This window comes from Caulobacter radicis (genome assembly GCF_003094615.1).
Classification (GTDB): Bacteria; Pseudomonadota; Alphaproteobacteria; order Caulobacterales; family Caulobacteraceae; genus Caulobacter; species Caulobacter radicis.
This window is the reverse complement of record NZ_QDKO01000014.1, coordinates 55,022-111,266: the sequence shown is the minus strand read 5'-3', so window position 1 is coordinate 111,266 and position 56,245 is coordinate 55,022. Positions and strand designations below refer to the sequence as shown.

Annotated in this window: 46 protein-coding genes (1 of these 46 only partly in view); 23 read left to right on the top strand and 23 right to left on the bottom strand. The window is 67.8% G+C overall.

Annotation, left to right across the window (positions count from 1 at the left end; genetic code table 11):
• The coding region (locus tag DDF62_RS25840) for a hypothetical protein (RefSeq protein WP_208866840.1) at positions 1–189 on the top strand (189 nt) is incomplete at its 5' end.
• Positions 190–358: 169 nt separating this feature from the next.
• Positions 359–787 (top strand): RrF2 family transcriptional regulator, encoded by a 429-nt coding sequence (locus tag DDF62_RS08770; protein ID WP_116488762.1) that lies wholly within the window; start codon positions 359–361, stop codon positions 785–787.
• Between the two features lie 109 nt (positions 788–896).
• Here the strand turns inward: DDF62_RS08770 and DDF62_RS08765 are convergent, their stop codons facing one another.
• Complete coding sequence (locus DDF62_RS08765) at positions 897–1,328, bottom strand: CBS domain-containing protein (protein WP_116488761.1); 432 nt, start codon at positions 1,326–1,328, stop codon at positions 897–899.
• A 228-nt stretch (positions 1,329–1,556) separates the two neighbouring features.
• Here DDF62_RS08765 and hfaA point away from each other — a divergent pair, with 228 nt between their 5' ends.
• From hfaA to hfaD, 3 genes are read left to right on the top strand one after another with little or no spacing between them, the layout of a single operon-like run.
• Positions 1,557–2,012, top strand: a complete 456-nt coding sequence (hfaA, locus tag DDF62_RS08760; RefSeq protein WP_116488760.1) for a holdfast anchoring protein HfaA — start codon at positions 1,557–1,559, stop codon at positions 2,010–2,012.
• Positions 2,002–3,006 carry a holdfast anchoring protein HfaB gene (gene hfaB, locus DDF62_RS08755; RefSeq protein ID WP_116488759.1) on the top strand — a complete coding sequence of 335 codons (1,005 nt, stop codon included), beginning with the start codon at positions 2,002–2,004 and terminating at the stop codon, positions 3,004–3,006. The genes hfaA and hfaB overlap by 11 nt, the downstream gene beginning before the upstream one ends.
• Positions 2,933–4,162: a holdfast anchor protein HfaD gene (gene hfaD, locus DDF62_RS08750; RefSeq protein ID WP_165832206.1), complete on the top strand. Its 1,230-nt coding sequence runs from the start codon at positions 2,933–2,935 to the stop codon at positions 4,160–4,162. The genes hfaB and hfaD overlap by 74 nt, the downstream gene beginning before the upstream one ends.
• Positions 4,163–4,308: 146 nt before the next feature.
• On the opposite strand, the gene DDF62_RS08745 is transcribed toward hfaD, so the two are convergent.
• Complete coding sequence (locus DDF62_RS08745) at positions 4,309–5,553, bottom strand: serine hydrolase domain-containing protein (RefSeq protein ID WP_116488758.1); 1,245 nt, start codon at positions 5,551–5,553, stop codon at positions 4,309–4,311.
• A gap of 220 nt (positions 5,554–5,773) precedes the next feature.
• On the opposite strand from DDF62_RS08745, the gene DDF62_RS08740 reads away from it, so the two are divergent.
• Complete coding sequence (locus DDF62_RS08740; protein WP_116488757.1) at positions 5,774–8,701, top strand: M16 family metallopeptidase; 2,928 nt, start codon at positions 5,774–5,776, stop codon at positions 8,699–8,701.
• A 272-nt stretch (positions 8,702–8,973) separates the two neighbouring features.
• On the opposite strand, the gene DDF62_RS08735 is transcribed toward DDF62_RS08740, so the two are convergent.
• A complete protein-coding gene (locus DDF62_RS08735) occupies positions 8,974–9,888 on the bottom strand; it encodes a hypothetical protein (RefSeq protein ID WP_116488756.1) in 915 nt (304 codons plus the stop codon).
• Between the two features lie 144 nt (positions 9,889–10,032).
• Here DDF62_RS08735 and DDF62_RS08730 point away from each other — a divergent pair, with 144 nt between their 5' ends.
• Positions 10,033–10,611 (top strand): PAS domain-containing protein, encoded by a 579-nt coding sequence (locus tag DDF62_RS08730; RefSeq protein ID WP_341871563.1) that lies wholly within the window; start codon positions 10,033–10,035, stop codon positions 10,609–10,611.
• 133 nt (positions 10,612–10,744) lie between these two features.
• On the opposite strand, the gene DDF62_RS08725 is transcribed toward DDF62_RS08730, so the two are convergent.
• The 6 genes from DDF62_RS08725 to DDF62_RS08700 form a co-directional block, all read right to left on the bottom strand.
• A complete protein-coding gene (locus tag DDF62_RS08725; protein WP_116488754.1) occupies positions 10,745–11,608 on the bottom strand; it encodes a class I SAM-dependent methyltransferase in 864 nt (287 codons plus the stop codon).
• A 63-nt stretch (positions 11,609–11,671) separates the two neighbouring features.
• Positions 11,672–12,613: an aldo/keto reductase gene (locus tag DDF62_RS08720; protein WP_116488753.1), complete on the bottom strand. Its 942-nt coding sequence runs from the start codon at positions 12,611–12,613 to the stop codon at positions 11,672–11,674.
• A gap of 253 nt (positions 12,614–12,866) precedes the next feature.
• Positions 12,867–14,531 carry a choline dehydrogenase gene (locus DDF62_RS08715; RefSeq protein ID WP_116488752.1) on the bottom strand — a complete coding sequence of 555 codons (1,665 nt, stop codon included), beginning with the start codon at positions 14,529–14,531 and terminating at the stop codon, positions 12,867–12,869.
• A gap of 284 nt (positions 14,532–14,815) precedes the next feature.
• Positions 14,816–15,328, bottom strand: a complete 513-nt coding sequence (locus DDF62_RS08710; protein WP_116488751.1) for a hypothetical protein — start codon at positions 15,326–15,328, stop codon at positions 14,816–14,818.
• Positions 15,329–15,336: 8 nt separating this feature from the next.
• A complete protein-coding gene (locus tag DDF62_RS08705; RefSeq protein WP_116488750.1) occupies positions 15,337–16,011 on the bottom strand; it encodes a hypothetical protein in 675 nt (224 codons plus the stop codon).
• 256 nt (positions 16,012–16,267) lie between these two features.
• Complete coding sequence (locus DDF62_RS08700) at positions 16,268–17,146, bottom strand: restriction endonuclease (RefSeq protein ID WP_116488749.1); 879 nt, start codon at positions 17,144–17,146, stop codon at positions 16,268–16,270.
• A 489-nt stretch (positions 17,147–17,635) separates the two neighbouring features.
• Here DDF62_RS08700 and DDF62_RS08695 point away from each other — a divergent pair, with 489 nt between their 5' ends.
• The 3 genes from DDF62_RS08695 (at position 17,636) to DDF62_RS08685 (ending at position 21,793) form a co-directional block, all read left to right on the top strand.
• Complete coding sequence (locus DDF62_RS08695) at positions 17,636–18,262, top strand: hypothetical protein (RefSeq protein WP_116488748.1); 627 nt, start codon at positions 17,636–17,638, stop codon at positions 18,260–18,262.
• Between the two features lie 193 nt (positions 18,263–18,455).
• Complete coding sequence (locus tag DDF62_RS08690; RefSeq protein ID WP_116488747.1) at positions 18,456–19,649, top strand: hypothetical protein; 1,194 nt, start codon at positions 18,456–18,458, stop codon at positions 19,647–19,649.
• Complete coding sequence (locus DDF62_RS08685) at positions 19,646–21,793, top strand: hypothetical protein (RefSeq protein WP_116488746.1); 2,148 nt, start codon at positions 19,646–19,648, stop codon at positions 21,791–21,793. The genes DDF62_RS08690 and DDF62_RS08685 overlap by 4 nt, the downstream gene beginning before the upstream one ends.
• 96 nt (positions 21,794–21,889) lie before the next feature.
• Here DDF62_RS08685 and DDF62_RS08680 read toward each other — a convergent pair whose 3' ends face one another.
• Complete coding sequence (locus DDF62_RS08680) at positions 21,890–23,887, bottom strand: UvrD-helicase domain-containing protein (RefSeq protein ID WP_116488745.1); 1,998 nt, start codon at positions 23,885–23,887, stop codon at positions 21,890–21,892.
• Between the two features lie 3 nt (positions 23,888–23,890).
• Positions 23,891–25,768, bottom strand: a complete 1,878-nt coding sequence (locus tag DDF62_RS08675) for an ATP-dependent nuclease (RefSeq protein WP_165832205.1) — start codon at positions 25,766–25,768, stop codon at positions 23,891–23,893.
• 169 nt (positions 25,769–25,937) lie between these two features.
• Here DDF62_RS08675 and DDF62_RS08670 point away from each other — a divergent pair, with 169 nt between their 5' ends.
• The 9 genes from DDF62_RS08670 (at position 25,938) to DDF62_RS08650 (ending at position 33,842) form a co-directional block, all read left to right on the top strand.
• The gene (locus DDF62_RS08670; RefSeq protein WP_116488743.1) at positions 25,938–27,314 is read left to right on the top strand and encodes an RES family NAD+ phosphorylase; all 1,377 of its coding nucleotides are present in this window, start codon (positions 25,938–25,940) and stop codon (positions 27,312–27,314) included.
• Between the two features lie 690 nt (positions 27,315–28,004).
• A complete protein-coding gene (locus tag DDF62_RS08665; RefSeq protein ID WP_165832204.1) occupies positions 28,005–28,838 on the top strand; it encodes a TnsA endonuclease N-terminal domain-containing protein in 834 nt (277 codons plus the stop codon).
• On the top strand, positions 28,835–29,803 hold the full coding sequence (locus tag DDF62_RS26115; protein ID WP_244286763.1) for a hypothetical protein: 969 nt from the start codon (positions 28,835–28,837) through the stop codon (positions 29,801–29,803). Before DDF62_RS08665 ends, DDF62_RS26115 begins: the two co-directional genes overlap by 4 nt.
• Entirely contained in the window at positions 29,770–30,162 is a 393-nt protein-coding gene (locus DDF62_RS26110; protein ID WP_244286762.1) for a hypothetical protein, read from the top strand. The genes DDF62_RS26115 and DDF62_RS26110 overlap by 34 nt, the downstream gene beginning before the upstream one ends.
• Positions 30,156–30,656 (top strand): Mu transposase C-terminal domain-containing protein, encoded by a 501-nt coding sequence (locus tag DDF62_RS26105; protein WP_244286761.1) that lies wholly within the window; start codon positions 30,156–30,158, stop codon positions 30,654–30,656. Before DDF62_RS26110 ends, DDF62_RS26105 begins: the two co-directional genes overlap by 7 nt.
• 78 nt (positions 30,657–30,734) lie before the next feature.
• Positions 30,735–31,025: a hypothetical protein gene (locus tag DDF62_RS26100; protein WP_244286760.1), complete on the top strand. Its 291-nt coding sequence runs from the start codon at positions 30,735–30,737 to the stop codon at positions 31,023–31,025.
• Entirely contained in the window at positions 31,022–31,384 is a 363-nt protein-coding gene (locus DDF62_RS26840) for a P-loop NTPase family protein (RefSeq protein ID WP_244286759.1), read from the top strand. Before DDF62_RS26100 ends, DDF62_RS26840 begins: the two co-directional genes overlap by 4 nt.
• Positions 31,381–31,923 (top strand): TniB family NTP-binding protein, encoded by a 543-nt coding sequence (locus DDF62_RS26835; protein ID WP_244286758.1) that lies wholly within the window; start codon positions 31,381–31,383, stop codon positions 31,921–31,923. The genes DDF62_RS26840 and DDF62_RS26835 overlap by 4 nt, the downstream gene beginning before the upstream one ends.
• Positions 31,920–33,842, top strand: a complete 1,923-nt coding sequence (locus DDF62_RS08650) for a TniQ family protein (RefSeq protein ID WP_116488741.1) — start codon at positions 31,920–31,922, stop codon at positions 33,840–33,842. Before DDF62_RS26835 ends, DDF62_RS08650 begins: the two co-directional genes overlap by 4 nt.
• On the opposite strand, the gene DDF62_RS25560 is transcribed toward DDF62_RS08650, so the two are convergent.
• From DDF62_RS25560 to DDF62_RS08640, 3 genes are all read right to left on the bottom strand, one after another.
• Complete coding sequence (locus DDF62_RS25560; protein WP_165832203.1) at positions 33,839–34,012, bottom strand: hypothetical protein; 174 nt, start codon at positions 34,010–34,012, stop codon at positions 33,839–33,841. The genes DDF62_RS08650 and DDF62_RS25560 overlap by 4 nt on opposite strands.
• A gap of 440 nt (positions 34,013–34,452) precedes the next feature.
• On the bottom strand, positions 34,453–41,928 hold the full coding sequence (locus tag DDF62_RS08645; RefSeq protein WP_116488740.1) for a beta strand repeat-containing protein: 7,476 nt from the start codon (positions 41,926–41,928) through the stop codon (positions 34,453–34,455).
• A 14-nt stretch (positions 41,929–41,942) separates the two neighbouring features.
• A complete protein-coding gene (locus tag DDF62_RS08640) occupies positions 41,943–43,493 on the bottom strand; it encodes a ShlB/FhaC/HecB family hemolysin secretion/activation protein (RefSeq protein ID WP_165832202.1) in 1,551 nt (516 codons plus the stop codon).
• A gap of 577 nt (positions 43,494–44,070) precedes the next feature.
• On the opposite strand from DDF62_RS08640, the gene DDF62_RS08635 reads away from it, so the two are divergent.
• The gene (locus tag DDF62_RS08635; RefSeq protein WP_116488738.1) at positions 44,071–44,544 is read left to right on the top strand and encodes a GatB/YqeY domain-containing protein; all 474 of its coding nucleotides are present in this window, start codon (positions 44,071–44,073) and stop codon (positions 44,542–44,544) included.
• A gap of 567 nt (positions 44,545–45,111) precedes the next feature.
• On the opposite strand, the gene DDF62_RS08625 is transcribed toward DDF62_RS08635, so the two are convergent.
• The 7 genes from DDF62_RS08625 to DDF62_RS08595 form a co-directional block, all read right to left on the bottom strand.
• Entirely contained in the window at positions 45,112–45,438 is a 327-nt protein-coding gene (locus DDF62_RS08625; RefSeq protein ID WP_116488736.1) for a copper-binding protein, read from the bottom strand.
• Between the two features lie 33 nt (positions 45,439–45,471).
• Complete coding sequence (locus tag DDF62_RS08620; RefSeq protein ID WP_116488735.1) at positions 45,472–46,362, bottom strand: copper resistance protein B; 891 nt, start codon at positions 46,360–46,362, stop codon at positions 45,472–45,474.
• Complete coding sequence (locus tag DDF62_RS08615; RefSeq protein WP_116488734.1) at positions 46,359–48,065, bottom strand: copper resistance system multicopper oxidase; 1,707 nt, start codon at positions 48,063–48,065, stop codon at positions 46,359–46,361. The genes DDF62_RS08620 and DDF62_RS08615 overlap by 4 nt, the downstream gene beginning before the upstream one ends.
• Before the next feature lie 112 nt (positions 48,066–48,177).
• On the bottom strand, positions 48,178–48,747 hold the full coding sequence (locus DDF62_RS08610; RefSeq protein WP_244286757.1) for an RNA polymerase sigma factor: 570 nt from the start codon (positions 48,745–48,747) through the stop codon (positions 48,178–48,180).
• A complete protein-coding gene (locus DDF62_RS08605; RefSeq protein WP_165832201.1) occupies positions 48,744–49,181 on the bottom strand; it encodes a periplasmic heavy metal sensor in 438 nt (145 codons plus the stop codon). Before DDF62_RS08605 ends, DDF62_RS08610 begins: the two co-directional genes overlap by 4 nt.
• Positions 49,181–49,462, bottom strand: coding sequence for a hypothetical protein (locus DDF62_RS08600; protein ID WP_116488732.1), 282 nt, complete (start codon positions 49,460–49,462; stop codon positions 49,181–49,183). Before DDF62_RS08600 ends, DDF62_RS08605 begins: the two co-directional genes overlap by 1 nt.
• A 529-nt stretch (positions 49,463–49,991) precedes the next feature.
• Positions 49,992–50,519, bottom strand: coding sequence for a gamma carbonic anhydrase family protein (locus tag DDF62_RS08595; RefSeq protein WP_116488731.1), 528 nt, complete (start codon positions 50,517–50,519; stop codon positions 49,992–49,994).
• Between the two features lie 312 nt (positions 50,520–50,831).
• Between DDF62_RS08595 and DDF62_RS08590 the strand changes: the two genes are divergently transcribed.
• Entirely contained in the window at positions 50,832–51,611 is a 780-nt protein-coding gene (locus DDF62_RS08590) for a PhoH family protein (protein ID WP_116488730.1), read from the top strand.
• 101 nt (positions 51,612–51,712) lie between these two features.
• Positions 51,713–53,704, top strand: coding sequence for an OPT family oligopeptide transporter (locus DDF62_RS08585; RefSeq protein ID WP_116488729.1), 1,992 nt, complete (start codon positions 51,713–51,715; stop codon positions 53,702–53,704).
• Between the two features lie 83 nt (positions 53,705–53,787).
• Here the strand turns inward: DDF62_RS08585 and DDF62_RS08580 are convergent, their stop codons facing one another.
• Positions 53,788–54,468 (bottom strand): GNAT family N-acetyltransferase, encoded by a 681-nt coding sequence (locus DDF62_RS08580; protein ID WP_244286756.1) that lies wholly within the window; start codon positions 54,466–54,468, stop codon positions 53,788–53,790.
• Positions 54,465–55,079 (bottom strand): TetR/AcrR family transcriptional regulator, encoded by a 615-nt coding sequence (locus tag DDF62_RS08575; protein WP_116488727.1) that lies wholly within the window; start codon positions 55,077–55,079, stop codon positions 54,465–54,467. The genes DDF62_RS08580 and DDF62_RS08575 overlap by 4 nt, the downstream gene beginning before the upstream one ends.
• An 88-nt stretch (positions 55,080–55,167) precedes the next feature.
• Between DDF62_RS08575 and DDF62_RS08570 the strand changes: the two genes are divergently transcribed.
• A protein-coding gene (locus DDF62_RS08570) for an MFS transporter (protein ID WP_116488726.1) crosses the window boundary here: on the top strand, positions 55,168–56,245 show its 5' portion. The gene runs 182 nt beyond the window's last position; only the first 1,078 of its 1,260 coding nucleotides appear in the window; its start codon is at positions 55,168–55,170; its stop codon lies off the right edge, out of view.

Genomic DNA, 56,245 nt, shown 5'->3' with positions numbered 1-56,245 from the left:
CTTCCGAAGAACCGAAGCCCTTCAAAAGCAACAAAAGCGCTCCTTCCCGAAGGCCATAGGCCGTCGGCAATCCAGCTGCCCGAGTCGATTGAGGCCGCGGAACTTAGCGATCCAGCGCTCGAAATGCAAGTCGAAACCTTCATTTCCGAGCGGCGAAGCGTGTCCCCCGCGGCGAGGTGCGGCTTCTAGACAGCCCCCTGCCCGGCCGCAACCCAATTTCGTCCGCCCCCGCCGGTTAGCTGTGAGCGGATCTGTGCATGGAATCGCCAAGGGCCCGGCCAGGGCTCATCAAGCGGAACCGCTTGCACACCCCGCCATGCAGCCTCCATAGAGCGCTCTATAAGGAGAGACGCCGCCGATGTTGTCCCAGAAAGCCCGCTACGCCCTGCGCGCCATGGTCGAACTGGCCCGCGCGGAAGAGCAGGTCACGGCCGGCGAACTGGCCCTGCGCGCCGACGCCCCCCGCAAGTTCCTCGAAGCCATCCTGCTGGGCCTGGCCCGCCACAAGCTGGTGACCAGCCGACGCGGCAAGTTCGGCGGCTATCTGCTGGCCCGCCCCGCCGAGCAGATCAGCTTCGCCGAGATCATCCGCCTGGTCGACGGCCCCCTGGCCCTGGCCCCCTGCGTCAGCCGCACCGCCTTCCGCCGCTGCGAGGATTGCAGCGACCTGGCCACCTGCGCCCTGCGCGAGGCCCTGCTGCGGGCCCGCGACGCCACCGCCGCCGTGCTCGAGGGCTACAGCCTGGCCGACGCGGTCACCGGCCAGGGCGCCGAGCTGATCGGCTGATCCCCCTATATAGAAGAGCGCTCATGAGAAAGGCCCGCCCTCGACGAGGACGAGCCTGCTTCCACGCTCTCTACAGGGAGCGCCCTTTGCCTTCGCGAAGATCCCGCCGTCAGCCGGCGGCGATATAGGCCTTCAGCCCGTCGGCCTCGGCCTGGGCTTCCTGGATCTTGTATTTCACCAGGTCGCCGATCGAGATGATGCCCACCAGGCGTCCGCCCTTGGCCACCGGCAGGTGGCGGATGCGGCGGTCGGTCATCTTGGCCAGCAGGTCGTCGACGCTCTCGTCGGGCTGGGCGAAGATGACGTCGCGCGTCATGCAGGCCGAGATCGGCTTGGACAGCGCCGCGGCGCCCTCCTTGGCGATCTGCCGCACGATGTCGCGCTCGGACAATATGCCGGCGATGGACTCGTCGGCTTCCAGCACCACCATGGCGCCGACCTTGCGGCTGTGCAGAAGCGCCGCGGCCGCGCCGACGGTTTCCTGGGGCGAGGCGGTGAATACGAGGTCGCCCTTGGTCTTCAGGATCTGAGACACCAACAAAACGCAATCCTCCCTGATCGCACTTGCATAACGAAGGTCTCGCAAACCCGCGCCGGGATCAATGGCGGATCGGGGATCCCGGCCACGAGGCGCCGCGTCATGGCGCGCCCCATGCGCCGCCCCCGCCGCGTTTAACCAATTCTGGATACCTTACCGCCTATGGTGGCGTGTCCGGTTTTGGCACGGGGGTTGCTTGCAAGCCCCGGACAGACAGTCGCGGAGCCCGTCATGGCCTCAAAGAAGAACAACAAGCCCCTGGTTCGGGCCCTCGGCGCGGTCGCCGTCCTCACGGGCGTGCTGATTTCGGGCGCCGCCGTGGCCCAGTCCATGAGCAGCAACTCCGCGTCCTACAATGCCGGCTATGGCCGCGTCGCCGGCCAGGAAAACCATGTCGTCGACTATTCGACCCGCGACGCCAACGGCAATCGCGTCATCGTCGACGGCGTCATGCTCACCGGCAGCGACCAGAGCGTCTATTCCAGCCGCAGCTCGTCGGGCTCGCTGGACAGCTATTCGGGCGTCGGCAGCCTGGGCGGCTTCTCCGGCTCGACCGCGATCGGCAACAACCTGACGGTCATCACCCAGGGCAACAACAACACGGTGATCGTCAACTCCAACCAGGTCAACAACGGCAATGTCAGCGCCGGCGCGTCGACCAACGGCGGTGTCTCCAATGGCAACTAAGCGCGTCTTCCTGATGGTGGCCGCGGCCTGCACGGCGCTCAGCGCCTGCGGCGGCGGCGTGCCCAAGCGCCTGGACGCGGGCAACTACGCCCGCCCCATCGGCACGGCGCCGGTGACGGCCAACCCCACTCCCTATTCGACGGCGCTGAACTGCCTGGCCAGCTACGCCCGGCAGAACCGCGTCGCCGCCCCGCGCATCGCCGTGGGCCGCATCGCCGACTACACCGGCAAGGAAGAGTCCGACGGTTCGGGCCGCAAGGTCACCCAAGGCGCCTCGCTGATGGCGATGACCGCCTTCGCCAAGGCCGGCATGCCGATGGTCGAGCGCTTCGACACCTCGGTTTCCGAACTGGAACTGAAGTACGCCAACAACAAGCTGATCTCCGACCGCCCGGCCCCGACGCCGGACGCCCCGGCCGACTATCGCAAGATCGTCGCCGGCCAGGTCGCCGGCTCGGACTTCTACCTTGTCGGCGGCGTCACCGAGCTGAACTACAACATCCACTCGGCGGGCGCGGACCTCTACGGCGGCGACATCGACACCGACGGGCTGAAGGCCAACTTCAAGCGCCGCGTGTTCGTGATGAACATCGCCATGGACCTGCGCCTGATCAACAGCCGCACCCTGGTGGTGGAAGATGTCATTTCCTACCAGAAGCAGGTGATCGGCCGCGAAGTCAGCGCCGGCATCTTCGCCTTCGCCAACAACAACCTGTTCGACCTGTCGGCCGGCAAGGGCGCGCTGGAGCCGGTGCAACTGGCCGTGCGCTCGCTGATCGAACGTTCGGTCGTCGAGATGAGCGCCAACCTCTACGGCATGCCGGGTCCGCAAAGCTGCCTGCAGTCCGACCCCTTCGGGGCCGACACCGTCGGCGTCACGGGCGCCTTCACGCCCGCCTACAACAACCTGGGAAGCAACAATGCGCAGACCCGCGAAGATCCGTCTCGCTGGAACGATCGCAGCGATCCCTCTGTGCGTCGCGGCCGCTACTAGCGCCTTCGCCCAGGGCCAGGCTCTCAACGACCAGCTGAACCTGCGCGACATCTTCAGCGAGCAGACCCTGAACGTCGTCACCGTCCAGGAAGGCGTCAGCGCATCGACTTCGGCGACCGGCAACAATGTCGGCATCGCGGGCTCGCGCGTGGACGTCGACGCCACCTCCAACCAGGTGAACCAGGGCTCGGTCTACGGCCACACGGTGGTCAATGCGTCGGGCTCGATGGGCGCCTCCAGCGTCGTGGCGACCCAGGCGGCCGGCAATTTCGGCAACGCCGGGGCGGAAGAAGCGACCTACCGCGGCTTCATGGTCCAGACCAACAGCGGCGCGGTCACCGCCCGCGGCCAGGTCGAGGCCGAGACCGCCCGGGCCGGCGACCTCGCCATCGACACCCAGGCCACCGGCAACACCCAGGGACTGTGGCTGCAGAACGGCGCGGCCGGGGCGCGGATCAGCCAGGCCAACTCGGGCGACGTCATGGCCGACGGCGGCGCCATCGTGCAGTACGTCAGCGGAACCTCGACCGTGGCCAGCACGGCGGCGGGCAACCACATCGACATCGACGGCGCCAACCAGTCGGCCGCCCGCGTCATCACCGACCAGGGCAACACCGCAAACCTGGTGCAGGCCAGCAAGTTCACCGCCTATGGCAACGCCTATCTGACCGAAACCTCGACCTCGGCGGCGGGCAACAACCTCAACGCCACCAATGTCGGCCCGCTGCTCGACGTGGCCAACCACCAGTACAACACCGCCTATGTGCGCTCGCAGGCCGAGACCACGTCCTACCAGTTCGGCGCGGCGGGCAGCAGCGCCTACGGGGTGGGCAACGCCGCGGTCGTCAGCAACACGGGCGCGGCCCTGGTGCTCGACAACGTCCAGACCAATGACGGCGGCGGCGTCGAGGTGATCGCCAGCGCCGAGGGCCACGACGGCTACGACATCGGCGCCCGCGCCAGCGCGGCTGGCAACTCGGTGGGCGGCTATGTCTGCGGAACCTGCGGCGGCTCGATGACCACGAGCAACACCCAGGTCAACAACGCCGACGTCTCCTCGCGCGCCACCACCACCGTCACCGGCTCGGCCCGCTCGGTGACCAGCACCGCCCGCGCGGTCGGCAACGACGCGGCGTTCTACGTGCGGTCGAACTAGAGAGGGGATCCTCCCCCAGAGGGGGAAGCGGCCGAAGGCCGGTGGGGGGCCGTTCTCAGCTTCAGCGGCGTCGGAAAGTCACCACCAACTCCCCCCTTCGATCGCTACGCGATCGCCTCCCCCAGAGGGGGAGGTTCCTTTCCCCCCTACCGCCCGTACACCGCGTCGCGCAGTTCCCGCGTCACCTGGCCGTTCATGCCTTCGAAGGCGGTGTTGGTCAGCAGCACCACGGTCAGCTTGGCCTTGGGATCCACGAACCAGTTGTGGCCATAGACCCCGCCCCAGGCCAGGGTCCCCGCGCCCTGCGGGGTCTTGGCGATCGCCGGATCGTCGAGCACCGCCCAGCCGTAGCCGAAGCCCCAGCCGGGGCCTTGGGTGGCGGCCTTGATCCCGGCCTGGTCGGTGGTCATCGCCTTGACGCTGGCGGCCGAAAGCACGCCGCCGCCCCCGGTGCGCACGGCTTCCAGCAGGGCCAGCACGTCGCCGGCCGTGCCGACCATGCCCGCCCCGCCCGAGGGGAAGGCGGCCGGGTCGACGGCGCGACTGGGGGCCATGCGCACGGCGGTGGCGCCCAGCGAGACGTCCTGGTTGTCGGTGATCCGCGTCGGCGCTGGCGCTGCGTTGGCGTAGGGCGTGGCCAGACGGGCAGGGTCGGTCGCCTGGAAGCCGGCGTCCTTCAGCCCCAGCGGGCCGGTGACGGTCCGCGCCACCACCTGCGGCAGCGACCGGCCGTCGGCCTTCTCGGCCACCAGCCCCAGCACGTCGATGGCCAGCGAATAGCGCCAGGCCGAACCCGGCGCAAAGGCCAGCGGCCCCTTGCCGATCCGGGCGACGTCCTCGTCCAGCGTCAGGCCCGAGATGTCGAGGCCGTCCGAGACGCCCAGTTGGTGGTAGGGATGGTCGGCCCTTTCGGCCAGGCCATAGGTCAGGCCGGCGGTGTGGCTGAGCAGCTGGCCGAGCGTGATCGTGGGCGTCGAGCCGTCGGCCAGGGCCGGCTTGAAGTCGGGCAGCCACCTGGTCACCGGATCGGCCAGCGACAGCTTGCCCTCCTCGGCCAGGCGCATGATCGCCACGCTGACGAAGGGCTTGGTCACCGAGGCCAGGCGGAAGACGGTGTTCTCGCGCATCGGCGCCTGGGCCTCGCGGTCGGCCAGGCCGGCGGCGCGGTGATAGACCAGCTTGCCGTCGCGGGCGACCAGCACCACCGCGCCCACCAGCCGCTGGTCGGCGATGGCGCGGTCGACGACCGCGTCGATGCGGGCCGAAAGCGCGGCGTCCGGCGCCTGGGCGATCGCGGTCGGCGCCGCCTGGACCTGCGCCAGAGCCGGCGCGCCGGACAGAACCGCCAGGATCGCGACGGGGGCCGCAACGCTCGCAAGCCAAAGACGCATGTGACGCACTCCCTCGTCGCCGGACGCGCTCCGGCCTTCTAGGGAGTGGGCGGCCGACCCGCCTTCCGCAAGGCGCACGGGCGAGTTTCCCACAGGCCAGACGCGCGGATGTTGCAGTTCTGAAGCGCCGAACGCCGACTTCGCCGCCGCGCGGCCTTGCTTGCGCCACGCGCGAAGGCTTAGCTGCCGCCCCGACACTTCCGGTAATCGAACGGTCTCCATGATCTCTGTCTCGCGCCTGGCGCTCGTCGTTTCCGCCGGCCTGGCGCTCACCGCCTGCTCCACCCTTTCCTCGGTCATGCCCGGCTCGGGCAAGAAGGACGACGCGCCCAAGGTGGCCGCGCCCAAGGCGCCCCCGGCCCAGGCGCCGGCCAAGACCTCGGGACCCCAGTTCTCCGACCTCAAGCCGGGCCAGTGGCCGCACGAGGTCTCGGACGTCGCCGTCGATCCGGCCATCCGCTTCGGCGTGCTGGAGAACGGCATGCGCTACGCCATCCGCAAGAACGCCACCCCGCCCGGCCAGGGCGCGCTGCGCCTGTGGTTCGACGCCGGCTCGCTGATGGAGGCCGACGACCAGCAGGGCCTGGCCCACTTCCTCGAGCACATGGCCTTCAACGGGTCGAGGAACGTGCCCGAAGGCGAGATGGTCAAGATCCTCGAGCGCCGGGGCCTGGCCTTCGGGGCCGACACCAACGCCTCGACCAGCTTCGACGAGACGACCTACACCCTCGACCTGCCCAAGACCGACGACGGCACGGTCGACGACGCCATGATGCTGCTGCGCGAAGCGGCCGGCGAGCTGACCATCGACCCCGCCGCCGTCGACCGCGAGCGCGGCGTGGTGCTGTCGGAGGAGCGCACCCGCGACAGCCCCGGCTATCGCGTCTTCAAGCAGGGCTTCGCCTTCAACCTGGAAGGCCAGCGGCCGCCCTCGCGCCTGCCGATCGGCACGACCGAGGTGATCTCCACCGCTCCGGCCCAGCGCATCCGCGACTTCTACCAGGCCTGGTATCGCCCCGAGAACGCGGTGTTCGTGGCCGTCGGCGACTTCGACGTCGACGCCATGGAGGCCAAGATCAAGGCCAAGTTCGGCGACTGGAAGGGCCAGGGCGAACCGGGCAAGCGCCCTGACCTTGGCCCCGTCGCCCAGCGCGGCCTGACCGCCAAGGTCATCGTCGAGCCGGGCTCGGGCGAGTCCGTCCAGCTGGGCTGGGTGCAGTCGCCCGACCTGCGCGTCGAGAGCAAGGCGTCCGACCGCGAATACATGCTGGAGTCGCTGGGCATGGCGGTGCTGAACCGCCGCCTGCGCGCCCTGACCCGCAGCGCCGAGCCGCCGTTCATCTCGGCCGGCGCCCTGCGCAACGACCAGTACCACGCCGCCCAGATCAACGGCCTATTCGCCCAGGTGAAGCCGGGCGGCTGGAAGACCGCCCTGCAGGTGCTCGACCAGGAACAGCGCCGGCTGATGCAGTTCGGCGTGCGCCAGGACGAGCTGGACCGCGAGATCGCCGCCATGCGCGCCTCCTACGTGGCCGCCGCCGCCGGCGAGGCCACCCAGCGCACGCCCGCCCTGGCCGGCCAGATCATCGGCGCGCTGGGCGACCGCGAGGTGCCCACCAGCCCGTCTCAGAACCTGGCCGCCTTCGAGGCCATCACCAAGGACCTGAAGGCCGACGCCGTCTCGGCAGCGGTCAAGTCGCTGTTCGCCGGCCAGGGCCCGCTGATCGTGCTGCCCACGCCCACCGCCATCGACGGCGGCGAGGCCACGGTCACCGCCGCCTACCAGGAAGCCGGCAAGACCCCCGTCACCCCGCCGGCGGCGCCTGTCGCCACCAATTGGCCCTATGCGGTGTTCGGTCCGACCGGCAAGGCGGTCGAGCAGAAGGACGTCACCGACCTGGACGCCGTCTTCGTGCGCTTCGAGAACGGCGTGCGCCTGACGGTCAAGCCGACCAAGTTCCGCGACGACCAGATCCTGGTGAAGGCCCGCATCGGCAACGGCCTGCTCGACCTGTCCAAGACCGGCCAGAGCCCGCTGTGGTCGGCCTCGTCGATGATCGAAGGCGGCCTCAAGCAGATCACCGCCCAGGACATGGAGCAGGTGCTGACCGGCAAGGTCTGGAACGCCGGCCTCGGCGTCGAGGACGACGCCTTCGTGCTGTCGGGCCGCACCCGGCCCGAGGACCTCTCCACCGAGCTGCAGGTGCTGGCGGCCTACGCGTCGGACGCCGGCTGGCGGCCCGAGGCCTTCAACCGCGTGAAGACCTATTACGGCACGATCCACGACCAGCTGGAGCGCACCAGCAGCGGCGTGGTCGGCCGAGACCTGTCGTCGCTGATGCACCCCGGCGACGAACGCTTCGCCTTCCCCGACCGCAAGGAGATCGCCGACGGCTCGATCGACCAGCTGAAGGCGGCCGTGGGCGGTCCGCTGTCGACCGGCCAGATCGAGATCGTCGTGGTGGGCGACACCACGGTGGAGAAGGCGATCGCCGCCGTCGGCGAGACCTTCGGCGCCCTGCCCGTCCGCACCGGCGTCGCGGCGCCGGCCGACGCGGCCAGGATCGCCTTCCCCGCCCCGTCCAAGGTTCCGGTGGTGCGCACCCACAAGGGCCGCGCCGACCAGGGCCTGCTGTTCATGGCCTGGAAGACCGACGACCTGTTCAGCGACCTGCAACGCTCGCGCAACACCCAGGTCCTGGCCTCGGTGATGCAGCTGCGCCTGACGGACGAACTGCGCGAGAAGCAGGGCGCGACCTACTCGCCCTCGGTCTCGGCCACCCACAACGCCACCTTCCCGGGCTGGGGCTATATCGGCCTGTCGGTCGAGGTTCCGCCCGAGAAGATCGACCAGGTGGTCGCCAGCGTCCGCCAGATCGCCGCCGACCTGCGCGACAAGCCGGTCACCGCCGACGAACTGGAGCGGGCCAAGCTGCCGCGCATCGACCAGCTGGAGAAGGCTCGCGAGACCAACGAATACTGGCTGGGCGCGCTGTCGGGCGCCCAGACCGACCCGCGCCTGCTCGACGCCACCCGCTCGGTGATCGCCGGCCTGCAGCGCGTCACCACCGCCGACGTCCAGAAGGCCGCCCGCACCTTCCTGGCCGACGACAAGAGCTGGACCTTCGAGGTGCGGCCGGAGAAGTGAGGCAAAGATCCTCCCCCTCTGGGGGAGGCGGCCCGAAGGGCCGGAGGGGGCCGTTTTCGGCTCCCACTGACTTCACTCCTCCCCCGTGAAACGGGGGAGGTGGCGCGGCGCGGATACGCGCCGTGACGGAGGGGGCGACGGCCGGCACAGCGCCCGGTCTCGCCCCCTCCACCGCTTCGCGGTCCCCCTCCCCCGCAAGCGGGGGAGGAAAAAGAAAAAGGCCTCCGTCCTTTCGGGCGGAGGCCTTTGTCGTTCGAGACGTTGGGAGCGGCCTAGTAAACCACCCCGCCGACGCCGCCGTCGAGGCTGAGGCTCATGCTGGAGCTGGACTCGCGCACGGTCTCCTCGCGATAGGCGGTGTAGGTCTCGGTGGTCATGATCGACAGGATCTTCACGCCGGCGCCGTAGCGGCGCAGCAGCGAGCGCTCGTTGCAGTCGCGGGCCGGGCGCTGCGGACGGCAGATCAGGGTCCCGCCTTCGCCGCCTTGGCCGCCGCGCACGCCGGGGACGTGATACAGCGCCTCGTTCTTGGCGCAGATATAGGTCTGGCCGCCGGTGCTGGCGTCGATCAGGCCGGAATACTCACCCACCACGTACTGCATGCGGCTGCCGGCGATGCAGCGATAGAGTTCGCCGTCATAGAGGTCGTCGATCTCGCGGTCGGGCGTGACCTGCGAGGCCGGGTGCGGGATGTCCTTGTCGTCCAGGCAGACGGCGCGGACGACGACGCGCTTGAAGCGGGTACGGGTGGCCTCATAGGCCGTGCGACGCGCGGCTTCGCCGCCGGTGACGTTCAGGCCCTGGATGTAGCCGGTGGGCTGCGGGCCCGAATAGTAGCCGCCATGGGCGCCGCCGCCGTAGAACACCGTCGCGCCGGCCGAGGCGTTCGATCCGGCGCGCACCGAGGCGTTGGCGCTCGCATTGGCGTTCACGTTGACGTTCACGTTGACGTTGGTCTTGCCGCCGCCGCCCCAGTGGCCGCCACCACCGCCGCCGCAGCCATTGTCGCAGCCGGTCGGCGGCTTGGGCGGGCGCGGCGGCGCGGGCGGAGGCGCGCAGCAGGTCGGAGGCGTCGGCGTGCAGCCGCTGTTGCATTGGGCATAGGCGACGCCGCCCACGAAGAGTCCGGCTACGGCCGCCCCGATGGCGATCCACAGCTTGGACACGGTCAGTTTCGGCGCCGTCATGGCGTCTCCCCTTCACACAGCGACGTCTTCCGGCCGGTTCTCCAGCAAGAAGCGCGCCATGGGCCCGCCACGCCTCGACTCTGTGCCAAGACGATACGACGGGGCCCCTGGCCCGGTTCTCCTAGCAAGCCCCATGCGGTCGAAATGGACCGCGGAAGGACCCGCAAGGGGACGACGATGTTCCATCCAAGCACGGAACGGTTGATAGACTATTGGCGAAACCGGGCCGGCGACGGCCGGATGCCCGCGCGCGCCAGCGTCGATCCGGGCGATTTCCTCGACCTGCTGCCCCAGGTGTTCATCCTCGGACGCGGAAACGGACGCTATCCCTTCCGCCTGGCCGGCGGTTTCGTCACCGATCTGCACGCCCGCGACCTGCGCGGCGAGGACCAGCTGTCGATGTGGGCGCTGTCCCACCGGCTGGAGGTGAAGTCGGCGCTGGAAGTGGCCCGCCGCCGGGGCGAGCCGGTGGTCGTCACCGCCGACATCCGCGCCCATGGCGTGGCCTCCGTCGGCATGGAGGTGCTGCTGGCCCCGATGACCGGCGCCAGCGGCGAGGCCGACCGGTTCCTGGGCCTCTACCAGCCGATCGCCATGATGCAGCGCCTGATGGGCCGCCCGGCCTACGAGTTGGGCGTGCGCCGGATCCAGGCCCTGGCCCCGACCAACGCCGAGGCCCCGCGCCTGCGCCTGGCCAGCCTGGACGGCCGCCTGATCGCCTGACGGGGCGATATCGAGAGTTTCCTCCCGTGCTCTGGCGGGAGGTTTTGCGTCGGCTTGCCGGAGACGACGCCGGAAGGACGGAGGGGCGCTCGGGAGAGCGCCGCCACGGCGGGAGCGCCCCTCCGTCCGACCCTCAAGCGGCTACGTTACGCGCCGTGACCACCCAGCCCGCGCCCTCGATCACCACCGCCTCGCCCACGGCCTTGGCCGCGAAGGCCTCGCGCACCGGCGGGATCGCCTGCGCTCGCACCGCTTCCGGCTGATCGGCCAGGGCCCGGGTCAGCGGACCGACCTGGAAGGCCAGGTCCACCGCGTCCTCGATCGCCGCCTGCCGGGTCTCGCCCTCGCCGAAGGTGATCGGATGGTCGATGGCCGTGAAGGCGACATCGGCGAAGCCGGCCTCGCCGAGGATCCGCTCCACCCGCGCCCTGTCGCCGAACGAGAACGGCCCCGGCGCCTCGGGCGGCGGCGGGGCGGGCGCCCCGACGATCGGCGCGATGGCCTTCATCGGCAGGCGCACCCAGTCGTTCTCGCCCGCCCCGCGCCAGCAGACGAAGGCGAGGCGCCCGCCCGGCTTCAGCGCCCGCCGCATGTGGGCGAAGGCCTGGGCGGGCTCGTCGAAGAACATCACTCCGAAGCGCGAGAACAGCAGGTCGAACTGCTCGACCGGCAGCAGCGCCCGGCTGGCGTCGGCCACCTGGAACCTCACATTGGCCGTCTCGGCCGCCAGCTCGCGCGCCCGGGCGACCAGCGGCTCGGAAACGTCGACGCCCAGCACCGCGCCCGACGGCCCGACCAGGGCGGCGATCTCCAGGCTGCCCGCCCCGGCCCCGCAGCCGATGTCCAGCACCTGCTCGCCGGCGGCCGGCGCCGCGGCGGCGATCGCCGCCTGGCCATAGTCTTGGAGCATGCGGTCGAGCCGCGCCTGGTTGGCCACCCAGCGCTCGCCGGTGCGGCCGTTCCAGTCGGAGATCTGGTTCACGTTGCGCTCGGTCATCGGCGGCCCCTTAGTTGAGAATTGATCTCAACAAGGAATAGCCGTTCGCCTCGCGGCTGTCGACTACCGCCCGGCCGCGTCCAGGGCCGCGATGACCTCGGGCGACAGGGTCAGGCGCACGCCCGCCAGCAGCTCCTCCAGCTGCGCGACGCTGGTGGCGCTGGCGATCGGCGCGGTGATGGCCGGATGGGCGACGATCCAGGCCAGGGCGACCTGGGCCTGGGTGGCGCCCGTGACCTCGGCCGCCTCGTCGAGGGCGGCCAGGATCCTCAGGCCCTTGTCGTTGAGATAGCCCTTCACCGTACGCCCGCGGGCCTTGCCCTCAAGGTCGGCCTCGCTGCGGTACTTGCCGGTCAGGAAGCCGGCGGCCAGGCCGTAGAACGGGATGATCCCGACCCCCTCGCGCGCCGCGAGGTCAGCCAGCGGCCCCTCGACCTCGTCGCGGTCGTAGAGATTGAACTTCGGCTGGATCGACTCGTATCGCACCAGGCCCTTGTCGGCCGAGGTCTTCAGCGAGGCCTCCAGGCGATCGGGCGTGAAGTTCGAGGCGCCGATCGCCCGCGCCTTGCCGGCCTTCACCAGCCGGTCGAAAGCCTCCAGCGTCTCGTCGAGCGGCGTGTTCTCGTCGTCCTCGTGCGACTGGTAGAGGTCGACATGGTCGGTGTTCAGACGGCGCAGCGAGTCTTCCAGCGCCGCGACGATGTTGGCGGCCGACAAGCCCGGCCGCTTGGGCCACTTGGCGACCTTGGTCAGGATCTTGATGCGGTCGCGCTTGCCGCCGGCCGCCAGCCAGCGGCCGATGGTCGCCTCGGACTCGCCGCCCTCATGGCCCGGAACCCAGGCCGAATAGACGTCGGCCGTGTCGATCGCGTCGAAGCCGCCGTCGACGAAGGCGTCGATCAGGCGAAACGAGGTCGCCTCGTCCGCCGTCCAGCCAAAGACGTTGCCGCCGAACACCAGCGGGGCGATCGAGAGGCCGGAGCGGCCGAGGGGGCGTTGGCTCATGAAGCAGATCCTTGTTCGCAAGACGACCGGGACTGTGCGCGGGTTCAGCACGCCTCGCCCAATCAAACTTCGAAATAAGGCCTATTGGGCTTTCGTGACGGATCTATCCGAAACGGCTGAGCCCTTGTCTCGCCCCCTACTCCGCAAAACCCCAGCGAAAGCGGGGGCCCAGGTGTTTTATCGTCGAGCGCCAAGCCTTTCAGAAAAGCCTGGGTCCCCGCTTTCGCGGGGATTTTACGGGATAGGGGAAGCCTTAAGCCGCCACGGCCGACGCCCCGTCGAACACCGGCGCGTCCTGCGGCGCCAGGGTCGCCCTGCCGCGCAGCAGATCGGCGGCGCGCTCGGCGATCATGATGGTCGGGGCGTTGGTGTTGCCGCCGATCAGGGTGGGCATCACCGAGGCGTCGATCACCCGCAAGCCGGTCAGGCCCTGCACCCGCAGCTGGTCGTCGACCACCGCCAGCGGATCGCCCGCCGCCCCCATCCGGCAGGTGCCGACCGGATGATAGATCGTCTCGGCCTTGGCGCGGATCCAGGCGTCGATCTCCTGGTCGCTCCTGACGTCCGAGCCCGGCGCGTACTCGCTGTCGCGATAGGGATCCAGCGCGGCCTGGGCGGCGACGTCGCGGCCGATCCGCACGCCCTCGCGCATGGCCCGGCGGTCTTCCTCGGCGGCCAGGTAGTTGGCCAGGATCTTCGGATCGGCGAACGGATCCGACGAGTGCAGCCCGACCGAGCCCCGGCTCTCGGGCCGCAACTGGCAGACATGCAGCGTGAAGCCGTCCTTCTCGACCAGCACCTTGCCGTGGTCCTGCATGATCGCCAGCACGGCGTGGATCTGCAGATCGGGCCGGTCGAGGTCGGGCCGCGAGCGCAGGAAGGCGCCCGACTCCAGGAAGTTCTGCCGCCCGATGCCCTTGCCCATCAGCAGGTAGGACAGGCCCACGCCCAGCTTGTTCAGGCCCTTGTTGGCCGAATAGGCGGTCTTCAGCCCCTTGGTCGTCCACGACAGGCAGACGTCCAGGTGATCCTGCAGGTTCTGGCCGACGCCGCGCGCCTCGTGCACCGGCGTCACGCCGGCAGCCTTCAGCGCATCCGGATCGCCGATCCCCGACAGTTGCAGGATCTGCGGCGACTGCACCGCGCCGGCGCTCAGCAGCACCTCGGCGTCGGCATAGGCGACCGCTTTCTCGGCGCCCTTGCCGACGACGTACTCGACGCCGACCGCCTTGCCGTTCTCGACGACGATGCGGGTGGTGCGCGCCTCGGTCAGGCAGGTCAGGTTTGGCCTCGACAGGGCCTGGGCCAGATAGGCGGCCGCCGCGCTCCAGCGCTTGCCGTCGCGGATGGTCAGGTCGTAGGGCCCGAAGCCCTCCTGCTGATAGCCGTTGAAATCCTTGGTCACCGGATGGCCCGCCTGACGGCCGGCCTCGATCACCGCCTTGTAGAACGGACTGTCGGACTCGCCGGCCGAGACGTGCAGCGGACCGTCGCCGCCGTGATAGGCGCAGCCCCCGCCGTGGAAGGTTTCCGAGCGTTTGAAGTAGGGCAGCACCTCGGCGTAGGACCAGCCCGACAGGCCCATCTGCCGCCACTGGTCGTAGTCTCGCGCGTGGCCGCGGATATAGATCATGCCGTTGATCGCCGAGCTGCCGCCCAGGCCCCGGCCGCGCGGCCACCACAGCCTGCGGCCGTCGAGATGCGGCTCGGCCTCGGTCCAGAAGCCCCAGTTGCTCTCGCCCTTGGCCTTGATCAGCTCGCCCACGCCGGCGGGCATGCGCACCAGCACCGAACCGTTCCTGCCGCCGGCCTCCAGCAGCAGCACCTTCACCGCCGGATCCTCGCTCAGCCGCGCGGCCAGCACGCAACCCGCCGAGCCGGCGCCGATGATGACGTAGTCGTAGCGCGTGCCCGACATGGCGTCCCTCCCACAATGTTATCGTTGTTAAGACAGAGAGTGACCCGGTCGGGCGGTGGGGGCAAGAGGCTGCGTAACTGTCGGTACAGGTTAGAGCTGTCCCTAAAACAGGCTTAGATTGTCAATAATGAGAAGCGGTCGCATATCGGACTCGCTATGTCCGACATGCGCCAAGAGCTGTCCTTGGCACGCCTCCAGGAAGGCGACGTTCGTAGGCTATGGCTGGCGGCCGTCGGCGCGGCCGAGGCAGTGATCCGTTCACCGACCGATGAGACATGGTCGGGCTAGGCGCTGTCTTCCTCATCGGCGAGCGCTCCAGGCTCACTCTCGTCCAGTTCCATCCATGCCAGCGCCTTTGGATCGGAGCATGTCACCACGTCAGGACCAGCGAAGACCTTGTCACGCACCGTCTTGAGGTCCGGATCGCCCAGGAAGTCTTCGAAGTGCTCGGCTACGGTGAGATGATGGGCGTGATGTAGGTCGGAGCCGCAGTCACACTGCTCCGGATGCTCGACGCGGGTCCAGACGCCCGCATCGTCGGCCTGGAAATAAAGGCCCCGAGTGATGCCAAAGCCCGCCGGCCTCGCCCCGGGATGATCCGTCAGCAACTCGGTTAGGAGGATCACACCGTTCGGCTGGGGCTCCAGATAGATTCCCTTGGAATAGATGCTCGACCTTTGTGCTTGAGGATGGCGGACCAAGCCGTCGATTTCGACCGCTACCCCGACGTTCTCCCGGACCAGCTTGGTCAGGCGCGGGAACGTCATGTCGCCCTTGGCCGTACCGTGAAAGAGCATCTCCTCGGTCAGGAAGAACGCGACGTCGCCAACCGCGTGCCAGGGGCGACGCTGTCGGCCAGCCAGAAACGCCGATAAAAAGCCGATCCAGGCCCTGTCCGCCGCAGGCTTCGGACTTCGTATTCCGGAAGAGGCAAGCCCCGTTCGAAGAAGTCGATGCCGACGTCCTTGCCGCCGTGTTCGAGCTTCACCCACGGGATCGACAGCAGCGCGGCCAAAACCGGATCTGTCTGTGGGCCAGGAAGGAGCTGATCCACAGTTAGCGCAGGATTTCGCGCCGCGTAAGCAGCGAAGACGGCGCTTGGAGCGTGGATCCGGGTGGCCACACAATCGTCGGGCAGGTTACCCTTTAGCGGCCCAACCATGAAAGCAGACTGCGCGACGCATCGGTGCTGTCCTTCGCGCGTCGTGATCTCGAGCAAATCAACCGCGTTGAGGTCCCGCGCCCTTAGCGCTTTGCGGCTGATGACGTAGAGACACCCCTGCCCGTCGGCGGGTTCATACCACGCCCGTTCCCTGCGGATACAAACCGGGTCCTCCCAGCAATCCTCGATCAGTTCGCCGGAAGGCTCGGTATGGTAACGGTTGGCGGCGAACCAGCATGCCACCGCAGGGTCGGAGGTGGCGTCGAGGAAGAATGAGCGCCAGCCGTAGCGCTGGAGAATGGCTTGGTCGATTGCCAATCCGTCAGGCCGTCAAACGCCTTCACGAACGCGGCCAGAATGCTACGCGAATAGTGCCACCACTTGAGCATTCTAGTGGGGCGGCAGCCAAGGCGGGCAAAACTGGTGCGTAGGTCCGGCCCGCCGTCCTCGCGAAAATACTCGCGAGTCTGCCCCCGAAAGAGCGCTCCCGGTCCCAGGCCGGCGAGTGCGGCGTCCAGCGCCTCGATGTCCTGACACTCGATGGTGTCCATGCGCCCCTCCCGGTGATCGCCCGCTAGAACGTGAAGAGGTCGCGCACCCGGGCTAGGACCGCGCCAGTCTCCGCCAGACGGCGACGCTTAGCCCGCAACACATCATCTAACCGCAGACCATTGTTAAGCATGTCGTAGAGATCCAGCCCGTCCATGCAGATGACCCTGTCGCCCTTGAAGGCGATCATGCCCACGTCGCTAAAGCCGTTCATCGAGATGAAAAGGCCTCTACCCCAGTGGGCCTTGCCCTCGACCTTAGCCTGCAGGTTACGCAGGTCCGGGGCGTCGGTGGCAGCGTTGCGCCACTTGGCCTCGACCATATAGGTCTCATGATCGAGCTCGAAACTACCGTCGAGCTGTTCGCCGACATTGCGAAACGCGCCCCGCGCATCGAGACCGTAGGTGTCGAATAACGCCTTCAAAAACCGTTCGAAAGCGTAACCGCGGGCTTGGGGATCGAGGCTGGCGATGCCGACGAAGTCTTGGGCCAGGGCGTCCAGCTTGGCGCGATCGACCTCAGGCTTGACCGACCCCACGGGGGTGGGCGGCTTCTTCGGCGTGGGCCTAGCCCCGCCCAAACGCTCGACCAGGTCGCAGAACTCGTCATGCGCGCCCGCGCTCTGATCCGGTTGCCCCGAGCGGCGGATGCGCGCGTTTCGATACTCCCAGAGCGCCAGGAGGGCGCGCAGGACCTGCTCGCGGGGCGCCGACTGCAGAAAACAGCGAAGACGTTTGGCCTTGGAGTTTCCGTTGAGGGAGTAGCGCGCCGCGTCGATATCGACCTTCACCTCGTGGCGGAAGAAATCGCCGAACGTTCGGTCGGTGAAGTCCAGGACATAGCCGCCGGACATTTCGAACAGGTCGTCGACCAACATGATGTCGACCGCGCGAACGTCGGTCATGCGATCCCCTGTCGAATCATCTCTCCCTGAGCCGAGCATGAGCCCACCATCGCGTCCGTGGCGATAGCGGTTTGTAGCGCACGCCCCCCGGTCCGGCACATCCAACGGTTCCTTGGCCCAGCCGAACCGGCTGGTCTGGAACGTGGGGGGAACGGAGGGACCACACGCCTCGACCATGGCGGGCGGAAGCGCCGGCTCGCCGGATCTCGGCATCGGGCCCCGAGCACCATCGCCAACCTGATTATGAAGCTTTCGTTCTCGGGTGTCTTGTCGGCGGCGCGATCGAAAAGTCGCGCGCACTGCCGCACCCAGGCGTGGTGGTCAAACGGGTTCGATGTTTGGCGGGAAGCCCGGCGCCATAAGCCGAAGTTGGCTCAACGGCAGAGAGGCGACATTCTTCCGCGCAACCCGCTCCAATGCCCACTGGCTCCAACTGGTGGTTGACCATAGCGATCCGCGTGGACACCTTACCTCCCCGGGGGATTTCATTTGGCAAAGAAACCAGTCAACCTCGTCCACCTCGAGTGGGCAATCCAGAGCCGGACGCGCAATCAGGCTGCATCGCTCCGGCTATTGAAGCTCTTCCACGACCATGAAGAGGCCTGGAAAACGAAGGGCTATTCCCGCGCGGCCCAAGAGCTTACGAGCGTGGCATTTTCGCTTTGGCGCGCGGCCTTTCTAGCGGAACGCACAGGCCGACGCGTCGAGGTTTTCGCGCACGCTAAAGATTTCCTGGAAAAGATGATCGAGGACAATGCGATCATCTACGCGACAGACAAGAACTCACGCGAGTGGACCTTCAACTACTATACAAGGGCGGCCCGGGCTTCACTGGAGAGCTTACATCGGACCTTCCCGGAGAGCGCTCTCGAATACAAACTCAGTACGATGAAGGCAACGGAGCGCTGGGACTACTGCCAAGAACTGCTCGAGAGCGCGATAGCCGGCTTCGAAAGGGTCCTGACAGCTAGGGCAGCTCGGCCAGCGAAAAAGCCCCAAGCGCCCTCTGAAAAGAAGGTGAAACGCAAGAGGGTCCGCGAACTCACCCTTGCCGCGCGGTCGGATGAGGCAAGCGCATCTGCGAAAGCTGCGCTTCCTAGTAAGGCGAGCACCTGATCCTCGAAGCTGGGCCTTGTCGCGCCAATTGCTGACGCCGGCGCAGCTTCAGGATTTGGACGTTCAGCCCACTAGATATGTCCTGTTGATTGCACAGCTTTTGTGATGGCGGCCGCCTAATCTCTTCCGCACAATAGATCGCAGTCGAAGAGTAGCGGGGGCAGGAAAGTCGCCGCTGAGGAGGCGCTTGCGAATGGTCTCGATCAAGCAGGATTTCAATCTCCGCGACTTTGAAGACTCGCTGTCTGAAATCGCTGATCAAGATCCCAATCTCCGGCTCCCGAATAAGATTAAGGCGGAGGTTCTCGGCGGCGTTGCGGCGCTCGCGCAGCTCATTGTCACGTGGTCGCGGGCAACCGGCGCCGACGGTGAACTGCAGGTCTACGCCAGGGAGCTAGATGAAAAGGCGTTTTCCAATTTTGCCCACACGGTGACCGGTCTGGTGGCGCTGAATATGGCTCACAAGATCCGTTCGGCCTACGGCGACAAAGTTTTTGAACGCGGTGCGGCATTGGAACGGTCCCGGCCGTTCGTCGAGGCTATGCATGCCAAGTCGCTCTCCAATCTGCGTGAATACAGCAAGACCACTATACCCCTTCTGTGCATCGACAACGCCAGGGCGCTGCGTTTGCCTGGACGACTTTATAAGGATCCGGAAAACGTCCGTGAGCGCGCAGAATTCGAGGATCTACTGCGGGCCTGCTATGACGTCGTCGGTCCTGACCACCATGTCCGGATTGGGGGCAAGCTGATGGAATCGGCGGCCCGACTTGTCTACGAGGCCTTCGTAAATACGCATCAGCACGCTCAAACCAATGTCAGGCGAGACAAGTTGGAGCGATCAGTGCGCGGTGTCCTTGTCGGCTACAGGAGTGTGCTATCCGACCGCCTCGTCGATGCTGCGGAGAACCATCGCCCGCTGCAGGACTACTTTCGTGCGTGGCGACCAGTCGATCCAAGGATGCGCACGGCGCAGTTCATGGACATATCGATATTCGATAGTGGTGCGGGGCTGGCCCAGACCTGGCTGGCCGGCAAGAACCAGCTCACGCAAGGCATCCGCGAAGAACAAGTCTCGCTCGAGCGAGAACTGCAAGCCGTCTACGACTGCCTAAAAAAAGGTGGGACAACAAAACCGGGGGATACGAGCGGAAACGGCCTGTTCAGGATCATGGAGGTCGTTCGACGAGCTGGCGGCTTTGTCCGAATTCGCTCCGGTCGGTTATCGCTCGTGAAGGCGTTTGCGTACGCAGCGCCGCCACTTGATCCTGATCACATCACAATGGAAGACGCGATGGACGGTGGGGCTCCCCACAAGGCGCGATCCTGGGCCGAGGGCACGACCATTTCGGTCTTGTTGCCGCTGAATCGTGGCGCGGACCTTTGAGCAGCCTCTTTGCTTTCCGGTGCGCGACGCCCGACTATCCGAGGCCGACCTCGACGCTGGTCATATTCGCTGGTCCGAGCGGATACGACACAAACTCGGTCCTGACCGCCATCACGGATGAGACGCGTAGCGACCTAGCGCCAGAGCTGGTTATCATCCTGGTCCCGGACACGATTTCCGATCCTACGATGGTGCTTACCGAGGACGACGGCGTCCTGGCCGCGCTGTCGCCAACGACCGTCGCAGGCCTTTACAAATACGACGCCAAGGGCGCGGTGATGCTCGAGGCTGCACTAAGAGGAACGCCCCCGAAGGAGCCGCCGCTTGACGCGCTCAAGCGTCAGGGCCTCACAACGCTCTTCGTTCGTCGTGGTGGCTGCGTCGAGGCGGGCCCGACCGAGCATTTCGTCAAGCCGTCAAAGCGCCTCGACACTCGCTTTTTGCGGGCGTCACATGCGTTGTCAGACGGCGCTGAGATCTTCTTCGTCGCCTTCTGGCTCCTCCCGGCCCTCGCACGCAGCCAGGCGCGGTACGTCCACATCGACAGCTCATCCATCGCGAGCGTTGTCCTGGCGGCGTCCCTCCTGCGCGGAGGTGAAGTGCCAGTGGTTAGAACATTCCAATCTTACGGCGGGATCCAGGGGTACCAGTTCAACCTCGACCGCCAGGAGGTCGTGCTTATATCGGCCTCCCAGTCCGGCACGCTGGCTGGCGAGATATCCGACAAGGTGAAGGATCCCAGCCTGATCATAACGCTGTTTTCGACGGCGGATCCCGCGACCGGCACGTCAACGCTATGCGATCTTCGCTTCCACGACGAAGAAAATGCGCTTGGTCTTCCATCGACTACTCGCGTCCCGGACCCAGCGTCGTCCAGGCCGATCCGTCTCATTGGGGAACACTTCACAGCCGAGCCCCGACCGCCAAGGAGCATCGTGCCGGGCCGAAACGATGCGCCCGACGTCGTGGTGAAGTATCTCGCCCGCCTGCAAGGACATGGCGTGTTTCACGCCTACAAAGCCAGTCTCAGGGGCGAGAAGCGGGCCGTCTGGATCGATGTGCAAAAATTGATCGCCACCGACGTTTTTGCGGAGTGGATGAAGGAGGTGGTCAGCCGAACTATCCCAGTAGCGACCAAGGCCATCATCCAGTTTGGCGATGACCCTGGGTCGAAACCGCACGTCGACGCCATCTTGAAGGAGGCCCAACGCCAGGGCGCTGCGCTCGACAGAGCTGACGTGCTCACCTTGTCGGACATCGAAGGTGAGGATGCGAAGGCCGACTGGCCTGAGACGGCTTCGGCAGTCCTTGTTGTTGGCGGGGTGACGGGCCACGGCGCCGAACTTCTGGCGGCCAGTCGAGCGCTGCGAGTCTACGCCAGCCGATCCCATAGGCTCTACCTGACGGCTGCTGCCATGCCGTCGTCGCGACGATCTGCCGAGCTGCTGCGCTCGAACCTAACTCTGCCCACGCACAAGTTCCAAACGATGTTCGAGCTTGTTCTCGATCGAGCCAAGACGGTCTCCAGTTGGCGGGCCGAGTACGAGATGCTGACCGACCATGATGGGTTGCCCGAGGCCCTCGCTAGCCGCTTCGATATCTTGCGCAAGACAGGCGACGGCCTGGAGTCGACATTGTTTCTAGAAGGCGAAAGAGGCCCGCTCAAGCTCCGGGAGAACTTCGCATTCTGGCCCGGCAAGGATTGCTCCAGCGCCAGCCAGGCCGACGTGTTCACCACCATCGCGGTCATTCTTGAAAACCTTCGGGGTGGCGAGACCATCGCTCAGGAAAGGCGCTTGACGAACACGATCTACGATCGGTCCGTTCTCTCGGCCGAGACTTTCACACGTTACAACGATGGCATCATCCAAGCTGCTATACTGCGTGCGGCCCATCCGATCGAATTGAACTATGAAGATGCGCCGGAAGAAAGTCGCCTCGTGGCGGACCTTATAGAACAGATGACCGAACTCTCTACCGTTCCACAGGGAGAGGCGCTTTCGGAATTTTTGCTCGCCCTTGCACTTGGCCGTCTGAAGCTGTGCCGCGATGATCTGCTTCGTCTGCAAACCCAGCTTGAAATGGTGAACCTCTCTGACATGCAGGACTGGCTTGCTCAGCGAGTGCGCGCACTCAAGCCCTGAGCCGCGCCTGTACCTCACTTGGGTCTCTTTCGCTCGTGCGGCCGATTTGAGTTCTGTTGCTGGAGTGCCGTGACGTCCTGCCTTCGCGACGGGATTTCAGAGCGTCGACGGCGACGCAGGTTGTGTCGAAAGATCGACAAGCTTCCATCCCTGAGCCAGAGCGGCCGTGCGCAGGGCCTGTGTGGCAACCTCGGCGCGGATGGCCAGGCCCAGTAGCTCGCGCGGCCGCGTCACGGCCACGAAGACGTTGGTCGCCGCCGTCAGGGCCACCCCGTCGAAAACCTCGTTGGTCAGATTGAAGGCATGCGGCAGCACCGTCTCCAGGTCCATGCACTGGTCCTTGGTCGCCGGACTGCGCCAAATCTGGCTTTCCACCACCAGGATACCGTCAACGGTCTTGCCCTTGACCGAATGGATCGAGCCCAGGCGCACGGTCAAATCCTCGAAGCGGACCTCCTTCTTGGTCGCGGGAAGCGCCTGGGGGTCGTCCAGCTGCTGGCCCGAGACATAGGCGCAATGGGTCTGAACCGCCGCGTCGGCGGGCCCCAGCAGCCCCATCAAGGCCTGCACGAACAGCTCCCAATCGTCCTGGCTCCAGGGCGCGTTCCCGGCCAGGACCTGGTCGCGCAGCAGCCTGCGGACCTTGCGCGGCAGGTCCAGGTCACGACTGGCCAGCGTCGTCCAAACGGTGTGGGCGGTTACGACCTTGTCGCCCGCGGCCTTCAGGCCGTAGAGCCCACATAGCGTGGCCATGGCGGCGGCCAGCATCCGTCCGACCTCGGCCGGGGCGCGTCTGGCCGCGTGATGGAGAGCGGCCTTCTGCATCTGCCGACAGAAGCGGTCGGCGGTCAGCCGGGCGCTGCCCTCGGCGCGATAGGCGGGATGATAGTCGACCAGACTCTTGACCGACCAGGGCCCCTTGCCGCGTCCGGGGATGTTATGGCGCGAGGCCACCGCCCATAGGGTCTTGGCTGGGGCGGCTTGGCCGTAGTGAGCGCGCGCCTCGCCAGCGAAGGCGCCGATCACCCCGCCGATTGAGGCCTGGTCGAACACGAGCAGGACCCGCCTGGACGCGCGCGTGGGATCGCCGACGATCGTCTGGGCCTTGCGGGCGGTCAGGCGGCTGGCGAAGCTGGCGAAGCTGGCGATCTCGCCGCCGAACCGGCGGCTGGCGTCCAGCGGGATGGAGGCCGCGCCGGGCGTCCAGTAGTCGCTCGCCCCCAGAGCCGCGTCCTCGTAGAGGGTCTGGTTGCTGTCGCCCAGGCGCTGGAACGCGCCCCTGTCCCGAAAGAGGTGCTCAAGCAGCTGCATCTGCCGGCCGTTGGTGTCCTGGGCCTCATCGAGGATCACCAGGGGAAAGCGCGCCCGGAGCCGATCGGCCAGGCCCGGCGTGGTCTCCAGAGCCCGCCAGGCCAGGGCGGTCATGTCGCCGTAGCGATAGAGGCCGCGCCGCACCATCGCCGCCTTGAGCTGGGCAAGCGCCTTGCCGCACGCGGTGTCGGCGCCGTGCTGTCCCTTGATCCGGCGAACCGCGAGGGATTGGGGGGCGGGCCCGACACTGACGAAGTCGCTGGCCAGTTCCAGCCCGCTGACCCAGGCTTCGACCGTCGCCTTGGCCGGGCGCTGGGACTTGTTGGCGTGCCAGTCGAGCGCCTGCCAGCTGGCGTAGAAGCGGAGCGCCTCGGCCTCGAAGGCGTCGTCGTCGATCTGCCGGATCGGCCAGCCCAGGCCGCGCAGGTAAGGCAGGGCCAGGTACTGGTTGACGAAGGCCGTGACCGTGCCGGTGAAATGCGGATAGGCCATCAGCCGCGCCGCGCTCGCATGCCCGGCGATCAGGTCTTCGACCTCCGAGCGGGCCGCGTTGGTGTGGGTGATCACGCACACCCCCTGACGGCGGTCGACCCAGCTTCTGGACAGAAGGGCCAGCTTGGCGGCCAGCAGGGTGGTCTTGCCGTTGCCCGGGGCGGCCTGGACGTCGCAGGTCGTCACGCAGCCGAGGAAGTCGGCGTGGCTGGCGTGGCCAAAGTCGCAGCCGCCCAGTTCCTCGCCCAGGGCGGCCAGGAGCTCTGGGGTGATCGGCGCGATCTCCAGCATGGCTCAGCCGGCCGCCGGCGCTGGCGCGCCGCCCGTCACATGGTCGATAGCGGCGACTAAATAGGGCGGCAGGGTCGCCCGCATGGCCTCGGGCTTGTCGGCGCGGGCGCGCAGGATTTTTGCCAGCTGCTCGGCGACCTCGGCCTTGGAGGCGGTCTTGTCGTGGAGGGGGCGGAAGATATTGACGGCGATGTCGACCGCCGAGAGGCCTTGGCTCTGCCAGGCCGCATAGGTCTGCGCGGCCTCCAGGCGGATCTTCTCCAGCCAGGCGGGTTGACGGCTGGTGGTCTTGGCCAGCTGGACGGCCAGGTGGACGTCGGCGGCCAGGGCCGGTTGCAGCGCCAGGTCGAACTCCAGCGTCCAGTGGTCGGCGATGAAGGCCTTGACCCCGCCGCCCTCGTCCCGGGTCAGGGTGGCTATGTGGGCGGTCAGGTCCTCGTCCTCCCACTCGTCCACCGTCAGGCGCGGCGTGACCAGGGTCTTGGCCTCGGGCGGGGGGATGTCCCAGTCGGGGACCAGGGCGACGGGGACGCCGACGGCCGCGCCTGCCTTGCGCTGCAGGATGCGGCTGTAGCGGAAAAGGCCCCGGTGACCGACCTTGACGATCGAGACGCCGTGTCGGCTGAGCGGCCGCCCCAGCTTTTCGGCCAGCGCCGGCAGCAAGAGGTTCTCCCCGTCGCCCTCCACGACGATCAGGGCCCGGGCGAAGAACAGGTTGGCCTTGGTGGCGTCCAGGAAGCGGCGGAGGAATTCGTAGTCGTCGACCTCCAGCCGGGTATGGGCCGCGCCGAGGGGAAAGGCCCGGTGGCCAAAGATCATGGTCATCGTCTCCAGGTCCGCCCCCGCCGCCAGCTGCGGGCTGTGCGTGGTCAGCAGGATCTGCACCTGCTGGCGATGCTCCTGGTCCTGGGGCGGCGCGGCGCGCGCGGCCAGGACGTCCATGAACAGGGTCTGGTGCTGGGGATGGAGGTGGGCCTCGGGCTCCTCGATCAACAGGAACGGCACCTGGTCGGGATGCGACTGCAGCAGCAGCAGCTCGGCGGCCATGAACAGCAGGTTGTTGTAGCCCAGACCCCGCAGCACCCGCTCGCTGCCGCGGGCGGGGTTCAGATAGAGCTCGAAGCGCTCCAAAATCTGGTCGAAGCTGCCCCGCGCGCCCAGGTCGAGGGTCGCCACCAGAGGATCGTCGGCGAAGGACAGCTGACTGAGGAAGTCGGTGTTGACGCTGGTCTTGACGCCATCGACGGCGGTATTGCCGCGCACGTCCCGATCCGCTGCGGCCAGGGTGTCGTATAGGGTCGGCTTGGTGGGGTCGGCGCCCGGCTTGGCCTGGGGCCCCATGGTTGGCATCGCCCCCAGGATCCGCGACAAGCGCGAGCGCCGGCCGGCCCGAAGCTCGCGCTCGGCGTCGCGCAGGGGCTTCAGATAGGTCGCCTTCAGATATTCGCGCAGCTCGCCGTCGAGCGGCAGGCCCTCCCCTTCGGCTCCGGCCCGATGCTGGCTCGTCACGACGCTGCCGCCGCCCGCCGAGGCGCGCACCGAGGCGCGCAGGCACACGTGGAGACGAAGCTTGCCGCTTTCGTTGACGCACCATTCCAGGAACCGCGATTCCTCTTCGGGGGTCAGTCCGTCGAAGGTGCAGCGTACGACGAAGTCGCTGGTCCGAGCGCCAGCGGCGTCGACGTGGAAATCGTGCAGGTCGGGCCGGATATAGTCGTCGCCGCGCGTCCACAGCACGTAGCGGGCCGCGTCGATGACGGCGCTCTTACCCGCGTCGTTGGGCCCCACCAGGATGTTGAGCCCCGCCGACAGCGCCAGGCGCAGCGGGCTGTCGGCCGAAAAGCACCGAAAGCCGCTCGCATAGATCTCCGAGATATGCATCGACCGCCCCGCGCGCCCTCCCAGGGCAGAGTCGCCCCAGAGTACCACCATACCGGGTTCCCAGGACAAGACTTGCGCGTCAGACCAACGTCGCCGCCCCAAATCGAGTCCGCTGTGGCCCGGCCCTCGGGATCGTGACGCGGCTGGCCGCCCGCCCTAGGGTGGCGTCATGAAGCCCGCCGCCACCGCTCTTTGCCACCATTGCATCGCCGACCCGTTCCTGGCCGGGGCGGTCAAAGCCGAGGGCGAGCGCCGCCTTTGCGTCGATTGCGGTCGGCGCCGGCTGGGTCTGCCCCTGCGCGACCTGGCCGACAAGATCGACATGGCCATCTCCGAGAACTACGTGGTCGACCGTAGCGATGAGGGTGTCAGCTACGCGGCGCTGGTCTCGAAGACGGCCGGAGTCAGCTCGGCGGTCGGCGAGGCGATCCAGGAGATGCTGTCTTCCGAACGCGCCTACGAGGCCGCCCATGGCGGCGAGGAGAACATCTTCGAGGCCACCTTCGAGGAGGCACCGCTGGACCGCCGCCCCCATCAGGGCCGCTGGCGGGACTTCAAGGCCAGCGTCCGGGGCGAGGCGCGGTTCTTCAACCGCCAGGCCGAGCAGTGGCTGGACGAGATCTTTGCCGACATCGAGACCCACGCCGACTGGCGCGGCCAGCTGGTGGCGCGGACGGTGTTTCCCGAAGAGCCCGAGGCGATCCTGACGCGTGGGCGGGTGGCCTTCGACGACGCGGACCCGCAGGCTTTCCTGGTCCGCCCGGACCGAGAGCTGGGTCCGCCGCCGCGCGGCATGGCCTCGTCAGGTCGCATGAACGCGGCGGGCGTGTCGGTGTTCTACGGTGCCGAGGAACTGGCTACCTGCCGGGCCGAGATCCGGCCGCCAGTGGGCGCCCACGCGGTGTTCGCCAAGTTCCAATTGCTGCGGCCGGTACGGCTACTCGACTTCGACCTGCTGGGCGCGATCAAGGTCGAGGGCAGTATCTTCGACCCCGACTATATTCGCCGCTGCGATCGGGTGGCGTTCCTGCGTACCTTCGGCGCGGAAATCTCCCAGCCGGTGATGCCGCGCGACGAGGCTTTCGGCTACCTGCCCACCCAGATCGTGGCCGACTACATCGCCCAGCGCCTGGGGTTCGACGGCCTGATATATCGTTCGACCCAGGCCGGCGGCGCCAAGCGCAACGTGGTGCTGTTCAATCGCGCCGCCCGTGTCGCCTTCATCGACCGCTCTGATGTCGACACCGAGGTGGACCTGGGCTGGTGGGACGAGGACGAACGCGACGGCGACGACACCATCACCATCCGCGAAATGGAGCGGTTGCCCGAAGACAGCGAGGCGGGAGTCGCACCGGCGGACCCTGCGGCCGCAGCAGCGGTCGCGGCCTCTGAGTCGGACCTGGACGACCCTCGGCCGGTGACGCTGCGCCTGGCGCCCGATAGCCTAGTGGTACAGCGGATCGACGCGACCGACTACGATGCTCCGGGCCGGTCGGTGCGGCTCTCGCGCTATGCGCACGACGCCTTCGACGACCTACCGTTCTAGGTGGTCTAGTCCGCACCCAGGTCTACTCGAAAACTGCTCGAAGGCGGCGATCCGCCCGGGTGGTCAGGTACGGACCTTCCCAAGGTCCGTGATGAGTCATCTGCCGCCTAACGAGGTCCGCTTCAGCGGCAGCGACCAGCATCAGATCAATGCGCACCGTTTCACGACGCAACAAATCAAAGCACCACATGGCGGACGGATACGCACCAATTGCTTACCCATAGGCAAGCAAAGGCGCATGAAAGTGGCTACATTCAAGCGATGCTCGATAGTGATCGGAACCAACCCAAACACTATATCGGCCTAAAGACTTGATCAGACTCGAAATTTAATCCAGTATTATCTGGCGCTAGATCAAGGCCAGGAAAAACGGCTGCGCGAAGCTTCGCGCCAAGACCGCCTCACCTCGATGCAAGGTCAAGCGCCCGCTCCGTATCGGCAGCGGCTGAATGCTCACGCCTGTGCTCGAAAGGAGGGCCTGACCAGATACTTTTTGAAAGCGTCCGCTTAGGCGGAGGAACAAGAAGCCCGGGCTTGCCGGCCCGGGCCTTGCTTCGGAGAGAATCCGAAGTCGTTTGCACGCGACTTGGAAACTCTCCCCCGACATCGCCGAATAGTCAACCGCCCTGATGGGCGGATTGCGAGCGCATGCCTGGGCTCCGCCTCTCCCAACCCTGGAAGAGGAACAACATGAACGACCTGTCTTTCCCCATGCGCCGAGGTCCTGCTCGGCCATACCCTTCAATGCGCCCCCCGGTTCGCAAGACCATCGAGCTGACCCTGGGCGCATCGCCAACCCCGCTGAGCTGGGCGGCGATCAACGCCGTCGGCCGGATCGTCACCACGCCCGACGACCGCCCCATCCGCACGATTATCACCGGTCGCCGGCGGATCACGACCGGCGTCTACCCGAGCACCAAGAGCGGCCGCTCCCATCCCTTCGAGGGCATGAACGAGCGGGGCTTCTTCATGCGCAGCGAGGTCGACACCCGCGTCGTCGACTACCGGGCGCAGCCCTTCCGATTCGAGTTCGTGGTCGATGGCGCCAAGCGCATCTACATCGCCGACTGCGCCCGCCTGCTGGCTGACGGGCGGATCGAGGTCGTCGAAGTGAAGAACGACCGCCGGGCGCTGAAGGACCCCGACTACGCCCTGAAGCTGGCCCACGTGGAGCAGATCTGCGCTCAACTCGGATGGAGCTTTCGGGTCGTTCTGAAGGACGAGATTTTCCTGCCGGCCACGGTCTTCGCCAACGTGGAGGATGTGCAGGCTTGCCGCCAGGTTCGGTTCGACGCCTCCCACGGCTACATCGCGCTCGACCTGATCGAAAGCATGGGCGGTCAGGCGCCGCTCGGCGCCCTGGCCGAGCGTATCGGCGACCGGCGTGTCGGCATGGCGATCGCCAAGGCGATGATGGTCGCCCGTCTCATCGACATCGATCTCACCCGCCCGCTCGGCGCCGATAGCGCCGTAAGCGCGATCTGCGGCGCTGAATCTCTTCGCCAGGAAGGAGCTGCGTCATGAGCCTTCCGATCCGCATCAGCACCGGCGAGCTCTGGGAGTTTCGCGGCCAGCGGCTCATCTTCGAGCGCGAACTGGGCGACAACTTCATCTACTTCATCCGCGAGCAGAACGGCGGGCCGTTCCAAATCGAAGGCGCCCTGGGGGTGTTGGGATGGCCCGATACCCAGTGGTTCTTGGACGGACTTCGCACTGGCGATCTCAGGAAGATTGCCGTGCGAGATGGTCTCGCAGGCCGCCAGAAACGACCTTCGCTGGACGACGATCACGCCGCGCTGAACGCGCTGGACCCAAGAGCGCGCCTGCGCCTGTTCGTCACCCGCGGCCTCGACGCCATGGGGGATATTCCTCGTAGCGACAGAGCCCTGACACTGGCGCTCTCGCGGCTGTGGTCTGAACATCCCGAGAAGGCTGCGGCATTCAAGGGCAAGCCATCAACCCGGTCCGTGCGCCGTTGGCTCAATGGCCGCGGACTGCCCCGCGAACGCGCCCTCAAGGACATGGTCGCGCTGAACGGCCAGATGGAGCGATCTTGCCGGCTACCGCCTACCACCCGGGCTCTAATACGGCGGTGGGCCTTCTGGTACTGGACCCGCACCGGCTGGAGCATCGTGGACGCCTACGCTCGGCTCGCCAAGCTGCTCGACTACATCAACCGGCGTCGCCGCCGCGGCGGACGACTTCCACAGCTCGACCAGCCCGCCTACGAAACGTTCCGAATGGTAGTTCGCAGGCAGGAGACCTACGAGGCCTACCGGCTTAAGCACGGCTCCAAGAGGGCAAAGGCCCGGTTCAAGGCTTCTGGAAAGGGCCTCTCCGCTGCCCGCTTTCTGCGCCTGGGCTGTATGGATCACACCGTGCTTGATGGCGTCGTCGTCATCGACACGGACTGGATGCTGCCGGTGGGGCGACCCACCCTCACCATCTCATCGACGTGCGGACGCGCTGCATCGAGGGGTTCCTGCTGAGCTTCGAGCCGGCCTCGATCTATTCGGTGATGGAGTGCATCAAACGCGGCAACCGACCAAAGCTGCACAAGGGCGCGCTGGCTAAGCGATACCCCGTTCTCAACCAGATCTTCGGTCGCTTCGACGAGATCGTGGTCGACAACGGCAAGGAGTTTTCAGGGACGTCCCTGGAAGACGCCATGGCCGACGTCGGCACCACCGTGCGCTTCGCCCCTGTTAGCTCCCCCACCTACAAGGCCGTCGTAGAAAGGTTCTTCGGGACCCTCAACAGCCTGCTCAATACCAAGCTACCGGGCGCCGTCTTCAAGACGGAGCTGCTTCGAGAGAGGGCTATGATCCATCGAAAGACGCCGTGCTGACGCTGGAAGAGCTCGAAGAGCTCCTACACGAGGCCATCGCCGTCTACCACGTCAGTCACCATACCGGTGTCGACGCTCCGCCAGCCCAGCTCTGGCAGCAGGACATGGAAGCCCATGGCATCAGTGCCATTGGGGATGAGCGGCTACTCGACAAGGCGCTCGGCGCGTTCAGGCCCTGCCGCGTCACCACGTCGGGCGTCGTTCTCTTTGGCTTGCGCTACCACGATGAGGACAAGGTCGGAGCGCTCCTCGAAGAGCTGATCGCTTTCGAACCCGTTCGGGGCCAGAGAAAAGGCTCCGCCGTCGTTACGGTGAAGGTCAAATACAACCCGGCCAACCTGTCCGAGATCCATGTCTGGAACAGGCGCCGCAAAACCTATGTGACGCTCCCCTGCGAGGATGAGCGCTACGCCGCAGGCATGTCGTTCTGGCACCACCAGAAACTTCAGGAATGGGCCAAGAACCAGGGCCTCGCCTTCAACACGGGGGTTTAGCGCCTGGTCGCCAGAGCCAACCTCATCGAACGGATCGAGGCCAGCGCTCCGCATCCAAAGGGCAAGGCTCGCAATGCGATGCGCCGCTTCCTGAACGGTCCCAAGGTCCAGAAGCCGAGCGGAAGCCCTGTGATCGCCTACGCGCCAGCGCGGCACGACGGGCTGGCTCCCATCATCGAGCACGACCTCCTTGCTGGAAACCGCGCCGATGGCGGGCAGGCCCCAAAGCGGCCAGCCAGACCAAAGAAGCCCAAATCGAGCCCACGCAAGAGGACGGGGAAATCATCCAAGGGCCTCACCCCGCCGAACGCGCGTAGCGACGCCGACTTCTCCGTCGACATCACCAAGTGGCAGGAGCCGGAACTATGAACCGCGACCAGATCGCCGCGAAAATCGCCGACTTCGGATCAATCTACATCCCTTATCCACCACACTCCGAATTCCAGGAGGCTTGCGATTATCTGATCAAGCTCGGCCGCGCGACGCGCGGCCGAGCCCAGAAGGACCTGCGAACGCTGGCGGCGACGGGGTCGGGGAAAACCACGGCGGCCGAGGCGTTCGTCCGACGCTTCGAAACCGGCCACCCCCGCACGGAGGGATATGTGCCAATCGTGCTGATCGCGCTGGAACGTGCAACGACGGCCAAGAAGCTGATGATGTCGATCCTCGACTTCTTCGGCGACAACACTCCAGCAGCGGCAACGAGCAGACGCTCAAAAAGCGGGTGAAGGCCTGCTTCGAGCGCTTCGGCACGGAGCTATTGATCATTGATGAGGTGCAGCACTTGAACGCTCGCATCTCCGACAAGAACGACGTCACCGACAGCTTGAAGCGCCTGCTCGACGACGGTGTCGTTCCAATCGTGTTCCTCGGGACAGACGATGCCGAAGATCTCTTCACCAGAAACCTTCAACTGAGCGGCAGGCTCATCGCGCCCTGCGACTTCAGGGCGCTGACCCTTTCGAGCCCCTCAGATCGATCGCTTCTGGCTGGCTACGTCACTCTCTTGGATCGGGCTATCGTCGAACAACGAATACTGCCCAGCCTATCCGGGTTGAACGATCCGTGGGTGCTCGGCTGCCTCCATGCCGTCTCCAGCGGCGTGATCGGGCGGGTCTCGAGGCTGGTGGGGGCGGCGCTCGAAATCGCCCTACGTCGGGACGCCAGCCAGCTAGAGACTTCCGACCTCGCCGACGCGGTCGACCGGTGGGCGATCCCGAACGCCATCTGCCAAACCAACCCTTTCCTCCAGGAGCGGCTGTCATGAACATGGCCGTGGAAATCAGGCGCCGCACCCGCGGCGCCTCGATCCTCTTCCCGTTGGAGCCAATGCTCGACGAGAGCATTCGGGGCTACCTGGCCAGAGTCGCGGACTGGAACTGCTTCGACAGCAGGACCGACCTTCTGCGGTTCGCCGGGCTGACCTACGTCCGCCGCGACCTTTCCGACCGGATTTCAACGGAGCTCTCGTCGGTCTCCGATGTGCTTGGCATTCGCGACGGCGCGCTGAGACGCATCCTGAATCCCACGGTCGGCGGCAATCCCGAGGTGGTCGACTACTTCGGGCTTCCGTCCCAGCGGCGGCGGTTCGAGATCAAAGGCCGGCGTGTGTCGCCGGCCTCCCTCGCGCGCTCAGCCCACCATCGCGCGCGATGGCAGATCCGCCTTCTGCCGTTCTGCCCGGAGAGCTGGGAGCATCTGATCGACACATGCCCCTCCTCGACCTGCGGCAAGCCGCTGCGTTGGGCGGGCTGTCTGGAAATCGATCGCTGCGAGCATTGTGACTTCGACCTCAAGCTCGCCTCGCCGGCGACCGTCCCGGCCGACCTTCGCGAAACCTTGAGCTTCGTCGGCGATCTGGTTCATCCGGCGCCGGAGATGCGGGCCAAGGCCCTGGCGCGGCTGCCGCCACCGCTGAACGAGGTGGCGGCGCACGATGTCTTCGAGGTGTTGTGCGTGGTGACGAGGTCGGTGACGCCCGAGCACATCAAGCTGACGACCTCGGCGCAGTTCGACACGACCTACCTGGCGCTCGCCGCTCAGGTGCTTCTGGACTATCCGGCGACCTTCGACCGGCTCGCCGAGGCCGGCCGCAGCGCCGACCATCGCATCCTGCCGCTCTTTGCGAAGCTACGTCGGCGCGCCAAGGAGAAGTCTGGGGTCCAGAAGGCGTTGATCCTGTCGATGGTGGATCGCGCCGAAACCGCGCACCACGGCCCGGCCCGGGTCGCCAAGATGCGGGAAGAGGAAGGCGAATGGACCTTCCATCGCTCCGCGGTGTGGCTCGGGATCTCGCTTTTCGAGTTCAACAAGGTCGTCGCCGCCGGCCTCGCGACACCTGCGCCTCGCAAAGGGCGCGTCCGCAACATCAGCTGGATCAAGCCTGGCCAGGTCCACCCGCTGAGTATCGGGCTGCGCCGAAGGATGGAAACCGCGGAGTTCGTCCAGAGCTATCAGTTGCCGCTTGCGGGCGTGGAGCAATTGGTAAGCCTGGGCCTTCTGGAGCCCTGCACCGAGCCGATCGTGCAACTGCTCTATCCTGGCTTCCAACTAGATCGAGTGAGCGTGCTCGGCTTGGTGGATCGGCTGGCCGAGGCCTTGGCGCCGCCGCTTCCCGACAGCGTCGCGCTGGAGGACGTCTTTCATGGCGTAGGCGGCGGCGAGAAGCCGTGGGGTCCGGTGATCCAGGCCGCCCTCGATGGGCGGATCCCGGGCGGGCTCGGCATCGCTGGCGAGCGCCTTCAATTCCAGCGTCTGACGATCTCGCGGCAGTTCGCCTGGGAGTTCCTGGCCGGGCGCTACCCTGATCTCCTGGCCCTGCCGCGCGGTTCGAAGCTCCTAGACCCGGCCGCGGACTTCAATCGCATCGAGGCCGAGCGCTACCTGAACTGCTTCCCGCGTGACCTGGCCTGGCTGATCTCAGGGAGGCACATCTCGTCCCACAGCAACGGCCAGTTCGTCGGGCGAGCGAAGGTCGAGAAGCTGGCGCGGAAACTGATCAGCGCTCGCGAGATCAGTTGGCGCTGGCGTGTCTCGCCGGCGATGCGCGATGCCCTGCCCGATCGGGTCGTCGGCCCTTTCTGGCTCCGAAGTGCGGTCGAGGAGCATTTCGCCAAGCTGTTCGGCGACGGGCTTCAGCCGTGGGACGGCTTCGACAGGATCTCCACGCTCGAGGGCGGGCGCTAGAATAGCGCTCGTCCGACCAGCATACCGGCCGCGAAGATCGAGGCGCCGACCAGCGGCGAGGCGATCAGGAGCATGGTCAGCCACGTGTTCGACAGTGGCAAGCGCCCGTGGCTGCGCGCCAGGATGCGGTCGATCCGCTTCAGGTGGGCCTCGTACTCGGCGTTGGTCATATTGCCGCACGTCCCGCTGCTACGCCGCGAATGATCGGACAGAATGGCTCGGCGGTCCAGGCTGACGCCGTTTCGATGCGGAAAGTACGGGGAGTGCGAGTTCCGGTGCTGCGACTTCGCCGGCTGCCTGTCGGCGGCGGGAGAAACCGGGGACGCTCCTAAGCTGGAAATCGCCTCGGGAGGACAAAGCTGAGTTGTGTCCCCTCGTTGCAGGTTTCGCCCGGTCTCGGAAGTTCAACGGCTTGGCGGGTCACGCCCGACCGGCGCCGACAGTAACGCCGTTGTCCATGCAGGCTGTGGCCGTCCTCGGAACAGGCCCGGACCGCCGACAATGAAAACGGCCGCAGTCCTTGGGGAGGCCCCCGGGACTGCGGCCGTCGAGGGTCGTCGCATCGTGTTCCGGACGATCGGGCGCGCCGGTGTGGCGCGCCCTCGTGTCGTCAGGAGCCGGACTGGGCGGCGCAGTTCACGGCGGCGCCTTGGCTCTGGCCCTGGCCCTGGCCCCGGCACCCGCCGCCCGCGCCCTTGGAGACCGCGTCGCCGCCGAAGGCGTCACCCGCCTCGGAGAACGCCACGTCGACCACCGGCGCCATGAGATCCCGCCCGCCCGAGAGGGCGCCAGGCACGGAGGCGTCGGCTTGGCCGTTGTCGACGACGCGCGACGGCGGGTTGGAGGACGGCGCCGGCGTGACCGAGAGCACCGCGTCGACGAAGGTCACCGCGTAGTTCGGGCTCGCCGCGAGTCCGCCCCGGGTGATCGCGTAGTCGCCGGCCAGCGAGCCGGTGTCGGCCGTGGTGGCCAGGGCGCCGGAAAGCGTGTCGCCGTTGACGAGGCCTCGCCCGCCGACCGTCCAGGTCAGCGCCGGATTGGCCGCGCCATAGACGCGGCTGAGGGCGTCCGCGGTCACGATGATGGTCCGCGGCGTGATGGTCAGCGCCGAGGCGTTGCCCGCCGCCTGCACGCTGGTCAGCACGTAGTTGCTGCTGGCGCTCAGGCCCGAACCGGTGACGGCGTAGGTTCCGACGCCGGAGGTCGTGGTCGCCGTGGTGGTCCAGGCGGCGTTGCCCCACAGGGTGTCGGCGCCGACCAGGCCGTCGACCACGTAACCGCCCGAGAGACCGCTCGGCGTGTCGCCGTAGACGCTGCCGACGCCGTTGGCCGTGTAGGTCACGGTCAGCGCCTTGGGCGTGATGGCCAGGCCGCCATTGGCGTAGGTGATCACGTAGTTCGACAGTCCGCTGCCCGTCGCGTTCGACAGGGCGTCGGCGTAGCTGCCGGCGAAGACGCCGCCGGCCAGGCCGGAGACCGAGGTCACCGTGTCGCCGTTGACCAGGCCGCTGGTGGTGAAGCCGTTGGTCTGGACCGCGCCGTTATAGACCACCGAGCCGGCGTTGCCGGTCACGGTCAGGGCGCGCGGCGTGATGGTCAGCGCCGTAGCGTTGCCGCCCGCCTGCACGCTGGTCAGCACGTAGTTGCCGCTGGCGCCCAGGCCCGAACCGGTGACGGCGTAGGTCCCGACGCCCGAGGTCGCGGTCGCCGTGGTCGTCCAGCCGGCCGCGCCCGAAAGCGCATCGCCGCCGACCAGGCCGTCGACCACATAGCCGCCGGTCTGGTTGTTCGGGGCCTGTCCGTAGACGCTGCTGGCGGCGTTGGCGACGTAGGTCACGGTCAGCGCCTTGGGCGTGATGGCCAGCCCGCCGTTGACATAGGTGATCACGTAGTTCGAAAGGCCGCCGCCGACGGCGCCCGACAGGACGTCGGCATAGGTCCCGACATTGGTCCCGCCGGCCAGGCCCGCCACCGAGGTGACGACGTCCGAACCGACCAGGCCGTTGGCCGTGAAGCCATTGGTCTGCGCGCCGCCATTGTAGATCACCGAACCGTTGCCGCCGGTGATGACCAGCGCCTTGGGCGTGATGGCCAGGCCGCCGTTGACGTAGGTGATGGCGTAGTTCGACAGGCCGCTGCCGACGGCGCCCGACAGGCTGTCGGCATAGGTCCCGACATTGGTCCCGCCCGCCAGGCCGGCCACCGAGGTGACGACGTCCGAACCGACCAGGCCGTTGGCCGTGAAGCCGTTGGTCTGCACGCCGCCATTGTAGATCACCGAGCCGTTGCCGCCGGTGATGGTCAGCGCCTTGGGCGTGATCATCAGGCCGCCGTTGACGTAGGTGATGGCGTAGTTCGAAAGGCCGCTGCCGACGGCGCCCGACAGAACGTCGGCATAGGTCCCGGCATTGGTCCCGCCGGCCAGGCCCGAGACCGAGGTCACGGCGTCGGAGCCGACGAGGCCGTTGGTGGTGAAGCCGTTGACCTGCAGGCCGCCGTTGTAGACGCCCGAGGCCGTCCCGCCGGTGATGACCAGCGCCTTGGGCGTGATGGCCAGGCCGCCGTTGACGTAGGTGATGGCGTAGTTCGACAGGCCGCTGCCGACAGCGCCCGACAGAACGTCGGCATAGGTCCCGACATTGGTCCCGGCGCCCAGCCCCGCAACCGAGGTCACGGTGTCCGAACCGACCAGGCCGTTGGTGGTGAAGCCGTTGGTCTGCAGGCCGCCGGTGTAGATGTTCGAGGCCGCCCCGCCGGTGATGACCAGCGCCTTGGGCGTGATGGCCAGACCGCCGTTGACGTAGGTGATGGCGTAGTTCGACAGGCCGCTGCCGGTCGCGCCCGAAAGGCTGTCGGCATAGCTGCCGACATTCGTCCCGCCGCCCAGGCCCGACACCGAGGTCACGGTGTCGGAACCGACCAGGCCGCTGGTGGTGAAGCCGTTGGTCTGGGCCGCGCCATTGTAGATCACCGAGCCGGCGCCGCCGGTGATGGTCAGCGCCTTGGGCGTGATGACCAGGCCGCCGTTGACGTAGGTGATGGCGTAGTTCGACAGACCCGTACCGGTCGCGCCCGACAGGACGTCGGCATAGGTCCCGGCGTTGGTCCCGCCGCCCAGCCCCGTGACCGAGGTCACGGTGTCGCCGTTGATCAGGCCGCTGGCGGTGAAGCCGTTGACCTGGGCCGCGCCGCTGTAGACCAGCGATCCGGCGTTGCCGGTCACCGTCAGCGCACGGGGCGTGATGGTCAGGGCGGTGGCGTTGCCGGCCGCCTGGCTGGCGACCAGCGTGTAGTTGGAGCCGACCCCGAGCCCCGAGCCGGTGATGGCGTAGCCGCCCACGCCCGAGGTGGTGGTCGCCGCGGTCGTCCAGCTTGCCGTGCCCGACAGCGTGTCGCCGCCGATCAGGCCGCTGGCGAGGTAGCCGCCGCTCAGGCCGGTCGGCGCCTGGCCATAGGTGCTGCTGGCGGCGTTGGCCGTATAGGTCACCGTCACCGACTTGGGCGTGATGACCAGGCCGCCGTTGACATAGGTGATGGCGTAGTTCGACAGGCCGCTGCCCACAGCGCCCGACAGGACATCGGCGTAGCTGCCGACATTGGTCCCGCTGGCCAGGCCGCTGACCGAGGTCACGGCGTCCGAGCCCACCAGGCCGCTGGCGGTGAAGCCGTTGGCCTGGGCCGAGCCGCTGTAGATCGACGAGCCGGCGCCGCCGGTGATGGTCAGGGCCTTGGGCGTGATGGCCAGGCCGCCATTGACGTAGGTGATCGTGTAGTTCGACAGGCCAAAGCCGATCGCGCCCGACAGGCTGTCGGCGTAGCTGCCGACGCTGGTCCCGCTTCCGAGGCCCGCGACCGAGGCCACCATGTCCGAACCGACCAGACCGTTGGCGGTGAAGCCGTTGGTCTGGGCCGCGCCGTTATAGGTCGCCGATCCGGTGTCGCCGGTGATGGTCAGAGCCTTGGGCAGGATGACCAACGCGCCGCCTTGGTAGGTAATGGCGTAGTTCGACAGGCCGGTTCCGACAGCCCCCGACAGGCTGTCGTAATAGGTCCCGACATTGGTCCCGCTGCCCTGGCCACTGACGCTGGTCACGGTGTCGCCGCCCACCAGGCCGTCGGTGGTAAAGCCGTTGGTCTGGGCCTCGCCGCTATAGCCCCGGTAGCTGGCATAGCCGGTGATGGTCAGGGCCTTGGGCGTGATGGCCAGGCTGCCGTTGACGTAGGTGATGTTGTAGTTCGACAGGCCGCTGCCGGTCGCGCCCGACAGGTTGTCGGTATAGGTCCCGACGTTGGTCGCCGTGGCCACGCCGGAGACCGAGGTCACCGTGTCGCGACCGACCAGGCCGTTTACGACCACGGCGTGGGTCTTTTCCAAGCCGTTGTAAACGCTGCTCACGTTGGCGCCGGTGATGGTCAGCGCCCTGGGATTGATCGTCAGGCTGCCGTTGACGTAGGTGATGTTGTAGTTCGACAGGCCGTTGCCGGTCGCGCCCGACAGGTTGTCGTAATAGGTCCCGACGTTCGTGCCGATGGCGCCGCCGACGAGGCTGGTGATGTAGTCGCCACTGACCAGGCCGTTGACGACATAGCCGTTGCCGAAGGCCGAACCGGAATAGGTCAGCGTGCTGGCGCCGCCGCTGATGGTCAGCGCCTTGGGCGTGATGGTCAGCGTGCCCGTCGCGGTGACGATCAGGTCATAGCCCTGCTGGGTCGAATAGGCGCCGGTGCCGTACGAACCCACATCGCGGCCGCGGCCGCCGCCCAGGATCAGGCTGGTGTCGACCCCGTTCGGCGCGGTGACCGTCGCGCTGACCAGCTGCCGGACGCCGTTATAGACGGCGGTGGCGTCGCCGACGCTGACCGCCACGGTTCCCGGCTTCAGGAAGGCCTTCAGCATCGGGGTGGTGAAGCCCTCGTACATCCGCCAGGTCAGGGCCTGGCCACCGGTCAGGTCGATGTCGCTGGTCGCGCCCGTGGCCAACAGCGACCAGGCAGAGGCGTTGTAGATGTAGTCGGCCGCGGTCCATTGCGCCGCGTCGGAGGTGACCGAGGCCAGGCTGGTCACGGTCGCGCCGGTGTTGGAACCCACGCCCAAGGCCTGACCGCTGGCGTAACGATCCCAGTACGACGCCTGGATCGTTCCGGCCGAGGCCACGGCGATCAAGCCGCCGCCCGTGCTGGCGGCGCCGGTCGCGCCGTACGCCGTGACCATCGTCGCGCCGCTCAACATCGTGTAGCTGCCGCCGCCGCCGCCGCCGGCCGACACTCGGCCCGTTGCGTAGCTTTGTGCAATGTCGGCGCTGGCAAGGCCGGCCAGCCCCCCGGCCCTGCCGCCCGCGCCGCCGTTGCCGCCGCGGCCGCCTACCATGCCGAAACCGTTGCTGCCGCCGCCACCGCCGTTGGCTGACGCCGCGCCCGTCGCATAGCTTTGGGTGATCGCGCCGCTGGCGTCGCCGACGAGCCCACCCGCCACGCCGCCGCTGCCGCCGTTGCCGCCATTGGTCGAGGTTGCGCCCGCACCGCCGCCGCCGCCGTTGGCGGACGCCGCGCCGGTGGCGTAGCTCAGGCTGATCGTGCTGCGGCTCCGACCGACAAGCCCGCCCGCGGTCCCGCCGGAGCCGCCGGCGCCGCCGGCTGATACACCCGCCCCGCTACCGCCGCCGCCGTTGGCCGAGACCGCCCCCGTGGAATAGCTCCTCGTGATCGCACCGTCGCTCTCGGCGACCAGGCCGCCGGCCGTCCCGCCCGTGGCCCCGCTGTTGCTGCCGCCGCTGCCGCCGCCGCCGTTGGCCGAGACCACGCCCGTGGCGTAGCTCGCCGTGATCGTGCTGCTGGAGAGCCCGACGAGCCCCCCCGCCTTGCCGCCAGCCCCGGCGGTGCGGGCGCTGCCGCCGTTGGCCGAGACCGCGCCCGTCGCATGGCTCCCCGTGATCGCGCCGCTGCTTTCGGCGACCAGGCCGCCGGCCACGCCGCCCGCGCCGGCAGTACCCGTCGTGACGTCGGTGCCGGCGCCGCCGTTGGCCGCGACAGCGCCCGTGGCGTAGCTCTCCGAGATCGCGCCGTAGGACTGGCCGACGAGGCCGCCCACCTTGCCGCCCGCGCCGCCCTGGGTCATGCCGTCGCGACCGCCGGCCGAGACCGTGGCGGAGGAATGGCTTCCCGTGATCGTACCGTAGGACTTGCCGACCAGGCCGCCGGCCACGCCGCCCGCGCCGCCGGTGGAGGGGCCGAAGGTGGGGCCGCCGTTGGCGGACACCGAGCCCGTGGAATAGCTCTGAGTGATCGCGCCGTAGGAAACGCCGGCCAGGGCGCCAGCCGTGCCGCCGGTGCCGTTGCCGATGAAGGTGTTCGCGTCGCCATTGACCGCGACGCTGGCGTTGACGAGGCCGACATTGCCGATGGAAGCGCTGGCGGCGGCAAGGCCGAACAGGCCGCCATAGGCTGACGACGTGCGCTTGACGGTCAGGTTGCTGACCGTGTGGCCAAGGCCCAGGAAGCTGCCGGTGAAGCCATTGCCGCCGCTTTCCGCATTGGTCGCGCCGAGCGGGTCGAAGCCCTGGTTGCTGTTCCAGCCGCTGGTGGCGCTGGCGTCGATATTGGCGCCGAGCGCGTAGAAGCCGCCCAGGGCGCCGTTGATCCCCTGCAGGTCCAGGCCCGTGGTCGAGCCGGCCGCGCCCAGGGCGGTGATGATGGTGTAGGCTTGGCCGTTGACGGCGAAGCTGTTGCTTCCGCCCGTGAAGTCGATCCGGCCGGCGAAACCGCTGCTGCTCAGGCCGAAGTCGAGGCCCGCGCCGGCGAGCGGCGTGGCGGCGATCGAGCCCTTGGTGTCGCCGTAGTTCAGGGCGAGGCCCGCGCTGCCCGAAGCGGTCAGGACGGCGTTGACCTTGATGCTGTTGGCCGCGTTCAGCGTCAGGGTGTTGGCGCCCCAGCTGATCGCCGAATTGACGATGATGTCGCCCGCGCCTTCGCTGGCCACGCCCGGTCCGGACGGCGCGCCGCTGAGATAGGTCTCGAGCGTGACGTTGGTGGTGGCGAGGTTCGACTGGATGGTGGACGCCGCGGCCGCGTCGATCGTCAGGTCGGTGGGGTCGACCAGCCAGGTCCCCGTCGCGCCGTGCGCCGCGCGGGTGTCCACGCGCAGGCCGGTGAAGTCGACGTAATTGCCCGAGGTCTCGATGAAGCCGCCATTGCCGGTGGCGCCCGTCGCCCGGGCCGAAAGCTCGCCGTTGGCCTGGGTGTTGGCGCCCATCACCATGATCGAGCCCGCGTCGCCGGCGTCGGAATCGACGCTGATCTTGCCGCCCAGCACGATGTCGCCGTTGCGGCCGGTCACGCTGCCGCTGCTCAGGCCGTCCAGATTGACGGTGTTGCGGGTCGCCTCGTAGCCCGACTGGGCCGAGACCAGCGCGCTGGAGCCGTCCGCCGCCAGGGCCGACTGCTCGGGCAGGGCCACCTGCAGGAAGCCGCCGCCGTTGAGGTCGAGCGTGGCGTGGGTGACCGCGCCGATCACCACCTTGCCCGCCGGCGCCACGATCAGGCCGCTGCTGGAGACGCTGCCGCCGAGCAGGCCGACAACGCCGCCCGCCCCGACGGTGATCGAGCCCCGGTGGTCGATGGTCCCGCCCGTCCCCGTGAACCGGCCGGCGCCGGCCATGAACTCGTCGTTGGAGATGTCCAGCGTCGAGGCCACGAAGCCGCGGCCGGCGTTGACCACGCCGGTCTGGGTGATCTGGATGCCGTTGGGATTGATCAGATAGACGCTGCCGTTGGCGGTGATCTGGCCGGCGATGGTCGAGCCCGTCGTGCCGGTCACACGGTTCAGGGTCGCGCCGTCGGCGTTGGGCGTCACGAAGGTCAGGCTGGCGCCCTGGCCGACGTTGAAGCCGGCCCAGTCGATCACGGCCTTCTGGCTGGTCTGGGTGATGGTCTGGGCGCCGCCCGACTGGCCGCCGATGGTGGCCGAGCCGGCGACCACCGAGCCGCCGGTCGGCAGGGCGTCCCGCGCCGCCGCCTGGGTGGCCATGGCGGCCAGGGTCAGGGTCAGGCTGGTCGTTGCGATCAGGCGAAGCTTGTTGGCGATAAGCATGGTCAGGCTCCTCCTCAGAACGCGACGTTGACGCTGGCCGTGAGGCGCGTCTGGTTTTTGGCGAACAGGTTGCTGTTGGCGTGCGCCAGCTCGGCGCTCAGATTGACGCGCTCGGCCAGCGTCGTACGGGCGCCGCCGCCCACCGACCAGCCGTCAGGCCGCGGCTTCTCGACCACGGTCGGCTTTTCCAGCCAGCCCCGGCCGGCCGCGGCGAACAGGTAGGGACGCGCCACGACGCGCCCGCCGATCGGGGCCAGGGCGGCCAGCTCGACGCGGCCGGTCAGGCCGCTGTCGACATTGATCGAGCCGGCGTCGAAGCCGGAGACGCCCTCGCCGCCGTCCAGCGAGAACTGCATGGCGCTGGGCAGAGCGCCGCCGAAGCCGGTCTGGCCGCGCAGCACCAGCCGCGCGGAGAACGGACCGCCCAGGGCCCGGTCGATGCTGGCGGTGGCCGAAAGCTTGGTGAAGTCGGGCCTGGAGCCCTGGCGCGACAGCGGCGTGCCCGAGATCCGCGCGTCGGCCGGCGTGCGCGCGCCAAAGCCCGAAATGCCCTGGTTGAAGTCGATGCGCGATGAGACCATGGTGGCCTGGCCGATCGCCTTGCCGCCTTCGAGGCCGAACGTGAAGCTGCGCAGGGCGTCCTTGCTCAGGTCGACACCGAAGCCGCGGGCGGCCTGGCTTTCGTTGGTCCACTCGAACCCGCCCGACACCGACAGCATCTCGCGCCGGCCAAGGATCAGCGGATAGGACAGCTTGGCCACGATGCGGTCGAACTGGCCCTGCACCGGCAGCACGCCACGCGGCGTGATCGGATTGGTGTCGGCGTGCAGATACTCGAGCTGCGCCGTGACCCCGTCGAAGCCCAGCGGCGCGATCAGGCCCAGGCCGACGATGCGGCGATGGGGATGTCCGCCCGTCAGGGCCAGATCGGTGGCCGAGGCGCCGAAGGCATAGAACTGCTCGCCCGCCCCGAACACCGAGTTGGCCGTCAGCCGCGCCTCGAGGTTCCAGTCGTCATAGGCGCTCGACAGGGTGTTGTCGGCCCCAAGGCCGCCGGCGACGGCGTCGTGCTCGACCTGCAGCACCAGCCGCGCCCCGCCGACAAGCTCGCCGGGAACCAGGGTCGTGCGCAGATTGACGCCGGGAACGCGCGCGGCCAGCAGCACCTGGCGCTCGATCTGCGGCAGGCTAAGGCCCGGCCGGTTGATCAGCTTGACCAGCCGGTCGCGGATCGGCCCGCGCACCTTGGCCGGCACGCGGCTGTCGTCGATGCTCTCGATGAAGCCCTCGATCACGACGATGCGCAAGGTCGCGCCGTCCTTGAGCGACTGCGGCGGCAGGGTGGCGCGGGTCAGGATACGGCCGTCCTGGGCGTACAGCGCCTCGATCTTGGCGGCGACCTCGTAGAGGGCGGCGACGGTGACGGTGCGCCCCTCGACCGGCCGGGTCAGCGCGGCGACGGCTTCGGCGCGGTCAGGCGCTAAGCCTTCGACCACCACCCGCTCGATCCGCACCGACAGGGCCTCGGCCCCCGCCGGGGCGGCCGTCAGGCGCGTAGCCGGCAAGGCGATCTCGCCCTGGGTCTCCTGAACGGTCGGAGCGATGGATTGAGGAAGGGTCCGGCTTGGCGCGGTCTGCGCGAAACTTGCCGTGGACCAGGTCAGGGCCAAAACCGAGCCCGTCGCGACGACCAGGGCGCGCGTCGCACCCCGCGATACATCAACACTCATACTACACGCCCCACTAACACTAAGGCGACGTGATAGGTATTTGTGGATTTCAAACTGGTTAATTCATTTCATGGCTTTGCACATGACACACATAACACCGCTTTGTGCGAATGATCATATATAGGTTTCGAGCCGTTTACTGAATCCGCTCGACGGCCATTATCTTCCTATGACCCCAGCACCACTTCCCAGATTGGGAAATGGCGCAGCGGTTTAATCGTCCCCTGTCTTGATGCCCCAAGCAGGTTGCAACGACCGCGGCCCGCCGCGACGAACGGGCGGAGGACAAGGCTGAGCCACGCCCGACCGGCGCCGACATCCCCGTGACTTGCGGCTCACCCGCGCTCTTGAAGAGTTGCGGTCACCATGCACTACGGCACTATCGAATAGGCCGAACTGAAAGGACGACGACATGGCTTTGCTCGACGAGCTCAAAACCGACCAACTCGCGGCGCGCAAGCTGAACGACCGTCTGAAGGCTGACGTGCTCACCACATTGATCGGTGAAGCCACGCAGATCACGACCGAGGAGTTCAAGCGCGGCGTGACGGAAGTCACCGACGAGAAAGTCGTCGCAACCGTCGCGAAGTTCGTGAAGAACACGAAGCTGACGCTGGAAAACCTCGCGACCGAACGCGCGCGCCTGATCGAGGCCGCTGGTGATACCTCGAAGGTGGACGAGCGGACCAAGGCGGCTGAAACCGAACTGGCGATCCTGTCCTCGTATGGCCCGAAGCAGATGACGGAATCGGAACTGCGCGAGGCCATCAACGACTTCCGGGCCAAGAACCCCGACGCCAACGTCGGGACGATCATGGCCCACCTGAAGACCAACTTCGGCGGCCAGTATGACGGCAAGGCGGCCAGCGCGTTGGCCAGGGCCTAAACTGCGGGCGACTGCGCAGTCTCCCGATGGGACTGCGCAGCGACGCTTAATGTCGTCGCTTGGACACTTTGTCCACGACACCCAAACCAATAAAATTGGTAGGTTGCCGCTCCTTGGCAAAATGGCGCGCTAGTTTTCGCCCCCCGGAGCAGCTTTGTGACTTGGGTGAATTTTTTTCCTATCGTTTTCTTCCCGCTCAAAATCATAGTTCTGGGGGTCGGTATGTTTTTCTCTATCAAATGGCATCACGACCAAGACAAAAAGAAGAAGAACGAAGCCAATCGACGGGATGGCGTGAACGCTCCTCAAGACGCAAGAGTGAGCACAACCCCAGCCATCGACTGAGCGCCTTCACGCGTTCGGCTTCCGATGCGGCTATGGCCGCCGCGGGTCTTGATGAAGTCCGCAGACCAGCTCCCTGACCACGTCGACGCGCTCCAAGCGCCCCCGTCCCTGGGAATTGCCTGCGATCGTGGGCGAAGAGGAACGCCGATCGCCGCGCCGTGGACACAAAAAGGTCCCGCCCTCGCGGGGAGGGCGGGACCTGCCTTGCGCCGCCGCTTCAGCCTAGAGCGCGGTCAGGCCCACGATCATCTGGCCATCCAGCTTGAAGCGGACCTTGGTCCCGACAGCGAGATCCTTGAGCAGGGCCGGATCGGAGACCTTGAAGGCCATGGTCATCGGCGGCCACTTGAGGGCGGGGATCGCCTCGTGCGCCAGGGTGACCTTGCCGGCCTTGGCGTTGACGGCGCGCACCACGCCGACGGCCTCGACCGCCGAGGCGGCGGCGGGGGCGGCATGGCCCGCATGACCGGCGTGATCGTCCTGGGCCGCGGCCGGCTGGGCGAGAAGAGCCAGGGCGACAAAGCCGCCCGCGATCGCGAGAACTTTCATGAGCTTACTCCGTGAACAGATGACTTTGGGACGCTAGAACCAGGCCCGCAGGCCCAGCACCACGCTGGTGTCCGAGACCTCTTCCCCGGCGGCGCGCGCGTAGTCGGCGGTGCGCCCGAAGCGCCGCCCCCAGGCGACGCCGACATAGGGGGCGAACTCGCGTCGCACCTCGTAGCGGAGGCGAAGGCCAAGCTCGGCGTCCGACAGGCCCGAGCCCGTACCGGTTTCGGCCACGTCCTGGGCGGCGAAATTGAGCTCGGCGCGCGGCTGCAGGATCAGGCGCTGGGTCAGGCGCCAGTCGATCGCGCCCTCGGCTCTCGCCAGGACGTCGCCCTTACTGGAGACGAAGACCGCGCCCTCGGCCTCGATCCAGTAGGGCAGCAGGGTCTCGAACCCGACGGTCGCATAGGTGCGCGACCTGGGCTCCAGGTCCTGGCGGACGCCGACCTGCAGGTCGGTATAGAGGCCCATCGCCCGCGAATAGAGCGCCTGCACCTCACCGCTTTCGACGCCGTGGCGATCGCCCTCGCCCTCCGACTTGATCACCAGCCGGTCGATGTCGCCGCCGAACCAGGCCTCGCCGGCCCAGTGATAGCCGTCGGCGCCGGAACCGGCCCGGTATTCGAAAAGGTTGAGCATCACCTGCGAGGCCTGGGCCCCGCCGTGCTCCTGGCGCAGCACCGCCCGCGCCTGCTCCATCGCGGCGGGATCGAAGATCCGGTCGGCCAGGTGGTCGGTCGGCGCCGATGGGGCGGCGGTCTCGCGGTCGGGCAGCGGCGGCGGCTCGCTCGACGGTTCGGGCGCCATGGCGCCCATGTCGTGGCCGGCGTGGGGGTCGGCCGGAGCCGGCGCGTGATGGTCGTGCTGCGCCAGGGCCGGTCCTGCCCACAGCAACGGCAGCAGGGCGATCAGGGGGGCCTTCATCGCGCGCCCTCCCCTTGGCCGTCGCGCACGCTGAAGACCTGAAACATCCCCGCGTGCATGTGGTAGAGCATGTGGCAGTGGAAGGCCCAGTCACCGGTCTCGGCGGTGAAGTCGAAGGCGACCCGGCCGCCCGGCAGCACGATCACCGTATGCTTGCGCGGCATGTGCCCGGCGGGACCGAAAGCCAGCTCGAAATAGTGACCGTGCAGGTGGATAGGGTGGGCCATCATGGTGTCGTTGACCAGCACCACCCTCACGCGCTCACCGTGCCGGAACGCATAGGGCGGCGGCCTGTCGCTGAACTTGCGGCCGTCGAAGCCCCACATGAAGCGTTCCATGTTGCCGGTCAGGTGGATTTCGATCGACCGTTCCGGCGCGCGTTGGTCGGGATTGGGCTCCAGCGCCACCAGGTCTCGATAGACCAGCACCCGGTGGCCGGCGTTCGCCAGGCCCTGACCGGGCTCGCCGGTGCGGTCCACCGCCATGGGCGACAGCATCTGCACGCCGGGACCGAGCGGCACCTGCGGGGCGGTGTCGGGATTGCGCATCGACATGTCCATGTCGCCATGGTCCATGCCCCCCATGTCCATGCCCATGTCGCGCATGTTGGCCAGCGGCCGAGCGCGCACGGGCGGGACCTCGGCGGTCATGCCCAGCCGGGGCGCGAGCGTGGCGCGGCCCAGGCCCGAGCGGTCGACCGACTCCGAGACGATGGTGAAGGCCTTGTCCTCGACCGGCCGGACGATGACGTCGTAGGTCTCGGCGTTGCCGATCTGGAACTCGTCGACCTCGACGGGCCGCACGTGCTGGCCGTCGGCGGCGACCACGGTCAGCTTCAGCCCCGGGATGCGGACATTGAACACCGACTGGGCGGCGGCGTTGATGAACCGCAGCCGCACCCGCTCGCCGGGCGCGAACAGGCCCGTCCAGTTGTCCTTGGGGCCACGGCCGTTGATCAGGAAGGTGTAGGCCGCCCCGGTGACGTCGGAGATGTCGGTCGGATCCATCAGCATCCGACCCCATTCCAGGCGCTCGGCCAGGGTCTGGTCCCTGCCCTTCAGCAGGCCGGCGATCGTCTGGCGCTGGAAGTTGAAGGCGCCGCTCTGCTGCTTGAGCCGGCGGAAGATCTGATGCGGGTGGACGCGAGTGTGGTCCGACAGCACCACGACATGCTCGCGATCGAACGCTGCCGGGTCCTCGCCTGCGGGATCGATGATCATCGGGCCGTAGTGCCCGACCTGCTCCTGCAGGCCCGAGTGGCTATGGTACCAGAAGCTCCCCGACTGCTTGACCTTGAACTCGTAGACGAAGGTCTCGCCCGGCTTGATCCCTGGGAAGCTGACGCCCGGCACGCCGTCCATCTCGAACGGCACCAGCAGGCCGTGCCAGTGGATCGAGGTCTCCTCCTCCAGGCCGTTGCTGACATGCAGGCGGACGGTCTGGCCTTCCTTCAGCCGGATCAGCGGTCCTGGCACGGTCCCGTTGATCGTCACCGCGTGGCTGGCGCGGCCGTCCACCGTGATGGACGTGTGGCCGATCGTCAGCCGGATGTCCTCGCCGCTCAGCGCCGCGGGCGAGCGTTCGCCCGCCTGCGCGGTGCGCGCCCAGGCGGGCAGCAGGTCGGCCAGCGCCGCGCCGCCGCCGAGGATCGCCAGGGATTGCAGGAAACGGCGGCGGTCCAGGGCCCCGCTGGGGATACGCATGTCAGTCCTTCGTACGGCGCGTCGGGGGGGAGCGCCCTTTGCGGACACGACGCGGTCTTGTCCCATGCTACGCGCCCCGCGCGCCCTTCCCTCAACGTCCCGGAAAAATGTTTCAGGCCTCGGCCAGCCATTCGGCCAGTCGCCGGCGGGCCCGGTAGACGCGCGTCTCCACCGCCTTGGCGCTGACCTTCAGCAGGTCGGCCGCCTCCTGCTGCGACAGCCCCTCCAGGCTGGTCAGGATCAGCGGCTCCTTCAGTTGGTCGGGCAGCCGCGCGATCGCCCGCTCCAGCCGCGCCATCTGTTCCGAGCGCAGGGCCTGTGTCTCCGGCCCCGCCGCCGGGTCGGCGTAGTCCGGGGTTCCCGGGGCGTCGATCGAGCGCTCGCCCAGGATCAGCCGCCGCACCTTCAGGCGTCGGCCGCGATCGCGGCACTTGTTCAGGGCGATGGCGGCCAGCCACGTCGAGAACGGGCGCGCGGGATCATAGCGGTCCAGCGCCTTCCAGGCGGCGACGAAGCTTTCCTGCACCACGTCGAGGGCCGCGTCGGCGTCGCCCAGATGGCGGCGGGCGAAGGCGTGCAGCCTGCCCTTGTGACGGCGCATGAGCAGGCTGAAGGCGAGGTCGTCGCCCCGCGCCGCCCTGCGGGCCAGCGCGCCGTCGTCGTCGCCCGATGTCGGGGTCACGGGGTCTCGGGCGTGAGCGCTTCGCTGACGCGGCGATCGAACTTGGCCGCCTGCGCCGGGGTCAGTTCCTTGCGCATGGCCAGAACGTGCTCGACGGTCTCCTTCTGCAGGGTCCCCATCGCCACGTGGAAGCGCTCGACCGCCGCGGCGACCTCGGGCGTGTATTCGTGGCGGGCCTGGATGGCGGCGGCCAGCTGGGCGTTGGCGGCCCGCAGCTCGGCCTCCCGCGCGCGCCGGCGCACGGCGAAGTCCTGCTCCAGCGCCTCGATGCGGCGGTCCTGCTCGGCGGTCAGCTTCAGTTCGTTGTGGACGACGTCGTGCAGCGACGGCGCCTCGCGCTTGGGAAACAGGTGGCCAGAGCCGAGCCAGCCGCCGCCGATCCCGGCCGCCAGGGCCAGCACCACGGTCAATACCGCGCCACGCGAGACCGCCATCACCGACCATCCAGCAGGGTCGACGGCGCCAGGTGGGCGTCGACCGAAAAGGCCGCGATCTCGACCGGCCTGCTCGTCGTCGAGGTGGTGGCGAGGTTGCCGCCGATCATGCCGATCCCCAGGGCGGCCACCACCGCCGCGGCCCGCAGCGGCGTCAGCAGCATCCTGGACGGCTGGCGCAAGGCGTCGATCCGCGCCCAGACCCGCCCCTCCAGGCCGTCCAGCCGGGCCTGCGGCTGGCGCCGCATCGCTTCGATCAAGTGGTCGAGCTGTTCGCTCATGTCGGTTTCCCTGGCTCTCGACAGGACAATACGCCGGGCGCGGCCCGATCCCTCAACAAATGCCCAGGCGCTCGCGAACCGCGAAAGCCCACGGCGGCCTTCTGGTCATATTGCCGCAGGCCGAGCCTTCAGGAGACCCGAACGGCCCGCGGAATGGATGAAACGACCCCAACCGGCCTCGTTCTATCCGGAAATTACGAAGACGACTCGCCCCTAAGGCGAGCTCCATGGACCCAGGCCTGGATGACGAGGTTTTCGCCCGCGCTTCCCCCCGGAAAATCACGGAACACCGTTACTGATTTTGCGCGAACTCAACCTTAATCCGATCGGAAGGGCGGGCCGCCATCATGCCGGTCATCAGATCGACCGGCGGCTTCGTGGAGAGCGCCTTCCCGGTCCGTCCGACTTCCACGCCGGCGACAGTCCCGCCGCCGCCGTGAGAAGGCCCCGCGCTCAAGCCCCTTGCGCGGGTCTGACAGGAGCGCCGCCCATCCCCCCCTCCGGGCGGCGCTCCTGCGCTTTTCCTCTGTCAAATGGCCTTCAGGCCGGCGCGATAGCGCTTCCAGTTCTGCACATAGTGCAGGGCCGAGGCCTGCAGGATCATCGCCTGGTGCTCGCTGACCTCGCGGATGATCTTGCCCGGAGCGCCGACGACCATCGAGTTGTCGGGGATCTCCTTGCCCTCGGTGATCAGAGCGCCGGCGCCGATCAGGCAGTTCTTCCCGATCTTCGCGCCATTGAGGATGATCGAGCCGATGCCGATCAGCGAGCCGTCGCCGATCGTGCAGCCGTGCAGCATGACCATGTGGCCGACCGTGACGTTGGCGCCGATGGTCAGTGGGATTCCGGCGTCGGTGTGCAGCACCGAACCGTCCTGGATATTGCTGTTCTCGCCGATGGTGATCGGGTCGTTGTCGCCGCGCACCACCGCGCCCCACCAGACGCTGGCGTTCTGCTTGAGCACGACATTGCCCATCACGCTGGCGGTCGGGGCGATCCAATATTCGTCCTGCGGCGGAAGATCCGGCGCGATATCGCCCAACGAATAGACAGTCATCCGTGCACCCCGTGTTCTTTCGCCACGCAAAAACTTAATCGCTCAGAAACCATAATCACCCCATTGTAAATCCGGTGATTCGGCATGGAACATCCCTTCATCGGGGGACTTTCCTTCCGTATCCGCCGCGGACCATACCGACCGCGGCCTCCTGACGACGGAGAACAGGGTCTTGCGTTCGGCGTTCCGGCGTACAGCACCGCCTTCCTGGGGCTCCACCGAGCCGCCCGGCCGCGCCTGCGGCTCCGTCTTCTGCTCCGCCCATCGATCCAAGGACGACGCCTTACGGCCTCGTCCTTTTTTCATGCCTGAATGGAGGCTTTGATGACCAAGCGAGCCCTGAAGCGGATGGTGCGCGAAGGCGCCGACGGCCGCTACGACGACGACGCCAAGGTGCGTCGCCTGCCGGTGGAGCATCGCGGCGGCTGGTCGCCCCTCGGCGACGCCGACAACGCGCCCAGGGATCAGAGCTATATCAAGACGATAAAACCGAAATCGCCAGGCCAGGCGCAGCTCATGGAGGCGATGGACAGCAAGAACCTGGTCCTGGCCCTGGGTCCCGCCGGCACCGGCAAGACCTATCTGGCCATCGCCAAGGCCGTCGAGGCGCTCGAGGCCGGCCGGGTCAACCGGATCGTCCTGTCGCGCCCCGCCGTCGAGGCCGGGGAGTCGATCGGCTACCTGCCGGGCGACATGGAAGACAAGCTGGCCCCCTATCTGCGGCCGCTCTACGACGCCCTGACCGACCGCCTCTCGGTCAAGCGCATGCGGGCTCTGATGGCCGAGGGCGCCATCGAGATCGCCCCGGTCGGCTTCATGCGCGGCCGCACGCTGAACAACGCCTTCGTGGTGATCGACGAGGCCCAGAACTGCACCTACATGCAGCTGAAGATGCTGCTGACGCGCCTGGGCTGGCACTCGACCATGGTGGTGACGGGCGACCCGAACCAGTCGGACCTGCTGCCGGGCATCTCGGGCCTGGGCGACGTGGCCGACCGCTTCGAGCAAATGTCCAACATCGCCGTCGTCCGCCTGGAAGACCGCGACATCGTCCGCCACCCCCTGGTGGCCGAGATGCTGGGCGTTCTGTGACCCTAATTCTGTGATTTTGTAACAGCATATGCCCTTCCGGGCTTGAGTATGAGGCGGTCGGACGGCAAGGTCCGGCCGCCTTAACTGTTTGCGGAACCCGCATGTCCGATATCACCGCCGCCCCGCGCTCGGAGTTCACGCTCCGCGGCGTGATACTGGGCATCCTCATCACCGTCGTCTTCACGGCCGCCCAGGTCTATCTGGGACTGAAGGTCGGCCTGACCTTCGCCACCTCGATCCCGGCCGCGGTGATCTCGATGGCCCTGCTGCGGTTCTTCCGCACCTCGACCATCCAGGAAAACAACATCGTCCAGACGATCGCCTCGGCCGCGGGCACGCTGTCGTCGGTGATCTTCGTGCTGCCGGGCCTCTTGATGATCGGCTGGTGGTCGGACATCCCGTTCCTGGCCACCTTCGGCATCTGCGCCGTCGGCGGCATCCTGGGCGTGATGTACACGATCCCGCTGCGCCGGGCCCTGGTCACCAACTCGCCCCTGCCCTACCCGGAAGGCGTCGCCGCCGCCGAGGTGCTGAAGGTCGGTTCGGGTTCGCGTGAAGGCGCGGCCGAGGGCAAGGCGGGCCTGTGGGCCGTGATCGCCGGCACCCTGGCCTCGGCCGCCTTCGCCGCGCTTGGCGCGGCCAAGATCTTCGCCGCCGAGGTCGCCGCCTTCGTCAAGGTCGGCAAGGGCGCGACCGGCATCGGCGCGTCGAGCTCGCTGGCCCTGATGGGCGCGGGCCACCTGATGGGCATCACCGTCGGCATCGCCATGTTCACCGGCCTGTTCATCGCCTGGGCCGTGCTGGTGCCGATCCTGACCGGCGTGTTCCCCGCCGAGGCCGGCGCCAGCGTCGCCGACCACGCCCTGACCGTCTGGGCCACCAAGGTGCGTTTCCTGGGCGCCGGCGTCATCGGCGCTGCCGCCATCTGGACCCTGGGCAAGCTGGTCGTGCCGATCTGGCGCGGCCTGGTTTCGGCCTTCGAGGCCGGCAAGGCCCGCCGTTCGGGCGGCGGCGACCTGCCGCGCGTCGAGCAGGACATCCCGCTGTTCGTCGTCGGCCTGGTGTCTGTCGCCCTGCTGGCCCCGGCCGGCTGGCTGCTGGCCGCCTTCGCCCTGGGCGGTCCGGCCGGCGCTCTCGCCCTGCCGCTGACCATCGCCGCCGTCGCCTACCTGGTGTTCGCCGGCCTGCTGGCCGCCGCCGTCTGCGGCTACATGGCCGGCCTGATCGGCTCGTCCAACAGCCCGGTCTCGGGCATCGCCATCCTGACAGTGCTGGGCGCCTCGCTGCTGGTCGGGGCCATCGGCCGCGGCCTGATCGGCCCGGACGCCGCCAAGGCGCTGGTCGCCTTCGCCCTCTACGTCACCGCCACCGTCCTGGCCGTGGCCGTGGTGGCCAACGACAACCTGCAGGACCTGAAGACCGGCCAGCTGGTCGACGCCACCCCGTGGAAGCAGCAGTCGGCCCTGGTGATCGGCGTGCTGTCGGGCGCGACCGTCATTCCGTTCGTGCTCGACCTGCTGGCCAAGTCGAACGGCTTCGTCGGCGCGCCGAACCTCAATGTCGTGCCCGGCGCCGAACCGCTGGCCGCACCGCAGGCGACGCTGATCTCGACCCTGGCCAAGGGCGTCATCGGCCATAACCTGCAATGGGACCTGCTGGGCGTCGGCGCCCTGATCGGCCTTGGCCTCGTTCTGGTCGACATCGTCCTGCGCCGCGCCAGCAAGGACCGCTTCAGCCTGCCGCCGCTGGGCGTGGGCCTGGCCATCTACCTGCCCAGCGCCGTCACCGCCCCGGTGGTGGTCGGCGCCGTCGCCGGCTGGATCTTCGAGCGCGTGGTCTCCAAGGACCGCAAGGCCGAGGTCGCCAAGCGCCTGGGCGTGCTGATCGCCTCGGGCTTCATCGTCGGCGAGAGCCTGTTCAACGTGGCCCTGGCCCTGCTGATCGTCTCGACCAACAAGGGCGCGCCCCTGGCCATCGCCAACCCGCCGCCCGAGCACCTGGGCATGATCATCGCCATCATCGTCGCGGCCGTGGTGGTCGCCGGCCTCTACGGCTGGTGCCGGATCCAGGCGCGGAAGATGGAAGAGGCCTGATCGGCCTTTCTCCGCTGAGTAACAAAGACCCCGGATGGCCAGCGCCTTCCGGGGTCTTTTCGTTTGGGGACGGAAGCTCTGGCCTACTCCGGCGCCAGCACCGTGAACCAGACGTCCGCCCGTCGCTCGAACCCCAGGGCCTGATAGAGCGCGTTAGCCCCGGCGTTATCGGCATAGCTGTGCAGGAACGGCGCCTCGCCCCGCGCCAGGATCGCCCCGGCCACGTGCGCCATCAGGCCGGCGGCGTAGCCCTTGCCGCGAAAGTCGGGCCGGGTGCAGACGCCGCTGACCTCGGTGAAGCCGTCTGGCCGCATCCGCTCGCCGGCCATGGCCGCCAGTTCGCCCCCGACCTTCACGCCGACGAAGTCGCCCAACTCATGGGTGCGCGTGAAGAACGGACCGGGCTTGGTCAGGGTCGCCAGGGCCAGCATCTCGGCCGCGTCGGTGTCGCCCAGCGGCACGATCTCGAAATCCAGCGGCTTCAGCGGCGTGACCGCCTCCGCCGCCATCTGCCAACACAGGGCGCTGGACAGCACCGCCGTCCCAGGAACCGGCGGCGGCGGCGAAAGCTCCACCAGCCCGCTGTTTCCGTGCTCGCGCACCAGTTCGCCCAAGGCCGTCAGGCTCTCCGGCGTCTCGTCGGCGACGGCGGCGAACAGGCCGAAATCGGGATCCATCCGCAGGGCCCCGCCCCGCGTGATCGCCAGATGCGACTGACGACCGGTCAGGCTGGACCAGACGGGACGATCCAGAGGGTGGCTCACGGGCAATAGGCCGCGATCAGGGCCTTGACCGCGCCCACCACCGCCAGGGCCGGCTTGTCGTCGTCGTCGAACATCTGGCTGGAGGTGAACACGCCCTCGATCAGCAGCATCATCGCATCACCCAGCGCCTTGGGGTCCGACGCCCCCATCGCCTGCGCCTTGGCCCGCAAGCGATCGCGCAGGTCCTGCTTGTGCGCTTGCGACACCGCCCGGCCGGCATGGCTGCGGTCGGGATACTCGACGACGGCGTTGCTCAGCGCGCAGCCGCGATAGTCGGCCCCGCCCGAACGCGCCGCCAGGCCTTCGAAATAGGCGACCATCTGGGCCTTGGGATCATCCGGAAAGGCGTCCTCGGCCGACTTGAAGCGGTCCCAGAAGCCCTCCTCCACCTCGCGCAGCACGGCGGCGACAAGGTCGTCCTTGGACTTGAAGCTGCGATAGAGGCTGGGCTTGGTCACGCCCGCCTTGCTGACGATCTCGTCGACGCCGACGGCGCGGATGCCCTCGCGGTAGAACAGGTCGCGGGCCGTCTCGAAAATCTTCTCGGCCGCGCGCGGACCCGGGCCGTAGGGCTGGAGATGCAGGGGGGCGTCGGCGTCGGTTTTCGTCATAGCTCAGAAGGCCTCTTGACGATGTTACTAACCGGTACGTACAACGCCAGCAAGACCCGTACCGATCGGTTACATCCGGAGTCAGAACATGATCCGCCGCCCCTTCGGCCGCAACTACGCCTTCGTGGTGGCCGGCGTGACCTTCCTGGCCCTGCTGGCCGCCGCCGGCCTGAGGGCCGCGCCGGGCGTGCTGATCCTGCCGCTGGAAAAGAGCTTCGGCTGGGACCGGGGCGCGATCTCGCTGGCCGCGGCGATCGGCATCTTCCTCTATGGCCTCACCGGCCCCTTCGCCGCCGCCCTGATGCAGTCGTTCGGCGTGCGCAAGACGGTGAGCCTGGCCTTGGTGCTGATGGCCGTCTCGACGGGGCTTTCGGCCTTCATGACCCAGACCTGGCACTATGTGGCCACCTGGGGCGTGCTGGCGGGCTTCGGCAGCGGCGCGGTGGCCATGGTGCTGGGCGCGACCATCGTCAATCGCTGGTTCGTCGCGCGGCGCGGCCTGATGCTGGGCCTGCTGACCGCCGCCACCGCCACCGGCTCGCTGATCTTCCTGCCGGCCATGGCCTTCATCGCCGAGCACGGCGGCTGGCGCCCCGTGGTGCTGACCGTGGCCGCCGTCGCCGCCGTCATGGCCCCGATCGCCTGGCTGCTGATCCCCGAGCGCCCCTCCGACATCGGCCACAAGCCGTTCGGCGCGGGTGACGACTGGGAAGAGCCGCCGCGCGGCTCGGCGTCGAACGCCCTGGCCGGCGCCTTCGGGGCCCTGGCGCGGGCCAGCAGGACCCGCACCTTCTGGCTGCTGTTCCTGGGCTTCTTCATCTGCGGCCTGACCACCAACGGCCTGATCGGCGTGCACATGATCGCCTTCTGCGGCGACCGGGGCATGCCCGAGGTCCGCGCCGCCGGCCTGCTGGCGCTGATGGGCCTGTTCGACCTCTTCGGCACGACGGCGTCGGGCTGGCTGACCGACCGCTACGACCCGCGCAAGCTGCTCTTCGTCTACTACGCCCTGCGTGGCCTATCGCTGATCTACCTGCCCTATTCGGACTTCTCGATCGTCAGCCTGTCGGTGTTCGCGGTGTTCTACGGCCTGGACTGGATCGCCACCGTGCCGCCGACCGCGCGCCTGGCCACCCAGGCCTTCGGCGACCGGGACGGGCCGATCG

Excerpts from the sequence above, each read along its gene's own strand:
- DDF62_RS26840 (WP_244286759.1), top strand. The coding sequence starts at position 31,022 with ATGAACCGCGACCAGATCGCCGCGAAAATCGCCGACTTCGGATCAATC.
- DDF62_RS08645 (WP_116488740.1), bottom strand. The coding sequence starts at position 41,928 with ATGCTTATCGCCAACAAGCTTCGCCTGATCGCAACGACCAGCCTGACC.
- hfaD (WP_165832206.1), top strand. The coding sequence starts at position 2,933 with ATGCGCAGACCCGCGAAGATCCGTCTCGCTGGAACGATCGCAGCGATC.
- DDF62_RS08735 (WP_116488756.1), bottom strand. The coding sequence starts at position 9,888 with ATGACGGCGCCGAAACTGACCGTGTCCAAGCTGTGGATCGCCATCGGG.
- DDF62_RS26100 (WP_244286760.1), top strand. The coding sequence starts at position 30,735 with ATGCGCCGCTTCCTGAACGGTCCCAAGGTCCAGAAGCCGAGCGGAAGC.
- DDF62_RS08720 (WP_116488753.1), bottom strand. The coding sequence starts at position 12,613 with ATGAGCCAACGCCCCCTCGGCCGCTCCGGCCTCTCGATCGCCCCGCTG.
- DDF62_RS08770 (WP_116488762.1), top strand. The coding sequence starts at position 359 with ATGTTGTCCCAGAAAGCCCGCTACGCCCTGCGCGCCATGGTCGAACTG.
- DDF62_RS08625 (WP_116488736.1), bottom strand. The coding sequence starts at position 45,438 with ATGAAAGTTCTCGCGATCGCGGGCGGCTTTGTCGCCCTGGCTCTTCTC.
- DDF62_RS08675 (WP_165832205.1), bottom strand. The coding sequence starts at position 25,768 with ATGCATATCTCGGAGATCTATGCGAGCGGCTTTCGGTGCTTTTCGGCC.
- DDF62_RS08595 (WP_116488731.1), bottom strand. The coding sequence starts at position 50,519 with ATGACTGTCTATTCGTTGGGCGATATCGCGCCGGATCTTCCGCCGCAG.
- DDF62_RS08590 (WP_116488730.1), top strand. The coding sequence starts at position 50,832 with ATGGAGGCTTTGATGACCAAGCGAGCCCTGAAGCGGATGGTGCGCGAA.
- DDF62_RS08650 (WP_116488741.1), top strand. The coding sequence starts at position 31,920 with ATGAACATGGCCGTGGAAATCAGGCGCCGCACCCGCGGCGCCTCGATC.
- DDF62_RS08620 (WP_116488735.1), bottom strand. The coding sequence starts at position 46,362 with ATGAAGGCCCCCCTGATCGCCCTGCTGCCGTTGCTGTGGGCAGGACCG.
- DDF62_RS08730 (WP_341871563.1), top strand. The coding sequence starts at position 10,033 with ATGGACCGCGGAAGGACCCGCAAGGGGACGACGATGTTCCATCCAAGC.
- DDF62_RS08600 (WP_116488732.1), bottom strand. The coding sequence starts at position 49,462 with ATGAGCGAACAGCTCGACCACTTGATCGAAGCGATGCGGCGCCAGCCG.
- DDF62_RS08725 (WP_116488754.1), bottom strand. The coding sequence starts at position 11,608 with ATGACCGAGCGCAACGTGAACCAGATCTCCGACTGGAACGGCCGCACC.
- DDF62_RS08575 (WP_116488727.1), bottom strand. The coding sequence starts at position 55,079 with ATGACGAAAACCGACGCCGACGCCCCCCTGCATCTCCAGCCCTACGGC.
- DDF62_RS08615 (WP_116488734.1), bottom strand. The coding sequence starts at position 48,065 with ATGCGTATCCCCAGCGGGGCCCTGGACCGCCGCCGTTTCCTGCAATCC.
- DDF62_RS08715 (WP_116488752.1), bottom strand. The coding sequence starts at position 14,531 with ATGTCGGGCACGCGCTACGACTACGTCATCATCGGCGCCGGCTCGGCG.
- DDF62_RS08710 (WP_116488751.1), bottom strand. The coding sequence starts at position 15,328 with ATGCTCTTTCACGGTACGGCCAAGGGCGACATGACGTTCCCGCGCCTG.
- DDF62_RS08700 (WP_116488749.1), bottom strand. The coding sequence starts at position 17,146 with ATGACCGACGTTCGCGCGGTCGACATCATGTTGGTCGACGACCTGTTC.
- DDF62_RS08740 (WP_116488757.1), top strand. The coding sequence starts at position 5,774 with ATGATCTCTGTCTCGCGCCTGGCGCTCGTCGTTTCCGCCGGCCTGGCG.
- DDF62_RS08585 (WP_116488729.1), top strand. The coding sequence starts at position 51,713 with ATGTCCGATATCACCGCCGCCCCGCGCTCGGAGTTCACGCTCCGCGGC.
- DDF62_RS08605 (WP_165832201.1), bottom strand. The coding sequence starts at position 49,181 with ATGGCGGTCTCGCGTGGCGCGGTATTGACCGTGGTGCTGGCCCTGGCG.
- DDF62_RS08665 (WP_165832204.1), top strand. The coding sequence starts at position 28,005 with ATGAACGACCTGTCTTTCCCCATGCGCCGAGGTCCTGCTCGGCCATAC.
- DDF62_RS26115 (WP_244286763.1), top strand. The coding sequence starts at position 28,835 with ATGAGCCTTCCGATCCGCATCAGCACCGGCGAGCTCTGGGAGTTTCGC.
- DDF62_RS08745 (WP_116488758.1), bottom strand. The coding sequence starts at position 5,553 with ATGCGTCTTTGGCTTGCGAGCGTTGCGGCCCCCGTCGCGATCCTGGCG.
- DDF62_RS08680 (WP_116488745.1), bottom strand. The coding sequence starts at position 23,887 with ATGCTGGAGATCGCGCCGATCACCCCAGAGCTCCTGGCCGCCCTGGGC.
- DDF62_RS08690 (WP_116488747.1), top strand. The coding sequence starts at position 18,456 with ATGGTCTCGATCAAGCAGGATTTCAATCTCCGCGACTTTGAAGACTCG.
- DDF62_RS08635 (WP_116488738.1), top strand. The coding sequence starts at position 44,071 with ATGGCTTTGCTCGACGAGCTCAAAACCGACCAACTCGCGGCGCGCAAG.
- DDF62_RS08670 (WP_116488743.1), top strand. The coding sequence starts at position 25,938 with ATGAAGCCCGCCGCCACCGCTCTTTGCCACCATTGCATCGCCGACCCG.
- hfaA (WP_116488760.1), top strand. The coding sequence starts at position 1,557 with ATGGCCTCAAAGAAGAACAACAAGCCCCTGGTTCGGGCCCTCGGCGCG.
- DDF62_RS25560 (WP_165832203.1), bottom strand. The coding sequence starts at position 34,012 with ATGACCAACGCCGAGTACGAGGCCCACCTGAAGCGGATCGACCGCATC.
- hfaB (WP_116488759.1), top strand. The coding sequence starts at position 2,002 with ATGGCAACTAAGCGCGTCTTCCTGATGGTGGCCGCGGCCTGCACGGCG.